We start from the raw sequence: 57,671 nt of genomic DNA, 5'->3' as shown, positions 1-57,671 counted from the left end.
AGCTATAAATTTTTTAACCTGTTTGCCCAGCCAATTTCCATACTCATTATGAAAAGCTAATAAATCTACAGTATTTAAGTGTATTGCGTTTTTTAGCTTGTTTTTTAAATAATCGGTATATTCTATAGCGTTTGTATAAAGAATAGAGAAGGACCAAAGCCCTTCTTTATTTTCGAATTTGCAACAAGCAATGTCCAAACCATCCAGCGAGGTTCCAGACATTAAACCGATTACAGTATATTGTTTTTTCATAATGTGATGGATTAAAGTCGTACAGGGGATTTTCCTACAGCTTTATGTTGTCCAACAAAATGCTGTGCTGCTACTTGCTGAAAGGTTTCAAAATCCTGATAGGCAAGTATTATATTTGCAATATTTTTGGTAGGTAATACCCGCAAAGCATAAGGGTTACCAAATAGATAGAGTACTACATTTTTTGTTTTACTTAACTCCAGAATCCTGTCTTTTATTTCGGCATTCATACCAAATTCCTGCATCGGTTTTATAGAGGGAGGAAACAATGCTATCCCTATATTATTGGTAGTAAATCCAGACACTGGGCTATGGATATCCTTTATAGAGGTGCAGTACTTCGATTTTTTGATTTCTTTACAAAACACACAATCTGTGGATCTGCCCAGAACAAGGATCTCAAATTTTTCGGTATTAAATTTTTCGAAACTTTTTATATCTGCTTTGTGGTAGGTAATGGATTGCTTTGCAATAGCATGATTTATACTGGTTGCTTTTTCAAAATCAAAAACAGCAGTAGAGGTGGTTTCTTTAAAAGCATTTTCTTTCAGCTTTTGTATTCTGCTAAAACTTTCTTCAATTTGCTTATTAGTTCCATTTTTTTCTATAGCAAGAATACCTTCTTCTACATGTTCGGCAAAACATAATATATCGTTTCCTGCATCAAAAGCTTTCCACTCCAGGACTCCTTTTTTAGGGTATAGTTTAGAAACGCTGTGCATATTAAGTGCATCAGAGATTACTACGCCTTCAAAACCTAATTCTTTACGAAGTATTCCTTTTATAATATCTTTGGAAAGGGTTGCAGAAACATTTTTTCCTTGGGATAAAGAAGGGACTGCTAAATGTCCGATCAGGATACTGTCTATTTTGGATTCGATTGCTTTTATGAAAGGGTAAAGCTCCTGGTTGTATAAATCTTGTTTGGATGTATGTATTACAGGAAGCCCCAAATGCGAATCTACTTCGGTATCTCCATGCCCGGGAAAGTGTTTAAAACATCCTAATATTCCTGAAGCTTTTAGACCATTATAAAAAGCAAGGGAGGTATTAGTAACCTGCTCTTTGTTTTCGCCAAAAGACCGATACCCAATTACCGGATTATCAGGATTGGTATTTACATCTGCCACAGGAGCTAAGTTAAGGTGGATCCCCATGTTTTTTAGATCTATCCCCACTTGTTTTCCTACTTCATAAATCCATTGTATTTGATTTTTTGGGATAGCACCCAGAGTTATCGCATACGGATATTGTGGGGTGTTTTCTACCCGCATAGCCAAACCCCATTCTGCATCTATACTAATTAACAGAGGAGAGGAGGAGATACTTTGGTAATGGGTGATAAGCTCTGATAGTCGTTGCGCACTATTTTCATTTCTAATTATGGTTTTCTTTCCTTCAAAATTTGTTGCAGCACTAGCTCTGCTATGAAAAAAAGTAAGACCGCCAATTTTATAGTTTTGTATAAGTTGTTCTATTTGTTTTACTTCTGGATCTGTATCGTTTATAAATGCTGCGGGAAAGAAAAATTGACCAATTTTTTCGGTTATAGAAAGGCTGGGTGTATTCATTGTTTGTGTGTAACTTTTTGGTGGTTAATCTTTATCTTTCTTTCCGTATGTTGCGGGGTATTTAATATATCTGGTAAGGATAATCCCGGGGATTGCTGCAATAGCAACCCAAATAAAAAATCCTGTATATCCTATAGCTTCCTGGATAAAACCACTAATCATGCCGGGTAGCATAACGCCCAATGCCATAAATCCTGTTGCAATAGCATAATGAGAGGTTTTAGAAACGCCTTCTGCCACATAAATTAAAAACATAAGATAGGCGGCAAATCCAAATCCATACCCAAATTGCTCTACAATAACGGTTACGGTAACAAATAGGGTAGAAGATGGTTTCCAAAAGGATAATAAGACATATAACAGATTAGGAAGGTTCATTGCCAGAGCCATTGGGAGCATCCACTTTTTTAATCCGTTTATAGAAATTGCAATACCTCCCAGAATACCCCCGATTACCAATGCAATAATCCCGAAAGTGCCATAAATAACCCCTACTTCAGTAGTAGATAAAGCTAGTCCACCAGTATCTGTTTGATCTAATAAAAACGGAGATGCCATTTTTAGTAATTGCGATTCTCCCAAGCGATATACCAGTATAAAGGCAAGAGCAATACCAATTTGTTTTTTTTGAAAAAATGTTTTAAATACATCAAAAAAGCCTAAAGGTTTTTCTTCTGTAGCTTTAGTTAATGTTTCTACTTTTGGAGTGGTAAACAGGTTAAGCAAGGTTAGTGTAATCATAAAAACAGCAGTAATAATCATGGTATAGGACCATGCTTTTTGATTGTTGCCATAATGCTCTTCTAAAAAACCGGCAAGTATAACAATTAGTCCTTGACCAGTTATCATTGCTAAACGGTAAAAAGTGCTTCGTACTCCAAGAAAAAAAGATTGTTTTTTTTCAGAAAGGCTAATTAGATAATACCCATCAGATGCGATATCATTTGTAGCAGATGCAAAAGCTGCAATCCAAAAAAAGGAAAGACTTAATACAAAAAAGTTATTGGTTGGTATGGTTAGACCAACTATTAAAAATGCAATTGCAATAATGAGTTGCATTGTCAAAAACCAATTACGTTTAGTACTTTTAAGATCTACAAAAGGACTCCATAAGGGTTTTACAACCCAAGGTAAATAAAGCCAACTGGTGTATAGCCCAATATCGGCATTGCTTATTCCTAATTTTTTATACATTATTACAGAAACTGTGATGATGATGATATAAGGTAAGCCTTCTGTAAAATATAAGGATGGTACCCAAGCCCAGGCATTTTTATTTTTATTAGATTCTGTCATGAATGGTTATTAAGGAAAGAAAGATACTTATAAATTATTAGTATTAGAATAGTTTATAATTTATCTATATAGTCGAGTTGAAGATCTTCTATATCTATTTCGGGAAGGGATTTATTATAAAAGAAATCAATGATCTGGTTTTCAAGGTATGCGCTAATCTGTTCCATCTTTTTTTGTTCGATCATAGTAAAAACATTCATGGCTTCCTCCTTTTTAAATTCTGCAATCAGTATATCCGGGTTTTTAACCGCATCCATGCCTTTATATTTCTCTATTTTCTTTTTCATCCACCGGTGACTTATCAATTTTATTTGGGTATCCAAAAACTCTTTGCTAATAAGATCTATTTTTTGAGTATTATTTTTATCTTCTTTATTAGCACGTTCTAGCGCTATCTTAGCTTTTGTAAATTGCCTTTCGAATTTAAAATCAAGCCGGCGCATATCTTGTTTAAGGTTAAGGATCACTTCATAGAGAGCATTGTCATATATCTTTAAAAACTCTTCATAGGCATATAGGGCATCCAAAAATGCGATTGCTTGTTTTTTGTATAATTTAGGTATGGGTTGTTCTTTTACTTTTTTAAACAGGGTATTTAGTACCGTTTTTTTTTCTTCAGGAATATTTACAAACCATGAATTGTTTTTTAATGTTTTTAGTTGCGAAGTTATTTCTAACCTAGTGCCTTTATAAACCTGTGATTTGTAACTAAACCGATACGTATTGGGGTTAATATCTTTTTCTTGCTGGGCATTTCCTTTATACAGGATCATAAACATAATGCTTAGTACCAAGAGTTTCATATATTTTTTTTGGTTAGTAAATACTTTTATCAAAATACAATATAACAAAGTAATCTGGTAATCCTAACGGGATATACGCGGTTTGATTGTTGTGTGTGGTATACTTTTAATCCACATTGTGGGGTTTAATTCCCCGTATTCTATGATTAAAACAAACTTTTATACGGGTATTTTGTTTATGCAACAATTATTGGTTACATATCTTATGATCTTTTTAAATAAGTTTGGGTATAATTGTTTAAATTTATTTTAAACAACTGATTTATAATGAAAAAAAAGGGTTTTGTTGTATTGCTATTTTTTCCACTGTTTTTTTTTGCACAAAATCAAAAGAAAATAGATTCTGTTTTATACATCACCAAAACTGTAAAAAATGATTCTATAAAGGCAGTAGAGCATTTAGAATTATCTAATTTACATAAAAATAAAGACTCTATTTTTTATCATTTGATTAAAAGTATGTATCATGCTCGAATAGCCCATGTGCCAAAATTTATTTCTAATGCAAGGGCCAATATGTCTAATTGGAAATCGAAAGAAATTGGAAATAGGGCAGGGATACAAGAAAACATAGAAGCAATTGAAGAGTTAAAAAAATACAATTACAGCGCAGGTATAGCAAATCATTATATTAGATTAGGATATAGGTACAATAACATAAATAAAGATTCGGCAAGGTTTTATTTGAATCAAGGGGTTAAAATGGCCGAAAAGGCAAAAGATGAAAACGTTTTGATTACGGGATATTTTGCTTTAGGGAACATGGCATTTTTTATGAAAGATTATGAAAAAGCTCTTGAATATTATTTTCTTATAGAAAAGATTTGTGACCAGTCCCTACTTTCAAAAGGTAGTATTAAGCATGCTACAAGTATGGAGTATATAGGTTACGTTATGGAGGCTATAGATAAGCCAGAAAAAGCTATAATGTACTTTGAGAAAAGTAAATATATCTATGAAAAAAACGCTAACCCAAAAGGAATACTTAGCATTAATGCTAGTATAGCCAATATACACATAGACCTTAAGGAATATAAAAAAGCAATTTCTATTTTAAATGAAACCATAGATTACTATGAAGGACACCAAACAGAGAGCAGTAAACTTATTTTAGCATATTTAAAAAAAGCATCTTGTTTAGAAAAATTGCAGGAAACAAAAAATGCAGAGAACCTTTATTTAAAAGCATTAGATGTTTCATTGATAAAGGATAATAAAATCTATATAAAAGACTCTAACATAGCGCTTGCAGGGTTTTATAGCAATACAGGCAATTTCAAAGAGGCTCTTGCATACTATTTGAAGAGCCAAGAAATATGCGAAAAAGAAAAGGATGAAAAAAAATTAGAAATTATCTATAGAGGATTGAGCAATCTTTTTTACAAAAAGAAAAATTTTCAAAAATCTGCGGATTATTCACTTTTGCTTAATAAGCAAATAGAAAGCATATATGATAAAAACACGAAAGAAAAAATTATAGCTCTGGAAGCCAAGTACCAGAACGAAAAAAAGCAGCAGGAAATCACCTTGCTTTCTGTCCAGAACAAATTGGCAGAGAAACAAAAGGCAAATCAACGCAATGTATTTCTTGGTCTTTTGGGAGGGGTTTTAATGGTAATCGGTTTTTTGTTTTATGGATACAGGAACAAGTTAAAAACAGCTACCAGATTAAAAGAACTAGAAGAGCTAAAATCACGTTTTTTTGCCAATATATCCCATGAGTTTAGGACACCTTTGACCTTGATAAAAAGCCCGTTACAGCAATTGCAGCAAAGTGAAACTTCTGAAGGGAATAAAAAAAAGCTCGACCTGATCGATCAAAATTCTAACCGAATGCTGGAATTGGTAGATCAATTATTAGAATTGTCCAAATTGAATCCGGATAGTTTTAGGCCCGTATTTAAAAAAAAGGACATCGCCCTGTTTTTAAAAAGCATGATAGATCCTTTTATGTTTGAGGCAAAAAACAAGGATATACGGTTTAATGCCCATATACACGATGGGAGTTGTTGGTATGATAGGGATATTGTCGAAAAAATTGTAAGCAATTTACTTTCTAATGCATTAAAATATACATCACAAAAAGAGGAGGTTGTTTTTTTATCTGCTTTTGAAAAAGATAAGTTGCACCTTTCGGTTTCTAACTCCGGAGTTGACCTTAAAACCTCTGAAGTGAACCAGATTTTTGACCGGTTCTACCAGCATAAAGAATCTAATCAAGGAGTAGGTATTGGTCTTGCATTGGTAAAAGAACTGGTAACTCTTTGTAAAGGAGAACTTAAAACAAAGCTATCCCACAAAGTATTGACTATTGATATATACTTGCCTGTAGATATCAAATTATTGAAAACTATCGGGGTGATTTCTGAACATTCAGACCCCAAAGAGGGAATAGCCATACATAAGGAAAACCCCAGAGAGCTTCCTGTTCTTTTATTGGCAGAGGATAATGCCGATGTTCGTCTTGTTCTTAAAGAGATTTTTTCATCAGATTTTCATATTGTTGAGGCCGAAAATGGAGAAAAAGCATTACAAATTATCCAAAAGGAAATGCCTGATATTGTTATTACCGATGTAATGATGCCAAAAATGAATGGTTTTGAATTGTGCAGAAAAAGTAAGCAAAACGAAATGACCTCCTTTATTCCTATAATTTTGTTAACAGCAAAAACAGGGGATGAAGCTCATTTAGAAGGATTGCAAAGCAATGCAGATGCATTTGTTACCAAACCTTTTAGTCATGAAATATTAAAACTTAAAGTCAATCAATTACTTGAAGAAAGAAAAAAGATGCGGGAACGGTACAGTCAGGAATTGATATTAAAGCCTAAAGATATTTTTATCGACTCGGTAGATGAAAAATTCATAGAACGGCTTCAGGTTATATTGGATACTCATTTATCTAATGCAGAGTTTTCTACAGATCAATTTGCAGCAGAAGCAGGAATGAGCAGAATGCAACTTCATAGAAAACTAAAAACCTTATTGGGATTTTCGGCTACAGAGTTTTTACGCCATGAACGTTTAAAAGCAGCGGCGATTCTTCTTGAAAAAGGAGAAGGGACTATTGCAGAAATTGCATATTCTGTAGGTTTTAATGATGTTGTATATTTTTCTAAGTGTTTCAAAGATATTTACAATATCCCTCCTTCCAAATATCTGATAAAAAACAAGTAATACAATTTAACTTTGAAACAACACCAGAGGACCCGAAGTCGGGAGTTTCAAAAAATATTGGTACTAAGCCATAGATTGTCTAGCTAAATAGCCGATCCTTAAAAAAGGTATTTCGAATGTACTTTAATGGATTTGTCTCCAAATTTATAAAACTGTATCTCTAATTTGATTAATTTGTTAATCTCATATTGAAGCCAAAGCGTATTTTCTTTAAGTTTGACCATCAATTTTTTGAAATTGAACCCAGCGGCAGCATCATAAAGTTGATACTATCTTCTATTTCTCCTTTGAGGATTTTTTTTTACTGCTCTATGATCCGTTTTAAGGTACCCGATAACAGGTTCTATAGCAGCCCGACAACTATAGTACTTTCTTTTTTATGTTTTAGGTAATCACTATCCTTTTTTAACGGGGGTTTAGGGATATTGATTTTTGTACTACCAAAAGTTTGCTTCACAGTTAGAAAATCGTCCAATTTTAAAAGATCCTTCTGTAAAGAGATGCGATTGCAAAGGCAAGTTATCTGATAGCGAAATGATGAGCATTTATCTATTGTTCTACTTTGGGGAGTTTACCAATTTCAAGAACTTTTACATTTTCTGGTTTACAAATTATTCTAATCAATCGGGAGAGTATATTTAGATTGTTTTCTATGATAATGTCTGAATTGATGTTCCTGCTGTCTCCCTGAACTAAAACTGGATACCCTTTTTAAATATCCAATCACTCGCGTTGCATGATCTATATTTTTTGATCCACATTTTGTACAATTATATTTGGTTTGTTTATTTATGTATTCACAATCATTACAAATTGTAATTCTAATATTAAAACAAAAATAATTACATCCTGCTTTTGCTGTGGTATGTATTAGTTTTATAAATCCTTCTTTATTAGGCGTTTCTTCCAGGTTGAGATGCAGGGCAGACCCGCCATCCAGATATTGTATAACTTCTTTACCGTGTAGTAGTATCTTGTCTAGCGTATTTATTTGTATATCTTCTACTACATAAAAATAGGAGTTATAGCAATCTCTGGGTACATAAAATCCATCTTTTTTATCCCATTTTGCATTTTTTATACCTAGATTTTCGGCAGGAACAAATTCTGTATTGAACATATATCCATACATTTGCTTTCCTCTTTTGTTTTCTTCATAAATTGCTTTAAGATATTTATTTACAAAATCCTTATATCTTGTATTGTTTGTTATTTCAATACCTTTGCTCTCTGCAGCTTCTACCATGCCGTTAATTCCTACCGTTAAAAATTGTTTGTCCAGTGATATGAATCCCGCTTGATATACCGGCAATAGACCCGATGTCAGGTATTCTTCAATTAGTTTTCTATAGGCAACCTGATATTTATGTATTTTTCTAACCTCTTCAATAATATCGGCTCCTTTTTGTACCAGGCGATTCATATTAAGAGTGATAACATTAATAGAACCAGTTGCTACTCCACCTGCACCAAGCGAATAACTAAAGGTATTGTCACTGATTTCATTGCGTAACCGGCAGCAGGATGCCAGGCTATCGGCATTTTCAGATTGATAGATAAAAAATGAATTTCCCTCGCTCAACTCCTTAGCGCACATTTCTGTAAATTCGGTATCTACAGGTTTACCATTTTTTACTAACATTGCAGCTGTTACCACAGGAAAAGTAAGTATTGCTTTAGTTCTTTCTTCGTTAAACCATTTCATAAAAAACGTTTGTAGTTTTTTTACGCTTTCCCACTTTGGTTTAGTCATATCCGGAAACACAAAATCTTCAAACATACTTGAAAAATAGGCTTTATCATATAAAGAAATATTCCAGAATACAGATTGATATCCTCTGGCTGCTGCTGGTTGATTTATTGCATACACTACGTGTTGTAAATGGTTGGCAATTAGTTTTTTGTTGGTTTTCAGGTAATCTGCACCATAATCTTTGGTGGCAAAATGATCAAAATACATTAAAAATTCTACAGTAGCCAGAGCTCCTGCAAATTGAGAACTTATGGCAAAAACAAGATTTACAAATTCTCCACAAAAACTTTCCAAATGCTGTGGGGCTTTACTTTCTCCTCCTAACTTGGTAAGCCCGTCAAACAGAAAAGGATACATACTTATAGATACACAATAAGGCTTCAATGAAGTCTCATCATGCACATATATTTCATGCTCTTCTATTTGTCGGGAGTATTCATTGGCTAAGTCTTTGTCAAAGAGTAAAGCTATTTTTTGTTTTACCAATTCCCTGTTTATCTGTATGTTAATATCTTTGTTCAATTCTGCTTCCATAGTTGCAATGTTTTTTGAAGTTACATTTGCGTTGGCATCAACTTTAGAACCGTCTGCTGCATTATTTGATCGTATATAATCCTCTACAAAACGAATTTTTTCATGTACTTGCTCTTCTGTTAATCGTATCATGTGCTTTAATTTTTGATGAATAGATGATTTAATATGGTATTTGTTCTCACTTCTATAAACTTTTGATTGGTTTTTTCGTTTTCTAACCCACCTAGTAACGGATCCCATTTTCCGGTTTTGATCCATGTAAGTTGGGACATCAACTCTGTAGAAACCTGATCTTTGCCCGTATAAAGACAAGTTTTATAATTCCTTTTTTTTGATAATTTCAGAAAAGCTATCAATTCTTCATAATGCCATTCCCCGCCCATAAAAAGTACACAAGTTGCAAGACCAGAATATTGTTTGAGTATAGTATTAAACAAAGTCACGGTAAGTAATGTGCCACTATTTTTTTTCCATAAAAAAGGAGAATGACAACCTGTGCACCCTAACGTGCATCCAGAAATAGAAAAGCATAAACTTATTTCTCCCGGGACTTCTTGAAATACGACTTGAAAACTATGATAATACATTTTATTAATAATAAAAGATCTTTTTATCTTTTATAAAGATATTAACTATTGGTTTTCTTATAATAAAATCTAAGATGAGTTATTAAGTATGTTATCAACAATGATTTTGACAGGTGTTCAAAAAACATTGCAAATTTAAAATTGGTAATGAGTAGGTTATGTGAAAAAATATGGTAAGGAAGTTAAAAAAAAGCTACTGATCCTCATTTGAGTTAGTATATTGCTTAGCTTTTTCAGAGCATTTTTTACAAATACCATACGATACAAAATTTGTGGTATGCGATACAAAACCAGAAGGCATTTTAATATCCGGGATTTGTATATTTTCTAAGCAATAAATATCCAGGCATATTGTGCAATTAAAATGTACATGATTGTCATTATGGTCATGTTCGTTACAGGAAGAATGGCAAATGGCATAATTAGCAGTTCCATTAAGATCCAGTATTTTATGAATAATTCCTTTTTCTTCAAAAGTTTTAAGAATTCGGTATAAAGTTACCCGATCCACATCTTTTCCGATCATTGCTTCTAGCTCGGGTTGAGAAGTCGCTGTATTTCTGGATTTTAATATAGAAAGCACAGATAAACGAGGAGCTGTTTTCCTTAACTGATGCTTTTCTAATAGATTGGTAAATTCTTTATTCATAACAGGACGTAAATTTAATCATTTATTGGTATATAAAATTATGGGAGTAAAAATATATTGAATAATGCTATTTTAACTTTAAAACAGTGCTAATAAATTATTTCTTTTTCATCTGTTCTCAGTTAAAAAAATATAACCTTAACTGTCTTTATATTAGTATTGAACTAATTATAGATCAAGTATTGCACAAGCTTTTAGCCTTGAATACTTAAAAAAGTAAATTTAATTTTTATACGCACGATCTCAAAGTTAAAATGGTATAATAAATGGCTAAATATATAGGCAATATAAAAATCATTTCATTAAAAGAGATGATTTACTTTCAAAAAACAATTATTATATTGCAACAAAGTTGCGTATCAATAAATTTGTTTTTTATAAAATTTCTAAAGTAAAAGAAACTGCCATCAAGATACTATAATGATTATGAAAAAAGATAGTGCTAATTGTTTAGAGAGATTTGAAATTTTTCCGTACTCATTACTTCGGTATGCTTCTGGTAATCATTTGGATTTTGAACTGCTTAAGTGTGATTTGATCGAAGATTTTGCAAAGGAGATAAATACTTTGCGATTAGAAATAGATACCTTAAGAGATAAAATATGTAATTATTTACACACTTTGGTAAAAGAGGCTCATACTCCTTCAGACAAGCAATTTTTTATTAATATAAAAAGGGATATTTATAATTGCCGGGATATTACTTCTCAAAATCAGACCAGGCTCTTAGAAATATTTAATTCAAAATATAAGGATTTATTTGCACATTATATTGTTCTAAAAACAAAAAAAGAACAACTACTTGCAGACTGGCAAAACAGATATATAGATACTATAATAAGGCATCGTAGTGTAATTAAGGAATTATCAAAAAATGAACTTTTTCAAAAAGGGATTAGATTATCGAGCAAAGTTTTTTATAATCAGTTGGATGCTTTTTTAAAAAAACCGGTGTCCTCTTTTGGTAAAAAAGAAGCTCGATTAGAGTATAGTTTGATAAGATATTTAACCCGAATGTATTTTAAAACCTCCCCCTTTAGCACTTTTACCAATTTGGGGGTATGTAACTTGATTGAAACAGAAAATGTATATACACTTGCAAAAGGGAAAATACATAGTAAAATAAGGTTGAATAATGGCATATTTGATTATTTAAAAACGTTGCTCATCCTGCATCCCCAAGTTAATGAACAGTTATACCTTAGGCTTAACCCAACAATCCGGACAACAGAAGATAAGGTAACTTTTCTTATTAACTTTCATAACCTGGAGTCTTTTCAAAATATAGCCAATACGGGTGTTATAAAATTATTGTTAGAGATAGCAAGACAAAAAGACTCATTAAGAATGGGCGAATTTATTGAAAAACTACAAGAATCTATAGCAGGAAATGCTCAGGAAATAAAAGCGTATTTATTAAAACTGGTAGAAATTGGGCTTTTGGAATTTGATTTTCAAACATCTGGAACAGATCCGGATTGGAACACAAAATTATTGAGCTTTCTTAAACAAATTAATATCCCTTCACAGTCCTTAAAAGAAACCATCTTGGTTCTGGAAAAACAACAGCTGTGTTGCGAAATTTATGCTACTTCTGATACAAAAAAGAGAAGTGTGATCCTGGAAGAGATGTTTCAGGATTTTAATACACTATTTGAACATTTTTTAGAAAACATGAATGTTTTTAAAAAAGATTATAAAGATTATAAAGAAAACTATAAAAATTTATTTGCCACAGAAAAATTTAAAAAGCATCCATATATACTTCCATCACTTACCACCGAAAAATTAATATATGAAGATAGTTTTATAGAAGAAAAAGGAGAGGTAAGTAAAACAATACTTACTACTATTATCAAAGACATAAATAGTCTTACAGACCTGTTACAGCCTTTAGATAATTTTGAAGAAGAAAGAAACAGAATGAAGTCTTTTTACATAGATCACTACAGCAAAAAAACAGAAACAAATCTTCTGGATTTTTATAACCAGTATTATTTGCATATAAAAAAGCCTCAACAAGATTTTAAGAACAATAATAATAAAGATGAAGTTGTATATACAGATGAATATCAGGAAAATTACAATCAAACCTATCGTAAATGGGTAGAGGATTTTAAGAATGTTTTAAGGCCAGTGATCGATAAAAATGAAGATGAAATAAACATAGATCCAAGTATGATTAAAACAATGCAAAAACAATGGGGAAGTAGTAGAAAAACGCCTCTGTTTTCTCGGGGAATGTTTATGCAAATATTTCGTGCTGAAAATAATTTTCAGGCCGTTGTAAATAGTATCTCTCAAGGAATGGGCAGGGCAAGTGGTCGGTTTTTACATCTTTTTGACCCTGATATTACAAAGCAATTGAAAAGGTTTAATACTCAAAACCATAAAGAATCATTGCTTATGGAGCTAAGCGATGGATCTTATTTTAATGCAAACTCTCACCCTCCATTATTAGATTATGAAGTTAAAATTCCTGACGGGCATAATAGTTTGCCTGTAGAATCACAAATTGCGGTAAAAGATATTCTGGTTTATTTTAATGAAGATACTCAGGAGATATGCTTAAAACATTCTCGTACCAACAAACCAATTTTACCATTTGATCTCTGTCTTCAGTCTTTGGATCATCGATCAAAATTATACCAATTACTATCTTGTTTTTCTCCAGAACAAGCAATAAGTTTTAGACCAATACAAAAAGCAGTACAGGAATTACTGTTTGGCACAAAGGAAACACCTGTAAAACGTGAAATTTACTATTTTCCCAGATTGATGTATAATAAACAAATTATTTTGAAAAGAAAAAGATGGTCTGTACTCACAAAATCTGTCCCACAACAAGGAGATCAACAAAGCGATGCGGATTATTTTTTATCCATTAACCAATGGAAGCAAAAACATAATTTTCCGAATCAGGTTTTTTTATATCTGAGAGCTAATTCAACTACAAAAGGAGAAGATGTGGCAGACGATTATAAACCACAATATATCCGCTTTGATAACCCACTACTAATAATATTATGGAGTAAGTTGCTCAAAAAAGCCAAAGAATATATCTATTTTGAAGAAATGTCCCCAAATACAGAAATATTAAAAGAACAACCGGTCAATGAACTTTTGGTACAATGGTATTTTAAATAAGTATGGTTGAAGAAAGAAAACAGGCATGGATTTCTGCGTATTTATTTTATACAGGGTCTGCAAATAAATATCTTATAGAATGTATCCAACCCTTTATAAAAAAAATGAAATATGAAAAAGGTTTAATACGATATTTTTTTATTCGATATTATGAAGGAGGACCACATATACGATTGCGATTGCTGGTAAAAAAAGAAGAAGAAAGCAAATGGAAAAAAAGATTGTATTCAAAACACAAAGCATATAATGCTGAAATAAAGAAATGTACAAAAATAAGTGAAGAGTATGCAAATTTTGGCATTCAATTTGTGGAATATATTCCTGAGATTAATAGATATGGAGGTATACATGTAATGAACGAAGCAGAGAAACAATTTGAATCCGGTTCTGAAGTTGTGTTGCATAATTTGATGCAATATTCTGAAAACTGGAAAGATAATACAGCTTTTTTTCTGGCAATAAAAATGCATTTGGTTTTCTTTGTTAGTATGGGGTTTAGTATACAAGAAATGATGAAAACTTGTAAATTTTTTATTTGGGAATGGTTGCCATCGCTATACGATACTACTAAACCAGAAAAAGAGCAACAGCAATTTTTTCTCTCAGAATTTGCTAAAAAATTTAATTTATATAAAGAACAAATGATACTCGCTGTCTCTGCATTTTTAAAAGAAATTCAAACAAACCCTTCAAAAGATACTGGTTTAAACACATATTATTTAAAGAACAAGAAAATAAATAAGATGTATACAGATAAAAACATCAATTTATCGATAGAGTCAAGTATTACCACCAGTTTTATGCACATGACGCATAACCGTATAGGAATTATAAATACAGACGAAGCCTATCTTGTTTATTTATTGTATAAGTGTATAGAAAATAAGGATAACATAGATGAGTAGAATAAAAAAGATAGTATATAATGAAGTACTATGGATTGCAGATGAGTTAATTAAGACTTCAAAAGAAGATGCAAATGGGGTATATTGGGAGACATTACATAAACAACCCTATGGACAGCTTTACAGTCAGGTAAATGAAGAAATTTATAATGGAGTATCAGGAATTTCTTTATTCTTTATTTCCTTATATAAGCATACAAAACAGGATAAGTATTTGCAAACAGCAAAAAAAAGCCTTTTCTGGGCAATTCATTATATAAAAACATTGTCTGCCAGATATTATACTTTTTATACAGGAACGGTTGGGGTTATTTATGCTTTGGTAAAACTATATGAAGCTACCAAGGATCCATCAAATTTGGATAAAGCAAATGCATTGTTTTTAGAACTTAAAAACGGAATTGTAGAGGAAGTAGAATTGGATGATCTGTTAAGTGGCAATGCAGGAAACCTATTTGTAATAACATTATTATATACTTACACCCGGGATCCGGAGCAAGAAAAAATAATTAAGATACTTGTAGAAAAACTAATCAAAAATGCTCGTATTTCAAAATACGGATTAAAATGGGGCTATGTTAGTGATACCATAGATAGTTTAACAGGAATGTCACATGGGGCTTGCGGTATTGCACATGTTTTATTAGAAGTAGGGGAGGCTCTGGACTATCCAGAATTAAAATGGATTGCAGAAAAAGCATTTGCTTATGAGGATGAATATTATAGTGTATCGTTGGGCTCCTGGATAAATATGCAAGTTCCCGATAACCCCGATATAAAAGCCCTGACCTTAGAAAAAGGGTTATCTTATTATTTAGAAAATGAAGAAGATGTTAATACATGGGCACATGGTAACTCTGGTATAGGATTGACCAGACTTAATGCATATAAGTTTCTTAAAAAAAAGAGATACAAAAATTTAGCAATAAGAGCAATTGATAAAACAATCTCTGATATAAAAAAAGAGATAGAAATACCTAATTATACCCTAAGTACAGGTATAGGGTCATGGATAGAACTATTGCTTACAGCTTCTAGGTTTTTAAGAGAAAAATCGTTGGCAATTGAAATGCAGAATCTGGTAAATAAAGTAATAGACTATAGAAAAGATACAGGTTTTTATGGGTCAGGATGGTATATAAATAAGCCAGACCCTGCATTATTGGTCGGTTTTTCGGGTATTGGACATTTGTTTTTACAAATATTAGATAAAAATATAGACTCTGCTCTTTTGCCAAAAATTAAATCCAAAATACAATTTCCGGCAGAAAGCAAAATGACTTTGAAGTGTTTTAAAAAAGATATTTACGGAAAACATGTTAAACGAACCATTTGGTTTTTAGAAAGCAATGATGTTTGTGTAGATACAGTTTATGAAAATGGACAATATGGGTTTAATGTCCGTGGTTTTAGTAGAAAAATTTCAAGCCTTATCAAAACATTGGATATCAAAAAAAGAAAAATGGCAAAGGATGTTTTTAGGTTAGAAAGTACTGCTATAGAAATGCTGGTTAATTCTAATTATAACATATATAGAGAACATAAAAATGATTTTTTTATAAAACAGCTGTCTAAATTTGAAAACCTGAATTTAGATTTGTTTCATAAATATACGTTTCAGACAAGCGAATATATTAAAATAGTAAATTGTGAATGGCAATGGCCACAATTTGATAAAAATAGTTGTTTAGAAAATCAATATCACCATAAAAACAGTTATCCTGTTTTATTAAGACCAGGAATTCAAAACGTAGAAGAATTTCGTCTTAATGTATCCAGTGCTTTACTGCTTGATATCTTAAAAAGACCAAGGACTTTATATGATTTAATAGAGTTGTTAAAAAAGAAACTGGATACGCATGATGAAGAAACTTTACAGAACAGGCTTATACAACAGTTACACTATTTTATGAAGCAAAATTTTATAGAAACTAAAGAAAAAATGCGGGCTACATAATATAGCCCGCATAAAATTTTTATAAATCAAAGGAAGCCCCTTGAAACTGATTTGCGCATGTACATCCCGCATGACGGTCTGTTCTACCAGTATGAGTAGGGTGTGAAGCTACAGCCAAACCACCAGCAATATGCTGAGATACTTCAGAGCTGATACTGGTTACAAAACTTTCTACTTGTAATTCATCTAATGTTAATTTACTCTTTGAATTTTTCATGTTTGTATAATTTTTAGATTATGCCTTATAAAAATGGGGTCGGCTTATCCCATTTTGTTGCAACGATTAAAAATAAGCAAGAAATAATTAAAATGCAACTTAGTTGCATTTTAATTAACATGATTTTTCTACAACTTAACACTTACAGAGATTTTAAAATTAAAAGGAGTCCCTTCTGTATAATACCCATTACCTTCATAAATATCTCCGGTCAAAATGTATCTTTTATTGGTAAGATTATCCAATAATAATTGAGTAGTTATTTTTCCTTTGGTATATGCAATAGCCCCATCAAGCTTGGTGTAATCCGGCAAAAATGTGCCAACTGTATTGGTGGCTCTTTTTATAATTGAAGTATGCCCCATGCTTATACTAAGGCCACGAATGGTACTTGCAGGAAAAGAATAACGCACCCAACTGTTAATTAATTCTCTTGGCGAAAAAGAAGAAAGCTGTCCAACAATAGCAGGATTTGTATCTTTGGTTATAGTAGCTTTGGTATATGCATAATTTGCTGATACAGCAATATCTTTGGTTATATTACCCAAAATATCTATCTCTACACCTTTACTAATAACCTGTCCCAGTTGTTTGTTAAACAATGGATCGGCAGGATCTTGAGTAACCATATTATTTCTGGAAATATGAAAAGCAGTAACCGAGGTAGATAATAAACCATCAAACCAGTTTTTTTTGATTCCTAGTTCTTTATCCTGACCACGTATTGGTTTAAAAGGATTACCTTGCTTATCCTGGCCATTTCGGGGCATAAAACTTTCATCATAAAGAGCAAATACAGCAGTGTTTTTATCTAGCAAATAACTCATACCAACTCTGGGGGTAAAAGCATCCTGATCAAATGTGGTTACATCGGTATCAAAAATAGTTTTATTTTTGTTATGAGTATATCGCCCTCCAAAGTCTATGCTCAATTTTTTACCTATTTTAACATTGTTGTAAAGATATACTGCTAAAAAATTGTTGTTGGATCTGTAATTTTGAAAAGCTTCCTGATCCAAAAGTTCATTTCGGTCTAACCCGTATTGAAGGTTATTTATATCAAAAGGAAATGATTTTTTGCCAAAAGTTTGGTAAAGAGAATCTTTAGATATGATATATTCGGTTCCAACCAGTATATGGTTTTTTATTTTTTTTCCGGTGTTGAACTTACCATTTACAAAAAATTGAGTAGATAGGGTTTTGTCATTGGTAAAAGATTTCCAGGCAAGCCTGTTTGTTTTTCCGTTTTCATCAAATCCTACAGCATTATAGGTTTCTTCAGATAAAAGAGACCATGTTTCGGCAGGAGTTTTAGAATAAGAAGATTGATGGGTCATTTTCCAGTTGTCATTAAACTCATGTTTGAAAACAATTCTGGCATTTTGCGCTTTAGAGGTAGAGTTGGGTAATCCCGGATCTGCCAGATAATTAGCCCTTCTGTCATCGGTTAATAATTTATCTACAGCAAAAAATTTGGTAAAAGTAGACCCGGAAACAGCAGTTTGGTTATTTAAAACATATTCAGCCAGAACAGAAGTGTTTTTAGTAAAATTATATTGCACAACAGGAGCAATAATATATTTACGACTCTCCATAATATCTACAAAATATTGTTGGTAATTGTAGGCGGTATTAAAGCGATAAGAGAATCCTTTTTCTTTTATACGAGACCCCACATCGATAGAAGCTCTGTAAAAATTGTAGCTGCCTCCCGTAAATGAAGCATTTAAAATTTTAGAATTTCCGGGGGTTTTTGTCACGACATTAATTTTTCCCCCGGCTTCTCCTGCAGACCCTAAAAAACCAGCGGGGCCTTTAATAAATTCTATTCGGTCTATTACAGCTTCATCATCTTGTGATCCTCTATAATCACCGCTGGGAAGCCCATTCCTAAATATCCCATTAAGGGTAAACCCCCTTAAATATAAATTTCCTGCACCATCAAAAACATCATTGTTCAGACCAAAGTATACCCCACTTGCATTACGGGCAGCATCTCGCAGAACAAACACCCCTTGTTCTTTTAAAAGAGAAGAAGATACACTAACAATGTTTTGGGGGATCTCTATCAATGGAGCACCTATTTTTAAGGTGTTAGAAATAGTGTCATTTTTTATTTTTCGTTTATTTTGAGTAACCAATACCTCTGGTAATTCAACTGTTTTTTTTGGATCATCTTTATCTTGCTGAGGTGCTTGTCCCCACAATTGCAATGTGGTCGCTATAGTCAATACGACTATTAAAAAGGGCTTGTTCATTGTTTAATTATTAAATATTTATTTGAATTGTATGTTACGTATTGTTTTAGTAAGATTATAATGAGGGCAAGTACAATAAATCCCACAGCACTCATTACAATTTTGGTATGTTGTTTTTGAAATGTGTGCACATGATATTCAGGCATTGTTAAATAATCATTTATCTGTAGTTTTTTATTCTTAAAGATGAAATGGTATATAAATTTTTTCCATTTTTTCTGAAATGATATTGTAGATTCTTCAAAATATGTATAGCTCGTGTAATCAGTATTCCCAATTTGATTAAGAGTTTTTTGCATTTTTAAAGTAGGGATAAATTCAGAAAGCTCAGACATTAGTTTTTTTCTTTCACTTTCTCTGTTTTTATGTATTTTGGCTATGGGAGCGAGTTGTTGTTCGAGCGCATCATAATAAGTCACAAAATGCTTGGCACTATATTTTATAGTATCCTCAGGGTTTTTTGTTTTATACTCGGGATAATGGTTATAAAATTTTTCAAGAAGTACTTTAGGCTCAAGATCCCAAACACTTTCTTCTATTTTTCGTTTTTCAGAAGCCATATCAGCTTTTATCCCTACAGGGTAAGAAATGTCGATATAAATAGTTAAAAGAGAAGGAATAATGATACTTAGCAACAACCACAATCCTATCATGTACAAAGATGTCACAACAGAATTTTTTTGAAAAGAAATAAGCAAATAACATATAGCGAACCAAAAAAACAAATAACAAGTCACAGTTAATTGCCAGAATAATAAATCCATAATTGAAACAGGAAAGCTTGCAGGAGAGCTATATGCAGCAATTATATTAAGTATATAAGTAAGTATTAAAATAATTAAAGCTCTAAAAAGCAGCTTATAGAATATAATTTTTTGAAGGCGGTTGCTTTGTAATTTAAGCAGGGTAAATGTTCCTTGCTCTTTTTCTTCAGAAATTATGTTATGGCATAAAACGATCATGAGCAAAGGAATCAAATAGATAATAACAAAGGATAAATCAAAATTACCAGCGGCTAGTATTTCTGGGTTCGAAATATCGGCTTCAAAAAAAAGCAAATAATTATCCTTTGTAGAAATTTCTTTATAAAAAGGATATACATCTCTATGACCAATAGCCATTGATGAAAAAGTATTGGGATAAAATGTAGCGAACGGTTTGATTAAATATTCTGTCCAACCTGGTTGAATTACTTTATTGTATAAAGCTTTGCCTGTAGTTGTAGTAGTATCGGTATTAAAATAACCTATAGTAGTTTCTACTTGCTTTTTGTACACATTTTCTAAATCGTGAATGACCAGAATTTGTTTTTTTGTAACACCGTAGCCATAATAAATACTATAGCTTCCCAAAGCTATAAAAAATATAAGAAGTAAGATATTTAGTCGGGTTCGGGTTAACTTTTTCCATTCAAACAAAAAAACAGCTTTCATATTTTTAAAAGATATTTTTTTTTCGAATACTTATTTCTACAGTTAGTATTAGTAGCACCAACCAATAAAAAAAAGATATAAATACCAGATATTGTTTGTCAAATACAAACCTTACAGAAGTAGGGTTATAACTAAATTGTTTCATGTTTTTTAAAAATGTAGTGTTTACAATATGTTCTTGATTTTTTTGGAATTTGGTAAGCTCTGCATTTAATGTTCTTACAAAATCATCACGATATCTTCTGGCCTTTTTATGAAAATTGTGATGGTGGTATAAATCAGTTTCAGCAAAAGCCATAGAAGATTGTTGTATAGAGATATACGGGGTAAAAAAAGAAGCTAATTTATACAGGTACTTTTGTTGCTCCATTTGGTTTGTAACAGGAGCAGATCTGTATTGGTATACTTTGCTGTTATAATCTTCTGAAGCTTGTAATAGTATACCATCTATGTTTACCGGTAAAAGAGAAATGCTGTCTACGTCATATTGAGCAAGTAATTTGGCTTCAATTTTTTCTTTACGTTCCTTATAAGTACCATCCTTATTTATTCCAAAAGAAAAATCATGATCTATTTGTTCCTGAAATTTGTGATAGGATATAAGGGAATATTGTGTTGTAGCAATACCAGCAATAAGTTTAGGGAAAACAATGCACAAAAGAATCCATATACAAAGAAGCGATAATAAAGAATCCTTGGAAGTTTTGGTTCTATAAGAAATAAGAACACAAATACTGGCGATTATAAAAAAGTAAAAACTATATACTATTATAAATAATATAGATTTTAAGAGGATATCATAGTTGGATATACCAGTAATCAAAGCACATATAAAAACAGGTAAAACTATTAAAGTGATAATAAAATAATTACCAAAAATTTTTCCCCATAACAAAGAACGATGCTGTAATCCCTGAGCAAAAAGAATTTTAAGAGTCCCGGCTTCTCTTTCTTTGGATATAGAAGAAAAAGAAATAAAAATTAGTAATAACGGTATCAATAATTGTAAAACAGTGCTGGTAGAAAGTTCTCCAAAACGGAGGATTGTAATAGTATCCGGAGGATTGGCAAAGTTCATTTCTGATTGCTTATGCGCTTCTACTCTGTATGTAGACCCGCTATAGTTGTTTACCCCAGGATCATACAAACTTAAAGGAGCAAAAGGTTTGAATATGTATGTTCCAAAATGAGCAGCAGAGTGCGGGTTTCGGTCTTTTTGAGCCAACTCATTACGAAATAACTCTTTGGCATCCTCTTGTTGCTGTTTTATGTTTTGATAATTTTTTAATCCGTTAATAATAGAAACACTTAGGATACTCCAGGTAATTATACACAATAAAATAAAAACCTGATTGCCAAAAGCCTGTCTAATCTCTTTTTTTGCTATGATAAGCCACATATTGTTTTTATAAAATAGTTTCTAAGTATAGTTCCTGTAACTCATTTGCATTGATATTGCCATTAGATAACTCATGAACCAAACAACCACGGCGCATAATACCTATCCTGGTTCCTATGTTTACCGCGTTTAAAAGATCGTGAGTTGCAATTAAAACAGCTTTACCTTGGCTACTCAGGTTTTTTACCAACTCTGTAAATTCGTTTATAGCTATAGGATCTAAGCCAGATGTAGGCTCATCCATTAGTAAAGCATCTGCATTTTTGGCAATAGCAATGGCGATTCCAACTTTTTGGCGCATTCCCTTAGAGTACAGCCCTAAGCGTTTGTAAAAAGCATCGGTTGGTAATCCTACAGATAAAAGAAAATTTTCAAGCTCCTCTTTAGAATATGTAAAACCTGCCAGCTTGCTAAAAAAGTCCAGATTTTCTATACTGGTCAAATTGCTGTACAGCATAACCACTTCTGGGATATAAGCTAAAAATTTTTTAGTCGTTTTATCATTTTGTTGAACCAAAACCCCGTTTACAAGTACTTTACCTTCAGAGGGAGGTATAAAGCCTAAAAAAAGGTTAATAGTAGTCGTTTTTCCTGCTCCGTTTTGACCAAGAAGACAAAAAATATCCCCTCGGTTTACAATCAGGTTTAAATTATCTAAAGCAATATGGTTCTGATATTTTTTTGTTAAGTTAATAGCTTGTAACATGAGTTTGTAGAGTTATAGGTTAAGCTTGTAAAATGTTTGAATATTCAAAATATAGATAAGCATTGCTTAAATATTACATATCTGTTTATCTCCTGTAAAAAAGAGAACAATTACAGGAAAATAAAAAAGCAATGAAATATGTATATCTCATCGCAAAACAATATGTTTACTATAAAGGAGGGCTGTTTGCCAAAGGAAAAAGAAGAAGTCGAAACGTATATACAGCGTCAACTAAGTTTGAGGTATAAGAAATTCTATTTTTTGGAATATTCTCTATTATAATTAAATCAGAAAGTAAATAAGTGATTTTTCTGTTTACTATAAAATCACATAGTATACAATCCGGGGTAGAAGAATGTAGTTCCAGATCATTTGAGATCAGATTGGTATTAATATTAGAATGCTTAGTTGTAAGATGATGAACCCCTTCAGTTATTGGATAGATCAAAAGAACCAATAACAGAGACCATGCCAGTAATGGCAATCTGATATCTGAAGAGAAAGGTTTTATATTTTCCATCTTGTTGCACCAAAGTTGCAAAAAATAACAACAAACTACATTATTTTATCATTTATTTAACGCATATTTTTATATATATACAGTCTCAAATAAAAAAGGACTATAAGATTTTATTAATTTTTTTATAGATATATTGGTGTCGTTTATAGGTAAAAAAATGTAGTTTGGGAGATAAGTTTATAATCACAAAAAATGTTTATTATTTTCAAAACTTTCTAAAAAAAACACTAAATTTTCAAGAAAAATATGCGGAATATAGTTTACTTAACACTAATCATGGTTATCGCCGTGGGCTGTAAAAAAGATATAAATAAAAATAAGGTATCGGTACAGGAAACCAAAAAAACACCAGTATTCGAATTAGTTCCTGAAACATACAGCACAGTACATTTTAAAAATACAGTCGAAGAAACCCTGTATTTTAATTTTCTTAACTATTCATATATCTATAATGGAGGAGGAGTAGGAGTTGGAGACATTAATAACGATGGGTTAGAAGATATATATTTCAGTTCAAACCAAGGCACAAACGCTTTGTATCTTAACAAAGGAGGCTTTATTTTTGAAGATATTACCGCAAAAGCAGGGGTAACAGATGCAGAGGGCTGGTCAACAGGGGTTTCTGTAATCGATATTAATACCGATGGCTGGTTAGATATTTATGTATGCAAATCAGGGTCTTTACAAGATAGTGCTAAAAGAAAAAACAAACTGTATATCAACCAAAAAGATGGTACTTTTTTAGAACAAGCAAGCCAATACGGACTGGCTTCCAGTGCATTTTCAACACAAGCATACTATTTGGATTTTGATAAAGATGGGGATATAGATATTTATTTGGTAAACCACAGACCGGATTTTAACAATAATGTTAGGATAGACCCTAATATACAAACAGATTACCAGCCAGATAGTACCGATCAACTTTTTGAAAACCAAGACGGAAAATATATAGATATTACTCAAAAAGCAGGTGTTTTAAACAAAGCCTGGGGACTAAGTGCCTCTATAGGGGATTTTAATAATGATAATTGGCCGGATATATACGTAGCAAATGATTTTCTGGAGCCGGATTTTCTATACATCAATAATCAAGACGGAACATTTACCAATACAATTCTCCATACTTTAGACCACATTTCAGCCAATAGTATGGGATCTGACTACGCAGACGTAAATAATGACTTAAAGCCGGATTTAATTGTTTTGGATATGGTAGCAGAAGACCATAAAAGAAGTAAAGAAAATATGGCAACGATGAGTACAGAAAACTTCAATCTTTTGGTAGATGCCGGTTACCACCATCAATATATGTCTAATATGTTACAACTTAATCTGGGTAATGGAGTGTATAGCGAAATAGGACTATTGGCAGGAATAGCAAAAACAGACTGGAGCTGGGCACCCGTATTGGCAGATTTTAATAACGATGGATATAAAGATCTTTTTGTTACGAATGGTATTTTGCATGACCTTTCTAATCAGGATTTTAGAAATAAAATGAAGACAAATATCTTAAATCTTAAAAAAGTAACTTTAGAAGAGGCTATAAATATGATGCCTTCTGCAAAGCTAAGCAATAAGATGTTTGTAAATAATAAAGACCTGACCTTTACCTCGGTTACAGAACAATGGGGACTAGAACAAAAAGTAAACTCTAATGGAGTAGCCTATGCAGATTTTGATAATGATGGAGACTTAGATCTGGTATTAAACAATCAAATGGATACCGCCGGTATCTATAAAAATAATCAAAAAGATACCAATTATATATCGATCAAACTTTTAGGGGAAGATAAAAACCCTGATGCCATAGGAGCAAATGTAAAAGTATATACAAAAGATGCACAGCAATCCAGAGATATGTATATGGTAAGAGGATTTCAATCCTCGGTTACCCAGAGGCTGCATTTTGGATTAGGAAATATAACCACTATAGATAGTATTTTGGTAGAATGGCCACAAGGAAAATCCAGTACTCTTAAAAATATAGAAAGTAACCAATTACTCACGATACACGAAAAAGAAAGCAATTTAAACGTAAAAAAAGAGGAAAAAGAAAAGGAAATAGCATTGCTTATCGATGCAGCAAAGTTTGGTATCGATTATAAAAACAAAGAGCAGGAGTTCGAGGATTATAAGCTACAGTTATTACTACCACAAAAACAAAGTGAAAAAGGAAAAGCCCTTGTTGTAGGAGATGTAAATAACGATGGAAAAGATGATTTTTTTGTAGGAAATGCTAAAGGAGCGCCTTCAGCTTTGTATATTCAAAATAACGATGGAAGTTTTAGAGCTTCGAGCACCCTGGTTTTTCAACAAGATAAAGAGTTTGAAGATAATCATGCCTTATTTTTTGATATGGACCAGGATGGAGATCAGGATTTGTATGTAGCCAGTGGTAGTTACGAAGACAAAGAAAATAGCAACTGGCTTTTAGACAGGATTTATGAAAATGACGGAAAAGGAAACTTTACAAAAAGTAAAGCTTTACCAAATATAAAATCTGTATCTACAACCGTTACCGTATCCGATTTTGATAAGGATGGGGATCTCGATCTTTTTGTTGGGGGTGGTGTACAACCAGGCAAATACCCATTATCTTACCCTTCTTATTTCTTAAAAAATGAATCCGGAAAATTTATAGAAGCAACCAAAGAAATCTCTAGTGGGACAGAAGAGTTACAAATGGTAAACGATGCAATTTTTTCAGATTATGATAAAGACGGGGATGAAGATCTTTTGGTAGTAGGAGAGTGGATGCCGATTACTATTTTGGATAACCATCAAGGTAAATTTACCAAAAAAGAAAGCGAAGTATTACAACATACCTCCGGATGGTATTTTACCATAAAAGCTACAGATATAGATAAAGATGGTGATACCGACTATTTATTAGGTAACATAGGAGAAAATACCAAGTACCACCCCAAAAAAGAGAAACCACTGCATATTTATGCTAAAGACTTTGATAATAGCAATAGTCTGGATATCATACTAAGCAAAGAATCTAAAACAGGATTGTTGCTGCCCGTACGAGGAAAAGAGTGCTCCTCTGAACAAATACCATTATTAAAAAATAAATTTAAAACTTATGGAGAGTTTGCAAACGCATCCCTGTCAGATATTTATGGAGATCAGGATTTGCGGGAAGCTACCCATTACACAGCAACCGATTTTAGCAGTGTACTATTAATAAATAATGGTAAAGGAGATTTTACTATCGAAGCATTGCCCATAGAAGCACAATTTGGACCCACCACAGATTTTGTTATCTCAGATTTTAACCAGGATGGTACAGAAGATATATTAGGTATAGGTTCCTTATACGAAGCCGAAGTAGAAACCATACGGTATGATGCCAATAAAGGATATTTTTTGTATAAAAATAAAGAAGCATCTGGCTTTTCTGCAACATTAGCCGCATTACAAGGAGTGCAAATAAAAGCAGCAGAAAGTATTGTTATCCAGGATAAAAAATATACGCTTTTTTTATGTAAAAATGAAGGACTTAAGTTATTGCAATAAAATATAACAGCTATTTTTATATAGCAAAGCAGCTTCTCAATAGTTCTGTTGAGATCGAAATGTAATTGCAAACAGCATTGCTTACAGTTTTTCGATTCCGTTTAGGATATTCTTTTTGTCATCCCATTGCATACCGGGATCCATGATCTAATGTTTAGATGTCACATAGGGCTTGAAGAGCAATTTCTTATGTAATACGATTTACGAAATTCTCATCCGTAAACCGTATTACTACTACAAAAAAATGATAATAAAAGGAACAGGTATAAACAGAAAAGTCGGTTCGAGTGTTTTTTACAAAGTGCAGTGAACTAAAAAATATATCGAGAACCAACTTAGAATAAGAACTTTTTTGATAAATACATTTTACTAAAAACCTGAGTTCGATGTAAGAAAATTTACGTCAGTCAGGAGCGATTTTTGATAGAAAATTGTACTTCGGCAAAACTCAGCAGAACTATCGAAGACAAGTAAATTTTCAAGCAAAAGCCTTGTCATCTTGAGCTTGTCGAAAAAGCGATACAACTTTTCTTCGTTACCCATATTAAAGGCAGCCTGTAAAAATCTACTTAAAAATCAAGTTTAAAAACTTATACAAGCCCTGTTTAATCCACATTGTGGAGTTTAATTCTCCGAGGCTTGCCTCGAAAACAAAATATAATTTCGGAAGCATACCTCGTGAGCTTCCTCCCAATGTCATTAAATTAAGAGTTTAAACTATTGATTTAGATTTTGTTAAGTGGATTTTTACCTGTGCCCGAATGACAAAATAACCAAAACACAATGCCTTCTGCTTGTCATCCTAGCTCTTCAGCAAGTTCAGGATAAACTAAAGGCTGGAATCCATAATGGAAATAAAGGAGTATTTTGCTTTTACAGATATTTAATTCTCAAAAAGATACAGCTTAACTTAATGACATAGAGCTTGCTCCGAGGTTATGGATTAGTACAGTAATAGAAAATAAAAACTTTTAGAAGCTTATACTTTAAAGGTTGATTTAGCTGAGCAAGTAAAAAATCTTATAGGATAAGTCCTTATTTTTGAATATATTAACACTGTATTAATAATTTAAAACTAAAAATATGGAAATAATTGTAACGATTATTATTGGTGCAGTAGCAGGTTGGCTGGGTAGTACCATTTACAAAGGTGGAGGTCTTGGCCTTATCGGAAATATTATAGTTGGGGTTGTTGGTAGTTTTGTAGGGTACTGGCTTTTAGGACAATTAGGTATTAATTTAGGTACCGGTTGGCTGGGAGCAATTCTTACAGGTGCTATAGGAGCAATACTAATCCTGTTTTTGATTAATTTGATATTTAAAAAACGCTAAACAAAACATAACAAACTATACAAAAAAGCTACTAATTTGGTAGCTTTTTGTGTATCTGGTATTTGATCCACATTGTGGAGTTTAATTCTCCAGGGCTTGCCTCGAAAACAAAATATATTTTCGGAACCTGAGTTCGGTGTAAGAAAATTTACGTGAGTCAGAGTGATTTTAGATAGAAAATTGTACTTCAGCAAAGCTCAGCAGAACTACCGAAGACAAATAAATTTTAAACCAAAAGCCTTGTCATCTTGAGCTTGTCGAAAGAGCAATACAATTTTTCTTCGTTACCCTATGAAAAATCACTTCATTTGACGGCTTTTTTAAACCAAATTTTTAGAAACTCACGTTCGGAAGCATACCTCGTGAGCTTGCTCTGCTGCGGTTATGGATTGAAATTTTGATATATCGTATTATTTTATAAAAAGATACTATCATCGTTTAGAGTAATTATAGTATTTTTAAATAAAAATAAAACCACTAGTCAACGTGTGATATGCATTTACAAACCATTGTAATTGGTAAGTGTGTTTTATATTGTCGTCGATAATAATTATAAATGAACATTTTCCGATTTAAGAAAAAACGAGAATACTCCTCAAAGGATATTTTAAAGCAACTCGACAAGTGCGCAGATGATTTTACGTTTCCAATGTTGGATAATGGGTATGTTTATCCTGTTCATTCTAAGCTGAGTGCATATCGTGACGAAAAACGATGGGCTTTAATAATCGAAGTAATCGGATTCAATTATCGTGGAGGTGGACATAACGGAATTTCAAATTGTTTACACATTTTCGGAAATTGTATTGAAACAAAACCTGGGACTGATAACGACAATTTCTTGTATCTAACTGATAATAGTTCCGAACATTCGACTTTTGACGAGGAATATCTGGAAAGTTTGAATCCCAAAGCTAAAACAATGCTTTTGAGAAATAAAAAAATTACTATTAATCATAATCGTCAATTCTACTTAAAAAAAGGAATTGAACTTGTAGAAAATGACAAAATTTTCGTTTGGGAATTTTTAAGAGGTTTAGGACCAGAATACAATAAAGAATTTGAGGCGACTGAAAAAGAAATCAGAGAACGAATTCCAACGGACTTGCCAAAAATTATGGAATTAACGGAATGGAATCATCCAGACTGTGCTGATTCAGAAATTCCAAGCAAAAATCAAACTTTTAAGCAAATCGCCAAGGTCTTAGAAACTGGAGAAGTGGAATACTACAAACCAACTAAAAAGCCAAATAATCATTGGGAAAATTGGGCTGATGGTGGAACATTGTAAAAAAGTACTTATATTTTGTTTAGTTGTCTCAATGGTGAAATTAAAGAAACAGTCGTATAAAACTATTTTGATATTGCTGTATTTTTTAAGTATTATTTTTATAGAGATAAGTACCAGTTTAGCTCTTATGGGCGGATTCTTAGGAGATACGTAATTTTTATATTAAATCATTTGAAACACATTAAATCTATAAAACGAGTATTATTTGCATCAATAATTTTGATGCTTATTGGTTTTATTTTTCGCGGTACGATCTATAGGAAAGTCGTAAAATATAAACCTCTTCAACAAAGATCAGGTTACATAGTTCAAGATGATGATCTTATAAATTATATTGAAGTAAATAGTCAAAAAAAAACAATTAAAGTTGAGGAGATAATTAAAATAGGGTTGTTTCTAACATCAAAAAAATTAAGGTTTACCTATTCTAAAAATCACAATAACCCTAATGAGTTAATCAAATCAAAAACTGCAAATTGTATCGGTTATGCTTCCTTTTTTTCTTCTGTTTGCAATTATCTTTTTAAAAAGTATGGTTTTAATGATTGGGTTGCAAAACCATATAAAGGATTGATTTATTTTTTTGGAAAAAATTTACATTTATATTTTAATAGCCCATTTTTCAAAGATCACGATTTTGTAATTATTGAAAACACAATAACAGGGCAAAGCTTTGCGGTTGATCCATCAATTAATGATTATCTATTTATCGACTTGGTAGAAAAATTCTAAGGGGGGGTGCCTTTGCATATAAGAGTTGAAATAAAAACAACCCTTGCAATTACTATTTAGGGGTTAAATAATTAGCTTTACGATTTTTTTGAAACACATAACCAACAGAAAAATGAAAAAACGATTAATAATTCTATCAGGACTGTTACTTCTTGTTGCAGGTGGGTTTGGACTTTGGAAGCTTAACAAAGACTTTTTACTTTTATGGAACAGTAATTCAATATATGTAACAGCTAGCAGCCCTTTGGTTGTAGATAAGGTCAAAATTGAATTTGGAATCGGTGTAAATACTATAAATCGCTCTACAGACAGTGATTTATTTAGTCATAGAAAAAAATATACAGTTGTTTATGACGGTAAAGCAAAAGATAGGATGATAAATGATTATGGAGAAAATGATTTCCTGATCACTTATAATAATGAATACTATTTTTCATTTCGCCAGTTTAAATTTAACCGCAGGCATCAGCACAACTATAATTTTCACTTTTTTCAGAAGGATACAATACTATTTATTCGTGCAGACATTCAAGGGCAAGATGCAATGAAATTTGAAAGACCAATGCTTAAAATAAATTTAGCGGATAAATATAGATGCAATGTACCCGTTGACAATGCAGGAGTTATTTATAATATGATAGAACTGGTTGACCCAGATAGAAAATGAAAAACGATCATATAACAACAAATTTATGATCATATCTAATTAAGAATTAATCGAATGAATCTGGTATGTTTGCTTTAGCGCAAAGCTTAGAGCTAAAAGATATGGAATTAGTACAAAGTGGTCGATGACATGGTGAAATTTTACTCTGCCACGACACATCGTAAAAAAAAGAAAGAAAGTAGTAATTGAAAAATCTAAAATTAATGGAGATAATACAAAAAAAGGCACCAACAATATTCTGGATTTTAATTCCAATTATCTTACTGGTTTCTTTTCTGGATAGAAATCAAACTATGGATATAAATATTTATGACACTTATCTTATAATTGAAAATTTTGAATTAGGAATATTAGCTTCTATATTTTTTTGCATAATAGGGTTAATATACTGGTTATTAGAAAAGCTTGGCCATAAAACAATTAGATGGATGTCATTTATGCATATAATATTAACAACTAGTGGCGTATTATGGATTGTTTTCTCAAATTATATATTTAAAATAGGTGAATATAGCACAGATAGTGATTACACATATTTCGATAGTTTATTAGTAGCAAATATGGTCTTAACCATTTCTTTAATCATTGTAATAATAAGTCAATTTTTGTTACTAATAAATTGTGTAATCGGTATAGTGAAAAAATAATACACATCTAAGCTATATTTGTAATAATTATCCTATAAAAAACTAATTAAGCAAATAAAAAAACGATAGATCTTTTAAACAGATCTACCGTTTTTTTATCTATAGTAAAGTATTACTTATTATTTACAATATACCACAGTTTGCCCATATTGAAAATGAATAGGGTTATGAGACGGATCTTCTTTAAACATGTATAAATCCTTAGGTGCTTTCTCAAAAAGCAGGATAATATCTGAACCACCAAACTTAAATTTACCAAACTCCTGACCTTTAGGGACCGTTTTTCCTTTAAGTTGTTCATACATATCCACTCCCGATACCTGGCACATCCCGATAGGTATAATAGCCACTTTTCCTACATCTGCACCCGCATCTACAATTACAATACCACGCGCTTGTGTAAATTCATACCCATCTGTAGCACTGTCAGGAGCATCCCATTGCCCATCATCCGTTAAATTAACCGATAAATATACTTTTCCCGGCACAGCCTTTATCTCTAATACTTTACCACTAACCGAGGTATGAAAACGATGGTAATCAAACGGACTTAAGAAATAGTGTATAAAAGTTCCGCCATAAAAATCTTTTGCATAACTACTGTTATCCAAAAGCTCATCTACAGTACCAATAGTATGAGTGTGTTTTAAAGTGATTTTGGTCTTTTCTCCTTCCACATCCAATACATTACCGTCTTTATCAATAGGATAATTTTCTTTAAAAGTACAATCTGCAGGAGATACAATAGTTTTATTGTTATCAGGCTCTGCAATAGGGCGTAAAGGGCTTATACCCGTTTTTGGATCTGCATTGTTAAACTCGCGGTAAAAGAAATTATTAAAAGTATGCCAGTTTTTTTCATTATCGGCATATAGCGGATAATTATACATAGGATCATATTTAAAAGAGTGCAAACTCTCTTTTGTTAACGACGGTTCGGTATCCAAAAAACTACCCCAGGCTTTTGCAAAATCCACTAACCAGGCAGCAAAACTCTCAAAACTTTGCATAGTGAGATTGGTACCCGGTATTTTTTGATCGATCAACCAGTAAAATTGACATAATAAATCATATACCTTTTGGTTGTACCCGTTTTGTTGCCCATTGCTTTTCCAGGCATTGGGATAATTAGGATCATTACTTTCGTTTGGTATTATACGAACATACAAATCCAAATAATCGTAGTATGCAGGGATAGTTACCGGCCAGCCATTTCCTTTAAATTCATTATTTATTGCCTGATAAAGATCCGGGTTTAAGTTCTTTTTTGCAGAGTCATTAGCAACTTTTAAAGAGGCTGATAAAGCAGCATGCATTTCGGGATGGTCCTTCAAAATTGTTTTTAATTTTTCTACAACCTCATTATGGGTATGGATACCCACATGTAATGTCTCTTTTTGTTCTAAAATAATAGTCTCTTCCATTGGTTAGGTTTTAAGTTTTTTTCTTACTCTGTTTACATTAGCTTTTCAGATTCCGCTATTTGTAATCCAAAAACAAAAGACAAAGGGTCTTGGCTCCTTGTTTTTTGACTACTACATAAAGTTAGAAAACAAAGCCGTAAAAAAATATTTCAGCCTATATCACAGCAATGCATAAAAAAGGATAAGAAACCTTATGGTTATATAAATTTTGTTTGCTTTTTATTATTTGAATAAGCTAAACCACTTCTTTGTATGACTTAAAACTACTGATTTTAAAGACCCCCCGCGCTGTTTTAATGCTCCCCGTTACCGGGATTATCAATTTTATACCGGGGATTATTATTTACTATCCGGGGAAGATCAAAGTAGAGCAGGGACTATCATTTTTATACCAGGTTATACCTTAATTGTGTCCGGAAGGATTATATAGTAGATATGATTTAATAAATTTTATAACACGTAGTTACTATAACTCCTTTGTGATCCTTCAAAATAATAGACAATAATTGTTTTTCCTCTTTTGCTTTAAAATAAAATGGTGGCGCTAATAAGTTTAAACCACTTTGCTTTTTTAGCCGCGTTCCCTGTCCGGAAATAATCTCTATATTGGGCATAAAATCCCCTTCAGGGATATGCTCTGTAACGATAACATATTTAAAACCAGTCAACCTGCTTATTATGCTTTCTACTTCGGCATTCGATAAATGTTGCAACACTTGTCTTAATAAAGCACAATCTCCAAAAGGCAGATCATCTGTAGCGATATCCAAACAATAAAATTCTAAATTTTCTTCATTAAATCTTTCTTTATTATACTCTATAAGCTCTGGTACTATATCCACCGCAATATATTTTTTGGTATACTTTACCAATTCTTTTCCTACATTAAAATCCCCGCAACCTAAATCACATACCACAAGAGGGTTTTTAAATGATGTTAAAAATGATGTTATAATATCAATATACGGATTAACTATTTCAGGATTATGAGATCCTGTACCCGAATAAAAATTAGATTGGTTATCGCCCCAAAGTTTCATTTCATAAACCTGTTTCATAGCATCTTTTGTTGGCCAGGGCTTTTTTGCCTTTCTAATTTTATTTTCTTTCTTGCTCATGGGGATTCTCTATCTTTCTGTACTAACTGTATAAAATATAATGATGTATATTCTGTCATAACATTATAAACAAACGTACAAATTATAGATAATAATAAATAGTATATAAAAAAAGAACGCACTTTTAATAATCAGTTCAAGGTTTGGTTAAAATGGATTTCTGATCTGCACCAGAACAATATGATGACTAAAAAAATGATTTTTGTTTGTCATTTTTGTGTAAACCGCATAATCAATCACAGAGAAGCGGTTTAACCTTACTTTCCATATTTATAAAAGAAATATGTGGTAATATTGTAGCAAAATAAAGGAAGATCATACATGACAAAAAATACAGTTTTAATAAATGGGGTCGAGATAGAGAAATCAATAATATCAAAATATCTATTAGAAAATAGAAAGTTGGAAGCAGTTAAATATATTTATGAAAATACAAAGGTAGGATTGTTGGAATCTAAAAATATCGTAGAGCTATTTCAAGCAGGGAATATAGATGATTACAGGTATCAAGAGGTGAAAAAACCATCATCCCTGATACAAAGAACCAAGCCCGTCGTAGGGTTTGGTCTGGTAAAAAAAATGGCTGTCATTTTTGGTATTATAGCTATCGCAATATTTTTGTTTTTATATAAATACATAGGATTTTAGCATATCCGGCATCACATAAAAAATATAATGAATAACGGATTGTCCAATATATCAACCTGTATAGTATGGGTAAAGAGCTGGAGGAGGAATAAATTATATACAATAAAATTAATTTGTCAACAAAAAATAATTTTAAGAATATGTATTGTGTATGCAGAATAAGCAGGTACTCATAATATACCATAGACTTGTTTAATACCCAAAACAAGGAGCAAGCTAATTTGTTGAGGGTAAAATAGCAAAAAACAATATATATCGCTGTACTATGTTTAAAAAGATAAAGTTTTATAAAAGGGCGCTTTTTTGCTGTATAAAGCTCATTAATATATATTATGAAAAACACAACAGTTTTAGCAATTGCTATAGTATTTATAAGCACATTTTGCTACGCACAAAATACATATTTCTATTCGCAACCAAAAATACTTGCAGATGGTTGGGGAACCAACAATTTAAAATCGCAAAAGGTTGACACAACGCGCATATATCAATTGTTTAACCAAATACAGAATGGGAAAAATAAAATCCATAGTGCTTTATGGATAAAAAACAATCAAATTATTATCGAAGAATACTTTAACGGATACTCTGTAGATCAGCAACAAGATCTTCGTTCTGCTACAAAAAGCATAAGATCAATTTTAATGGGGATTGCAATCGATAAAGGATTTATAGATAATATCAACGACCCAATATCAAAATATCTTAACCCCCTGGTCCCCCAAAAAAATCCGGACAAAAGAAAAGAAAAAATTACAATCAAAGACTTATTAACAATGTCTGGTGGATTTGATTGTAATGATTGGGACAAAACATCAAAAGGGCAAGAAGATAAAGTATATAGAAAAAAAGACTGGCTTCAGTATACGTTGGATCTGCCAATGGTAAATGAACCCGGAGCAGTCTCAAACTATTGCTCTATGGGCGTAGTTTTAATAGCAGAAATAATAAGTAGAGCCTCAGGAATGACGATCGATAAATTTGCAGAACAGCATCTGTTCGATCCACTGGGGATTGTTAATATAAGTTGGGGACATACCTCTAATAAAAAAGTTATACCATCAGGTAAAAGGCTTTATATGACCCCCCGGGATATGGCCAAAATAGGCCAATTAGTACTTGACAAAGGAAAATGGAAAGAAAAACAAGTTGTATCTCAAAAATGGATAGAAGAATCCACCACGCCAAAAACAAAAATTACAGGAATTGATTATGGCTATTTGTGGTGGGATATTCCGTTTATGGTAAATAAAAAAAAGATGACCGCCAAAACAGCAACAGGAAACGGGGGACAATACATCATGGTTTTTCCAGAGCTAGATGCAGTAGCTGTTTTTACAGGAGGAGCATACAATTCAGAAGAAGATAAATTGCCTTTTGCGATAATGAAAGATATATTTTTACCATCATTTGAAACAAATCAATAACAAAACAAAAAAATAATTATACTTTACGTATTCCGGTTATACTATTTTAGCTTTAGAATTTACCACAATAAAATTTTATTTTCTGTCTATGTTTCAAAGTTAAAATGGTGTTATACTAAGCGGGTTGTTGAAATTAGCAGAACATTGAAGAGGCTCAAAAAAAATAAAAATAGTTTTTGCTCCTTATACATACCAAAAATCCCTCTGCACTTGTGCTTCTATTCGTGCAGGGGGATTTTAACAATCAAAAACTATTTTCACACATAATTCTATTTTTGAAAACCTGAAATAACAGATAATTCAAAATAATAAAGTTTCCAAGCCAGAGTCCCTAACATACACATTAGGGGGATTAATAAAAAATCATGTCTTTATCTACCGTATGGTAATCTACCTCAGAAGCTTTTCTGTATTTTAGTTCAACAGTATTCCAATCGGTAGCCCAACCTTTTGCAATATTATTTAAGTATATAATTTTAAGTTTATGCTTTCCTTTTTGTAAGGCTATTGAGTTTTCTTTTGGGTGTTTTTTTAACGCGTCTTTATAATCAATAATTAAGTGATCTGCTATCCATACCTGATCTTGGCGGCTGGAAAAATAGTATACACCATCCTCTGGGATTTCTACATAACCATTTAGAATAACCGCTTTAAAATTATCTTCTTTTACCTCGTGCCCCCAGTGATAAGTAGTATTAGAATCTTCGATAGCTTTAATAGTAGCAGTATTGGTTATAGCATTGGTTGGAATATCATCAATACTATTAAAATATCCTTTGATTTCTTTTGAAACCAATCCGGCAGAAAGTCTTTTTGTAGAAGCAGAAGGAACAAGCTTTTCTTTAGTAACCATTAGGTTTCTAATACTGCTCATTTTACCATTTTGCAAAACAGAGGCTATTCGTAAATCTGTGGTTTCTGTAAAACGTAAAGGGGTTTCGTATACGGTGCTCGTAATAGTTGGATTTGTTCCATCTGTAGTATATACCATTTTTACAGGATGAGTTGTAGAAAAAGGTACGGTAATACTATCTGTAAATACTATTCTGTTAGCGGTAGGCCCTTCCGGAAGCGGTATGTGATAATTAGCAGTATGGTAATCCAGTACCGTATAAACATCGTTTAATCTGTTTAAAAAATCATTAAAATTTTTATTCTCTGTTGTTGTCCAGGTAGTTTCGGCCAAAGCTATAATACGAGGGTATAATAAATATTCGATAGTTTCTTCTGTATAGGTGTATTCTGTCCATATATTTCCTTGAGCCCCAAGAATATGTTTTTTCTTATTTTCTTCAATTTCTTTAGGAACAGGGTCATACATATATATTTTTTCTAAAGGAATATACCCTCCAAAAGCTAATGGTTCTACTTTTGGATCCCCTTGGTAAAAGTTAAAGTAGCAATACTGCGAGGGGTTCATAATAACATCATGACCTTTATTGGCAGCATTAATACCTCCTTCTTCTCCTTGCCAGGACATAATACTTGTAGTAGGGGTGATGCCTCCTTCTAAAATCTCATCCCAACCAATCATCTTTTTTTGGTATTTTGACAGGATTTTTTCTACCCGGGCCATAAAATAGCTTTGAAGCCCTTTTTCATCTTTTAAGGCTTCCCTTTTTATTAGTTCCTGACATTCTACAGAGTTTTTCCATTGGTCTTTAGGGACTTCATCCCCTCCCATGTGGTAATATTCATAAGGAAAAAGGGCTGTCATTTCTGCAATAACGTCTTCAATAAAGGTATATGTTTCTTCTTTTGCGGCACATAATATACTGGATTCTACCCCCCATAAATTTCTTACCTCATATTTTTTTTCTTTACAAGAAAGTTCTGGATAGGATGCCAAAATAGCAGCTGCATGACCAGGAGTATCAAACTCAGGCACCACATCTATAAAACGATCCTTTGCATATTGTACAACTTCTTTTATTTCTTCTTGTGTATAATATCCCTGATGTACAGATCCATCGTCATTTTTTCGTATAGAGCCAACCGAAGTAAGCTTGGGATATTTTTTTATCTCTATTCTCCAACCTTGATCATCGGTTAAGTGCCAGTGAAATTTATTGATTTTAAAAAGAGACAATATATCTAATTGTTTTTTTATAAAATCAATAGAAAAAAAGTGTCTGGAAACATCCAGGTGCATTCCCCGCCAACCAAATCTTGGAGTATCTTCTATATCCAAAGCCTTAATTTGAACAGGTAATTGCATTTGGGATTCGTTGCCAGAATACACAGGTAAAAGTTGTATAAACGTTTGCATTCCATAAAACAACCCTCGATCTGTAGCAGCAATTATTTTTACATCTTCATTAGATATTGACAGGCGGTACTCTTCCTTATTTAAGGCAAGAGAAGTGTTTTTAATTAATTGAATACTATTCTTGTCATTTTTATAGGCATTTATAGTAAAAGAATGACCTGTATGAGCTTTTATTTTTTCTGCAAAAAAAGCAGCAATAGTTTTAGAAGATTCGTCTGTATAAGTAAACGAAGTGCTTTTATTGATTTCAAATCCCCCGGTTTTTTTACTTACTCTAAGTGGTTTAGGAGTAATATGAAGAGATTTATCTATTAATAAGGAAGTGTTTTCAGGACTTTTACAGGTTATAAAAATCAAGAAAAATATTGGAATAATTCGTAAATTCATTACTGACTTAGTTTTTGAAGAGTTCTATACTTGATGGTACGATCTACTATATGATCTATTGGTTTTTTTACAAAACTTTTTACCCGGTATCCTCTGTCATTTAACAATTTTTTTATGATGTCCTGAGAGTAATAGGCTACAGAACCAACAAAGTGTATAGGGTATTTAGATACTTCTTCTTTATATTGAAAAATATATGTATTTATAAATTTTAAGATACCTTTATGTAGAATATCTTCGATGTATTCATTTCTTCGATTTTTGAAGAGGAATTGAGCAAAACACGCTAAATATTTACTGGGGTTATCAATACTGTACAATTTGTCCAAAAGATGATCCAGTTCTATTTTGTAGTCGCTTTTAAATGAGATTGCCAAATCTATAGGCATTTTGCCCAAAAAATAATCTTTAAGTAGTATTTTTCCAAAATAATTACCACTTCCTTCATCTGCTAACAGATATCCCAGAGCAGGGAATTTTTGATCCACTTTTTCACCATCAAAATAACAACAATTTGTGCCGGTTCCCAGAATACAAACTATACCGGGTTTTTCGGTCGTAGCTTTTACAGCTCCTATTATGTCTTCTTCAACAGCAATGAGTTTTGCGTCTTTAAATATTGTTTGCAATACTATGTGTAGTCTTTTTTTGGTTTCTGTTTCCCCACATCCTGCACCATAAAAATACACTTCACTTATTAAGGGTGCTTTTTGCAGTATTATATCTGTTTTTTGCACAATATTTTGGATAGCATTATCAGAAAGTAAAATAGGGTTTATACCATCTGTTTTCGTTTTATAAATGGGTTGTCCTTTTTCTGTAACCAAAACCCAATCACATTTGGTAGAACCGCTATCTGCAAATAATATCATTAGCTATCGTTTATTAATTTTTTTTATATTGAAGAAACTTTTGTTTTAAAGTGTTTATAGAAAAAAAAGTTCTTAAAAAAGAATCCTTCCCTCAATTAAGATAGAATTGAGGGAGGATTTTTTTGAGGACAACTCTACATAACAAACAAAAACATATTTGTTTTAAAAAATGTATCTTTTAAAGGCTTCTATTGCTTCATAATCTGCAAGTCCAAGCTTATCGTACAACTCTGCTGTATTTCTGTTTCTTTCTCTGGCTCTTAACCAAAACTCTCTGGAATCTTCACCTTGAAACATAACCCTGTCTTTTTGGGATTGATGGTATAGGATCGCATTGGTTTTTTTACTTACTTCTAGAGGACTTAACGGTACTGCCATTTCGATTTCTGATACGTCCCATTCTTGCCAGGCACCTCTATAAAGCCATACCCAGCAATCTTTCATGTAAGTATTGTTTTTTTGGTTTTCTATGGCGGCAAAGATAGCGTCCAAACAAACTTTATGAGTTCCATGAGGATCAGCCAAATCTCCTGCAGCATATATTTGATGGGGTTTTATTTGGCTAATAATATCTTCGGTAATTTTTACATCTTCTTTCCCAAGAGGGTTTTTCTTTATTTTACCAGTTTCATAAAAAGGAAGATCTAAAAAATGTACTTTATCATCTGATAAGCCAAAATATCTGGTAGCTCCCAAAGACTCCATTCTTCTTATTAAACCTTTAATAGACCGTACTTCCGGGATATCAATATCTCCTTGGTTTTTAGATTTAAGAAAAGCAATTACTTTATCAAACGATCCTTCTTGACCAGATTGAAAACTTTTTGCTACTTCGGCAAATTTTAAAGCCTCATCATCTGTAACGGCAATGTTTCCTGAAGTTTGGTAAACTACGTGTACATCGTGACCCTGATCGATCAATCTTAAAAAAGTACCTCCCATGGATATTACATCATCATCTGGGTGCGGACTAAAAATCAGTACTCTTTTTTTGGCAGGTTCAGCTCTTTCAGGTCGGTTGGTATCATCTGCATTTGGTTTGCCACCAGGCCAACCAGTAATAGTGTGTTGCAGTTTATTAAAAATTTTGATATTCAGATCATAAGAGGATCCTTCAACAGCTAGCAAGCTGGACATTCCATTATCGTTATAATCTTTATCGGTAAGTTTTAAAATAGGCTTGTTTATTTCCTGACTTAACCAGGTAACAGCTTTAAATTTTAATTGCTCTTTCCATATACATTGATCTACCAGCCAAGGGGTTTTTATACGGGTAAGTTCTGAGGCAGCTTCATCATCCAGTATTATAGTAGTATTTTTATGTTGCTGTAAAAAAGAAGCAGGTATATTAGGCGTAATTTGTCCTTCAATTGTTAGCTTAACTACCGTAGCCTTTTTGTGCCCCCATGCCAGTAACAATACCCTTCTGGATTTCATGATGGTGCTAATTCCCATAGTCACTGCTTTTTTAGGAACATTTTCCATACCATTAAAATCAGAAGAAGCATCAGATCTTGTTACATGATCTAATGTTATGATTCGGGTACCAGAGTTTGGGTGAGATCCGGGCTCATTAAAACCAATGTGCCCTGTTCTTCCAATTCCCAGAAGTTGAAAATCAATGCCTCCATATTGCTTGATTTTCATTTCATAATCAATACAATATTGATCCATTTCTTCAATAGGAACAGTGCCATCAGGAATATTTATATTTTCTGGATTAATATCTATATGATCAAATAAATGTTGATGCATAAAGTGATAATAACTCTGCTGGTGTTCAATATCCATAGGATAATATTCATCCAGATTAAAGGTTACTACATTGCTAAAACTTAATTCTCCAGCCTTATGTAAACTTACAAGTTCTTCATATACTTTTATAGGAGAGGAGCCTGTTGCTAATCCTAGCACGCATGGGTTTCCTTCTTGTTGTTTTTGTTTGATTAGGGTTGCTATTTCATTAGCAACAAGTTTTGATGCTATCGATGAGTCAGGAAATATTTCGTTATGAATTTTCTCAAACTTCGATTTTTCAAATTGTCCTACCTGTTTATATTCAATTTCCTGAATCATTTTCTCAAGAGTTTGATAGTTTTTAATTGTTTCTATTATTTCAAGGCTTTGGTTGAAAAGAGATGGATTAGATATTTGTAATCTATCCATCTCTTTCAAAATTGTATTGGCTAACTCAATTCTCTGTTTTTTGGATTAAAAATTCCCTCCGGGAATATCCCACCATAGTCGGGTACCTCCGTTATCAAGGCCTCCAAGAAGTGTGATTGCTTTTTGAACATTAGCAGTATTGGTATTTTTTTCACCAGTAGTAAAATTGATTCTTCTAATTTGTATATTGGTATCAATTTTCCCTCCGCTATTGTTTATTACAACAGGAAATATTCTGGGGTATCCAGTACGTCTAAACTCACTCCAGGCTTCTTGTCCTTCTGGGAACATTGCTATCCATTTTTGTGTGATTATTTGTTCTAACTGTTCTTCGTTTGTTCCAGCTGCGTTGTAAGCAATTTTAACATCACTTGGATATGCAATATTGTTAGCAGGGTTTATAGCATCTACATAGTCCTTAGGGGTACTCGTGTTATCTACTAAGTAGGCAGCTGAACCATCAATATTATGTTGAGAGAACGAAGTTTTTATCCCTTTTTCATAATGTTCTTTGGCATTACCAGCTCCTGTCCAACCTCTAAGAGCAGCTTCTGCTTTTAAAAACCATACTTCTGCAGCACTCATCCATTGTACAGTTCCTTGTGATACCACTTTACCAATAGCAGAATGCGGTTCGTATTGTGTTTTAGCAGTAATATCAATACCCATTCTAATCCCTTTATACGCACCATTTAAAGCTTTATCTTTTGCGGGTTCGAAATATGTCTTTTTACGGCCATCGTTATATCCTTCTAAAATGGATTCCATTTCAGCACTCATACGAATATCTCCCCATGAACTACTAATTTCAAAGATTGGATTAGGGAAACCACCATTGATTTTCATATCATCAGAGTTAGACTCCAATAATCCTGCGTCACTAGCTAATGCTAATTCTCCTTGAGTTCTTGCTAAAACAGGATCTACTTTTACTACACGCATAGCCAAGCGAAGCCGTAATGAATTTGCATATTTTCTCCATTTAGAAATGTCACCTTTATAAAGTGATAAATCAAAAGGCTTAAATAGTAGAGAGCTTTCAAGTTCTTTTAAACCATCTATTGCTGTTTTTAAATCATTAAAAAAGGTATTATATGCCAGCTCCTGAGAATCATATTGACCTGTTGTTGCAAAATCGTCAAACTTAGTGTATCTAATAGGTCCGTAAATATCGCTCACACGATGCATTGCAGAAACTTTAATAATATTTGCTAAATGAATAAACTCAGTTGGAGGGGTACTTCTCTCATTAACAATTGTTTTAATTTTTAATGCAAATGGCATTACATTGTTATAGGCATCGTTCCAAGGAAATTCATTCCAACCATCTACTAAAGAGTAGGTCATGTTATTAATATTTCCTGCAAATGGGGTTGGCGGTGTCATATACCCAGAATATACATCACCCATCAATCCCTGTTGTAATTGATAATTCCATGCTGGGGTAATATTTATAACATTTAAAAACATTGGTGTAAAAGGTGCGCCAATATCATTATTCATTTGTTCTAGGCTTCTTTCTGGTATAGAATTGGGATCTGTATTAATTTTCTCAAAGTCATCTGTACAGCCTGTGTAGCTCACAATTATGATGGAGGCTATGATATATTTTAAAATCTTGTTCATTTTCTTAGAATTTTACATTAATGTTTAATCCAATACTTCTAGTAGAGGGCTGTCCATAAATATCTACACCCTGTAAACCAATACCGGTACTTGATGCGATATTCGGGTCAAATGGAGCGTCTTTATAAATAAAGAAAAGATTATTTGCAATTAGAGATAGTTTGACGTTTTCAATAAAACTATTTTCAATATCAAGATTATACCCTAAAGACACTTCTCTTACATTAATATTAGTTGCACTATATACATACTCTCCTAATATACCATCTCTTCCTCCAACTGCATTGTAATAAGCCTGAGCAGAAATCTGTGCAGGATTACCATTGGTGTCTACAACATCAATCATACCTCCATTAGTATTTCTTGCATCAGCTGAGGACTGAGAAACCCCATATTTGTCGTTAACCGCTTCTGTAACACTTAGAACATCTCCTCCTACTTTGGCATCAACCAAAATATTTAAGGAGAAATCTTTGTAATCAAAAGTGTTATTCCATCCTAATGTATAATCAGGTTGTGCATGGGCAACAGTATTTTCTTTACCAGTGCTTTGTAATGTTAAATCACCTGCTGTAACTATTGGTGTTCCGTTTTCATTTCTTATCAAGGTACTCGCTCTAATACTACCAAAATCTTCGCCTTCTATTAGTGAATATCCATAGCCATTAACACCAGAAGCTGTTATTATTGCTTCCCCATTATTAAGTGATGGGTGAACAGATATTACTTTGTTTTTATTGGTTGCAAAGTTTATCAAGGTATTCCATGTAAAATTATCTGTTACAATTGGCTTTGCATTTAAAGTAAGTTCAATTCCTTTATTAGATATTTCACCTGCATTAACAATATTTCGAGTTAATCCAGAAATATTTGGTTCTGCAGCTATAAAGAATATTTGATTTGAAGTAGTTGTATTGTAATAGGTAAAATCAAATCCTAATCTATTTTGTAAAAATCTCCACTCTGTACCAATTTCAAATGATTTTTGTTCTTCAGGCTTAAGTGTTTCGCCTTCTATAACGTCAAACCTTGGGACACTAGCATTTCCAGTTCCTAGTTCAATGGGTTCTAATTGATTCGAAGCATACGCAGGAATATCTTTACCAACCACAGCATAAGAGGTTCTTATTTTTCCAAAAGAAATAAATTCTGGAAATTCAACCATTTCAGAAACAACACCTGTTAATCCAACAGAAGGATAAAAGAAGGAATTAGTATCTGTAAAGGCTAATGTAGATGACCAATCAGATCTTCCAGTTACATCCAAAAATAACATCTCTTTAAATCCTATATTCATAGATCCAAATACAGATTGCACTTCCCTGTTAGCAACATTTTGTTGAATATTATTAGTGTCCGAAAAATTGGCAATAGTAAATACATTTGGATATTTCAACCCTGGGTTTTTTCCAGAATCCAATAAAATCTGATCTCCTGTTGTATATTTTGTTAAACTTGTTCCTAAAATCCCTGTGAATGTAAAGTCTTCTGATAATTGCTTGTTATATGTACCAATCAAATCGATATATTGTTGAGTGTTTTCGGTTTTTTCTAAAATATATCTTCCTGTTGCAGAAGCAAAATTTGGGTCACTTCCACCATATATTCTTTGGTCAAAAGTAAAAAACGACTTGTCAAAACTTCCTCTGGATTGTAAAGAGAATTCTTCAGTAATTTGATATTTTATATTTACGTTTGCAAGAACTCTCTGAGCAATATCTTTCCTTAAGTTTCTGTTAATTAACCAGTATGGGTTTTGTTGAATGTTTTCATCAAATGATGACGCAAATTGATCCATCATATTCAACTCTGCATTAAAATATTCAAACTTATCTTTATAGATATTCAAATCAATTCCTACTGGGTTTAAATATAAACCAGTTAATGGATTTGAGTACAAACCATTTGTAGGTCTGTTCCAAATTCTTTGATCAGATAAAGTAATACTTCCAGAAACACTAATTTTATCATTCAAAAACTTAGCAGTTTCTCTAAGTGTTATATTATTTCTTACCATTTTGTTGTCTGGTATTACCCCTCCAGCAACTGTATTGGCATAAGAAAAATATGTCTGCGTTTTTTGATTACCTGAAGATAATGATAAAGATTGGATAGAAGTATATCCTGTTTCAAAAAAATCATCCACAGTATTGGATAAACCGCTGGTTTTTGCTCCCCATGTTTTTGCATCAGCAACTCTACCGTTTATTGCAATAGGTTGTCCTACAGAGGTAGATTGATATTCAGTTTGTAATTTTGGTAGAGACATAACATTATCAATTGTTATACTTGAATTGTAATTAACCGATAGTTGACCATCTTTACCTTTTTTTGTAGTAATTAAAATTACCCCATTTGCTCCTTGACTACCATATAATGCAGCTGCAGAAGCTCCTTTTAATATGGTCATACTATCAATATCATCTGGGTTGATTAGAGATAAAGCGTCTCCACCATCTCTGTTACCTGTTTGGCTACCAAAAATATCTCCTCCGGGAGTTTCTCCGTTTTGACCATTACCATTATTTAACATAGGTACGCCATCGATAACATATAGAGGGTCATTGTTGGTAGTAGATGAATTACCTCTTAAAACTACTTTTGTAGCTCCACCAAGTCCCGATGAACTTCTCGAAATGGTAAGTCCAGATACTTTACCAGAAAGACTATTAATAGGGTTGGTTTGTTTGATACTATTTAGTTCTTCACCACCTAGTTCTTGAGCAGCATAAGTAAGAGATTTTTTTGCTTTTGAAATACCTAAAGCAGTAACAATAACATCTTCTAATTGTTCGGTATCCTCTTCTAATTGAACATTAATTACGGTATCACTACCTACAGTTATTTCTTTGGGAACCATTCCTAGATAAGAAAAAACAATTACGTCACCCGTAGATGCATCAATTGCATAATTCCCGTCAAAATCTGTTTGCACTCCATTAGAGGTTCCTTTTACTAAAATGTTTACTCCAGGTAATGGCACGCCATCTGAAGCTCCTTTTACTGTACCTGTGATTTGGGTTCCCTGTCCAAAACTCAGATAAGAAAAAAATAATAAAGTGATTAGAGTTAAAATTTTTTGTTTCATATTAAAATGTAGTTTTTTTGAATGAGTCAAAGTAATATTTTAAATTTTTAACAAAATTTTTTTTAGACAAACGACATGGTTTATATAATAATCGACATGCATTTATAGATGACAGTTTTTTGAAAAATAGATATTCTTATTTTTTTTGTTTTTCTCTATAAATAGCCTTACATTTTTCAAAATTTTTTGTTAAAAACATAATCTTGAACAATATTATTTAATTATATTTTATAGAAAGGGGACAAGGAAGTGCAAAAGACTATCAAACGAAAATATCACTTGTATTTTTGGATTTTTTATTTCTTATTTAACGTTATTCGATGGGGAAGTTATTTTAATGATTATTTATATTCGTTAAAATCTAATTTGGTAGAATTTCCCCTGCATATAATTTTGGTTTACTTTAATATATATTATTTGGTGCCTAAATTTATATTTAAAAAGAAATATGTGTATTATGTGTTTTTTTTATCCTTAGGTTTAGGAATGCATTATATATTAAGGTCAGGACTTAATCTTTTATTGGTAACAGAAGATATTTGGCCAGAAGTAGAAGGCAGGTTAGCTCCTTTTGGGTTTAACCATGTAGTAGCAGTAGCAATAGGAGAGTTGTATGTGATTGGATTGACCTCAGCAATAAAATTTACTGTAGATTTTTTGGTTGTACAAAAAAAGAATAGATATTTGAGTGAGTTACAGTACAAGACAGAATTAAAATACTTAAAAGCACAGATACAGCCGCATTTCTTTTTTAATACTCTTAATGGATTATATGCACTTACTATAAAAAAATCAGATCTTGCTCCTTATATGGTATTAAAATTATCTAATTTTATGAGATATGTTATATATGATACAAGTAAGAAAAAACTCCCGTTGTTACAAGAAATTGATCATATTGATAATTATATTGAACTTGAAAAAATGAGATATGGAGACAGAGTTACATCTATTATCGATATAAATGGAAATATAGATGATGTAAAAGTAGTTCCTATGCTATTTTTACCGTTTATAGAGAATGCTTTTAAACATGGGTTAAAAAATACGGATCGAATGAAATTATCGATTTCTTTTGAAAAGTTTCAAAACGAATTAATATTTATGTCTAAAAATAACTATGAAGAAGAACCTAAACTAACAAAAACAGACGGAATAGGAATAAAGAACGTAAAAAGAAGGTTACAAATTCTTTATCCTAAAAACTTTACACTTAACATAACGCAGAAAAATAATGAATACCTGGTTTTGCTTAAAATTCCTCTATCATGAATATTAAATGTATAATAATTGATGATGAGCCTCTGGCAGTTGAGGTTATAGAATCTTTTTTACAAGAATTTAAAAATATTCAAGTAGTGGATACTTTTAAAGATCCAATAGAGGCTTTGTCCATATTAGAAAGAGGAGATATAGATGCTGTGTTCCTGGATATAAATCTTCCAAGAATGAACGGATTAGAATTTTTGAAAAGCCTGAACTATCACCCTCAAGCTATAATTACTACAGCATACAAAGAGTATGCATTAGAGAGCTATGAGTTAGAAGTTCTTGACTACTTGGTAAAACCTATTTCTTTTAACAGGTTTTTGAAATCTATAAACAAATTAACCGCAAGACTCATTTCTATAAAAAAGAATGAATTATCTGTTGATATAATACAGCAACCTGCCCATGTGTTTTTGAAAGTAGATAAAAAACTAGTAAAAATCCTCCTTAGTGATATCCTTTTTATTGAAAGCTTAAAAGATTATATAAGGGTAAGTACTCTGGAAGGGACATTTCTATCACACAAGTCTCTGACTAGTATAAGCGAAGAACTGCCATCAGAAAGTTTTATAAGAATCCATAAATCTTATACCATAGCAATAGATAAAGTAAAATCTATAGAAGGTAATCTGGTAGAAGTTGGTGAAAAAAGGATTCCTATAGGAAGAAATTATGCAGCACATGCCAAACAACGAATATTAAAAAACAAATCAAACTTACTAAAATAAAAATAATGATTCTAACAACATTGGATTACATAATAATAATTTCTTTTTTTCTAACTACATTGATTATAGGGCTTGTAGTTTCAAAAAGATCTGGAAAGGATACAGCAGAGTATTTTTTGTCTGGTCGTAATATGCCGTGGTGGCTACTTGGGTTTTCTATGGTAGCAACTACATTTTCTACAGATACACCAAATTTAGTTACAGATATTGTAAGACAAGATGGTGTTGCTGGTAACTGGGTTTGGTGGGCTTTTTTATTAACAGGGCTTTTAACTGTATTTGTATATGCTAAGTTGTGGCGTAAATCAAATGTTACAACAGATATGGAGTTTTATACATTGAGATACAGTGGAAAACCAGCAAGTTTTTTGAGAGGCTTTAGATCTATATACCTGGGTGTGGTATTTAATATAATAGCAATGGCAGCTGTAAATCTTGCAGCTATTAAAATTGGTCAAATAATGTTGGGACTCTCCCCGATACAAACTGTTTTGATAGGAGGATTAGTAACCACTTTTTTTAGTTCTGTAGGTGGTTTTAGAGGGGTTATTTATACAGATTTTGTGCTTTTTTTTGTTGCTATTATAGGGGCAATAGGTGCAGCTTATTACTTAGTTAACCTTCCAGAAGTAGGAGGCTTAAGTAATTTAGTTACACATCCAAATGTATCTGATAAGCTTTCCTTTTTTCCCGACTTTTCTAATGCCGAAGCATTAATAGGGGTTTTAATTATACCATTGGCAGTACAATGGTGGAGTTCATGGTATCCGGGAGCAGAGCCAGGAGGTGGAGGATACATTGCGCAACGTATGCTTGCCGCTAAAAATGAAAACCATGCAATTGGAGCAACATTCTTTTTTAATATTATGCACTATGCATTACGACCATGGCCATGGATATTGGTAGCATTGGCATCTTTGATAATGTATCCGGACATTGCAAGTATTCAAGAGGCATTTCCTAATATAGAGTCTGATAAATTAGGTCATGATTTGGCGTATTCAGCTATGCTAACAAAACTTCCTGCAGGTTTGTTGGGGCTTGTTTTAGCGTCACTGGGAGCAGCATATATGTCAACATTATCTACACATCTTAATTGGGGATCTTCTTATGTGGTAAATGATTTTTACAAGCAACAAATTAAAAAGGATGCAAGTGAAAAAGAATTGGTAAATGTTGGGCGAATTACTACAGTTGTTCTTATGGTTGCAAGCGCAGTTTTTGCACTTTTTCTAACCAATGCAAAACAGCTTTTTGATATCATTCTTATGTTTGGGGCAGGAACAGGTTTAGTTTATATATTACGTTGGTTTTGGTGGCGTATAAATGCATGGAGTGAAATATCTGTAATGTTTTCTGCTATGCTAATCCCTTTGATTCTTACTTTTACACCGCTTGGTGATATTTTATTTGGATATGTACAGGATTCGGGCGAGATAGTATCAGGTGTTTTTCCTTCTTGGTTTAGGTTTATTGCAATGGTAATTATAACATCGATTGTTTGGGTGGTTACTACCTATTTAACAAAGCCGGAACCAAAGGAAACTTTACGTTCTTTTTACGAAAATATACAACCTGGAGGACCAGGATGGAAAAAAGTTATAGATGAAGCTAATGCAGATGGAGTTGAAATAATTAAAGACAGAGGAAAATGGACAGTGCCATCCGGAATTTTGGCAATGTTATTAGGATGTGTCTTGGTATATACTTGCTTGTTTACGGTAGGTAATTTACTTTATGGAGATTATTCAATGGCAGCCTTTACAGCCTTTATCGCCGTAACTTCTGGTTTTTTATTAATCAGAGTTTGGAGATCGTTGGGTAAAAAATTGGTATCCTAAAATAATGAAAAGAGTACAATCTGTTGATTTTTTAAGAGGATTTACAGTAGTATTAATGATATTAGTGAATACACCTGGGGATTGGAACCATGTGTATTCACTCTTATTGCATGCTGGTTGGAATGGGCTTACCCTGGCTGATTTTGTGTTTCCGTTTTTTTTATTTGTAGTGGGGATATCTATCTCTTTTGTGTACAACAGTAAAAAAGGCGAAGCAAATTCTTTGGTATATAAAAAGATTTTTATCCGTAGTTTTAAATTAATAATATTAGGGATATTTCTTAATGCATTTTTACCATATTTTCCTTTTATTAAAACAGAATCTATACGTATTCCGGGAGTATTACAGCGTATAGGGATTGTTTTTTGCATAGTTTCTGTGCTGTACCTAAACTTTAATAAAAAAATACTTCTCTACGTATCCTTATTTTTGTTGCTTGGGTATTGGATATGGCTGGCATATATTCCGTTGCCAAATGGAAACCTGCCAATATTAGACAGAGGTACTGATAATTGGGCCAATTATGTTGATTATTTATTGCTAAAAGGACATATATGGCAACCAGATTATGATCCGGAAGGAATCCTTAGTACTCTGCCATCTATAGTAACAACTTTGATAGGGGTTTTTGTTGGTGAAATTTTAATAAACAAACAAAAACAAAAGCTTTTTTTGCTAACAACAATAGCTATATGTTTGATTGTTACAGGTTATATGTGGAGCATGTTTTTCCCTATAAACAAAGCACTGTGGAGTAGTAGCTTTGTTTTGGTTACTTCTGGGTATGCAACATTGTTCTTAGTAATATTTCATTACTTAATGGATGATAAGGGATATAGTTTTGGAAACCTGTTTAAATATGTAGGAGCTAATGCTATTGTTATTTATTTTACATCCATGATGTTCGCAAAATCCTTTTATTTGATCCAAATAGATACAGAGGTTTCAGTACATCAATTTTTGTTCGAGACCTTTTTTGTTTATAAAGATATTGCTATGGCATTATCTTCTCTTTTTTATGCATTGGTTGTTGTTGGTTTTTATATGGTTCTTGCCTGTTTTTTATATAAAAGAAAAATATTTGTCAAAGTATAAAAGATAAACGATTGAACCCCTCATTGAAGGTTTTACTCCCCAAGGCACACTTCAAAAACAAAACATATTTTACTCATAAGGATCTCTTGGTTATATTATCCATTTTATGGGATCACTATTCTTTACTTTTATCAATAAAGGAAATGTAAATTTTAATTTTCATTTATTCCTGTTTAAATGGTTTTTTGTACGTTAAATAATGTTATTCGTATATTTTATTTCTTTAAAGGAGCTTAAATACAGTACTTTATATCTTGAAATAAAATAACCTTAGAAGGAACTAACTATTTCTTCACACAAAAATTGTCTTAACGATGAAACACAAACTCTATTCCCCAAAAACCTATTCGGGTTTATGTAAGAAATTATGGCTACCTATATTTTCGGTATTATTTTTAACAATTAATTTAATTTATTCTAATTCTAATTCTAATAAAACATATTTAGAAACAACCACTTTTTTGCCTTCAGGTAATACTACCAAAATGGCACTTCCAATACAAGTTGGTGATTTGATAAATAAAGATTTATGGAACACTTTGTTTCCTTACCGTTTTGGTGCTAAAGATACTGGTGATGGTTGGGAATTGAACCCAAAAGACGATTTTTATACATTTGAATCTTTTATTGAGGCAATCAATAGAATGAGTAAAATCAAAGTAATTTTTGATAGAAGATGTGGCACTAATGCATATCGGGTTACTCGTATAGATAAGACTACGGGAGAATCAAAAGTTATAAGAACAGATGTAGACTTTGATGCACCAAGAAATGCAGAAAAAGAAATAATGACAGAAGAGGTAGATTATGGATCTTTTTTGGAAGAAGGTGATTTAGAAACCAGAAAAAGAGAAATAGCAGCTTTTTTTGCTAATATATCCCATGAAACAACAGGGGGTTGGGATACCGCTCCGGGAGGCAGGTTTTCTTGGGGATTGCACTTTCGTGAAGAGCCTACAGATGCCTCTTATGCTTATCCGGACACAAACTATCCTCCAACTGCGGGAAAATCATATAAAGGGCGAGGACCTATACAATTGTCTTATAACTATAATTATGGTCCTGCCAGTGAATTTATATTTGGAAATAAACAAATATTATTGGATAATCCAGAAAAAGTAATTGAAGATGCCGCCTTAGCTTTTCAAACAGCTATATGGTTTTGGATGACACCGCAATACCCAAAACCATCTGCTCATAATGTGATGGTAAACAAATGGTTGCCAAACGAATTGGATAAAACTAAAAACAGAGTGCCTGGATTGGGGATGACAGTGAATATCATTAATGGAGGAGTAGAATGCGGGCAAGGAGCAGAAAAACCTCAAGTACAGGACAGAATTGGATACTACCAAAGATTTACCGATATTTATAAAATAGGAACAGATATGGATGGGGTTCATGACCTGTCAGATTGTGGCTGTAAAGATATGTCTAAATATGGGGGAGACTCTGCAGATTTAACAGCAGAACCATGCGCTCAAAAACCTCAAATAACGTTTACCTCTCCAAAAAATGATGAGTTAATTAAGCAAGAAACATTTTCTCCAATTTCTGTTTCTTTGAGCATAGATGAAAAAGACACAAAGCTAGTTAGTGTGACCACGTCTGTAGATAATCAAACTTTTAATGGTGTTTCATTCAGTTGGACTCCATCAGCCTATGCAAGTCATGTTTTAACAACCAATGCAAAATTTGAAAATGGAACTACAGCAACCTCATCTATTAAAGTAACTGTATGGGATGGTGCAAGTTTAGACTGCCAAGAAGTAGCAGATTGGAAAGAAACAAGAATATACAAAGACAAAGGTACTTTTGTAAAACACAAAAATAAAGTCTATAAAAACAAATGGTATGCAGATAGTAGCAATGTTCCCGGGATTGATGGCGTTTGGGAATTTGTTAAAGATTGCGGAGCTTCTGAAAATTCTGCACCTGTAATCACTTGGGAGTCGCCGTCTGGTAACCAGGTTATCGAACAAAGCCAACTTAGTGCTATTACTTTAAAAGCAAAAGCAACAGATGCAGATGGTAGTGTACAGTCTTTTAAGTTTATTTATAATAGTACTGATATAGCAGCCACTTCTTCAGGAAATGATTATTCTGCCAGTTTTACCCCAACAGCATTTGGACAGGTAACTATAATAGCATCCGCTACAGATAATGAAAATAAAACTTCAGAAAAAACAATTTCGTTTACAGTAAAAGAAAAAATAACAGGAGGAAATATACCTCCGTTGGTTTCCATAACCTCTCCGGGCAATAATGCATCTTTTGATGCAGGAACCTCTATAAGCATAACAGCAAATGCTTCAGATGATGATGGTACCGTTACTAAAGTAGAGTTTTTTAATAACGGTAATAAAATAGGAGAAAGTAGTTCTGCCCCATATAGTTATACTATAACCAATAGTATTGCAGGAGATTATTCTTTAACGGCCAAAGCAACAGATAACAAAGGGATGACCTCTTTATCTGCAGCAATTTCAATTACTGTGATTAGTGGTGGAGGAAACGGTAGTTGCGTAGATGTAAAACAATACGTTGCAGGAACCTCTTATGGTTTAAACGACGAAGTTGTTAATGAAGGAGAAAAATTTAGTTGTGATATTCCGGGATGGTGTTCTTCTGCTGCAGCATGGGCGTATGCTCCGGGTACCGGATCATATTGGCAAATGGCATGGACAAAAACAGGGACGTGCAGTAAAAGTTTTTCAGACACAGAAACAAAAAATTACTCTGTGTTCCCTACAGTAACAAAAGATATTGTAAATGTTACAATAAACACAAAAAATAAATCTTGGATACGAATTAGTTTATATGATTTTTCAGGTAAATTAATATATTCGCAAACTTTCAGCGAATTACAACAAAACACAAAAAAATTATTCCCTCAAGATGTATCGCATCTTAAAAATGGACTTTACGTATTCAAAATTCAAGTAGATAATACTATTTATCACGAAAAAATCCTAAAAAAATAAACTTCTTTTAAAACTTATTCAGGGTAGCTAAGCAATAGTTTGGCTACCCTGAATAAGAATTTTTATAAAACCAAAAAATAACTAATAACACAAATCATGAAAAAAATCTATATCTTTTTTAGTATGCTTTTTTGTGCACTGTTGGCACAAGCGCAATATAATTTTCCGGCTTGTTTTCCAGAATGGAATGCTAGTAATAATCCTTACAAACAAGGACAAGAAGTTTCTTTGAATAGTTTGAATTACAGATGTAAATATTATACGAACGATGCTCCGGGAGCAGGTTCTTGGGAACTTATTGGAGCATGTGGAGACGGAGGTCTGGGGCCGGATTACTCAGGAAAACAACGTATTATAGGATACTTGCCTACTTGGGTTGCAGGTTATGATATTAAAAATAATTTTAAGCCAGAAGTAGTTACACATCTTAATATTTCTTTTTTGATGTTTAAGCAAAACAATAACGATTATAACAGCGCAGATTTTGCTTCTATATCTTTTGATGAGTTTCAAGCTAGAAAAGTAGATTCTGTACTTAATGATCTGGGGGTTTTGCAAAAATCTAAAGCCAAAGGAGTAAAAGTTTCTGTTGCCCTTGGAGGAGCTACTGATTATGCGTTTTTATGGTTAATGGCAAAATATCAAAATAATGATAGCAAACTAGACGAAATAGCAACATTAATAGCAAACTACGTTACACAAAATGACTTGGATGGTGTTGATTTGGATATGGAATGCTGGTGGGCTGATCCTGCTATAAAAGGAACATCAGATCAAGGAGGAAGAGTAAGAGGAAGTAAATGGGGAGATAGTGACAAGGGACCACACCCTGCTGGTATTGGATTAAGAAAGTTAAGCCAAAAACTAAGAGCAAAAATCCCTAATAAATTGATTACGGCTGCTGTTTTTGGAACTTCATGGTATGGAAATAATTATGATGATGGTATGGTAGAATATATGGATTGGCTTGGGCTTATGTCTTATGATTTTACAGGATCCTGGGATAAATCACCAGAGGGACCACATTCTTCTTTGTATAAAGTAGAACCAGGAACCTATACAGGACAAACAGCCGATAATCCTATTTATTCTGCACAAGACGCTTTGGAGTATTGGATGGGATTTGCACCACCGGCTTGGAACCATACAGGAGGATTTGATGTGCCAAAAGCAAAATTAGCATTTGGAGTACCCGTATATGGTTATGATTTTTCTGAAAAGAAACCTAACGGAGGTAATGGAGCTAAATTTGTGCCTTACAAAGATATACTTAAAGATTTTCCTAATGCAGCAACAACCTATGATCCCAAAGATTCTAAAAAACTACGTGGATTTATAGGAGAAAATGGAAAAAAACTATACTATAACACTCCTAAATTAGCTGCAGAAAAAATTAAATATTCAAAACAATACGGACATCAGGGATTGATTATCTGGGAGCTTACCCAAGATACAGATTATAACAGTTCTTCCAGTATCCTTAGAGCTATAAACGAGGCCGCAGGAAATGGTACTCCAATTAATAATTCTCCTGTGATTACCTGGGAAACCCCCGCTTCTGGAGAAGTAATTGAAATGACATCTTTTACTAATGTAGCCTTAAAAGCAAAAGCTACAGATAGTGATGGCACCGTAAACTCTTTTGTTTTTAAATATAATAACACAGAGATTTCGGCAACAAAGAATGGAGATTATTATACTGCTAATTTTTTACCTTCTGCGTTCGGAAAAGTAAGCATTATTGCGTTTGCAACAGATGATAAAAATGAAACATCAGAACAGGCAATTTCTTTTACTATAAAAGAAAAAGGAGCTAATACTGCGCCAGTGATAACTCAAATAACGCCACAAGGAACTGTTGAGTTAACATCTTTGGCCCCAATAAATATAAAAGCTACTATAACAGATGATGTACAGGTAAGCTCTGTAGAATTTGTTATTAATAATACAAGTGTAACTCCGGCAATGGTTGCAAACACCAATGTATATTCTACAGATTGGACACCACAAGCATTTGGAGCAGTTACCTTAAAAGTTGTTGCAACAGATAATCAAGGGTTAGTTTCTGAGGAAACAATGTCGTTTACAGTAGTCGAAAAAACCGGAGGAGGTTGTGACGGAGTAGAAGAATGGGATTCTGCAAAAGTATATTCTTCGACCACAGAAGTAAGCTATCAAGGAGTAGTTTATCGTAATAAATGGTGGACTCAAAATGAAACTCCGGGAAGTAGTGATGTTTGGCAGTTTGTAAGAGATTGTAACGGAGGAGGTGGTACAGGTACAGGATCTTGTACAGAACCTTTATGGTCGGTATCTGTTGCTTATAACGGAGGGGATAAGGTAACTTATCAAAACAAGTTATATAGCGCAAAATGGTGGATTAAAGGAGAAAAACCTGATGCTTCTTCTGCTTGGGGTTATATATCAGATTGTACTGCTTCCAATAACAGTTCTGTTGTTGTTTCAACAGTGGCAAAAGATCAAATAGAACTTAAAATAAATGCTTCAGAGCCAGCAATAATAACCGCAGAGTTATACGATTTTTCTGGTAAAAAACTTCAAAACCTATCTGTAAACAGAGCAATAAAGAGTGGGACTAACACTATTAATCAGGATGTATCTGGTCTTAATAAAGGAATGTATATCTATAAAATAGTTATAGACAAACAAGTGCATACTAAAAAAATAATTAAACTTTAATCCTTGATTGGGGTTTAAATTTTTCCGGAGCCTGCCTTACAGGACAAAATGTATTTACAAAAATATATCTTGCAGGGTTGCTCCGGACTTATTGATTATAAAATCGTATCTAAGCTTTTGCTTTAAGATATAAAGGGGTTTTTGTAGTCTTAGAGTGAAGGTTTAGTTAACGATTTTTGATGAAGTTATGCATGACCAAAACAGAACAATGATTTTTACAGTTTTGTTATATTAATATCTGGGTGCGCTGCATAACATCTTTTATAAACAGGTGCAATACTATAGTATACCCTAAAAATACAGTTTGATACCTTATAGATCGATTTGGTCAGAAAAGAAGATGAGACCAAACGATATACTAACTAATTTGTTTGTTATGTTTAGGATAGCCTGTAATCATGGTTGTTTTATTTGGAAAAGAGGCTGTCTGAAAAGGCGGTCTTTTTTTATTCTTTTATACCCGGATTATCAATCTCATTAAGTTAAGCTATATTTTTTGAGGATTAAATATCTGTAAAAGCAAAATACCCCTTTATTTACATCATGGATTCCAGCCTACGCTGGAGTGACAAGCAGAAAGCATTGTGTTTTGGTTATTTAGTCATTCTGGCAGTTTGTCATCCTATGTTTGTATAGGGTTTAAATTTCAATAATGATTTACTTTGTT

At 32.6% G+C, this 57,671-nt stretch carries 38 protein-coding genes (1 of these 38 running past the window's edge); 18 read left to right on the top strand and 20 right to left on the bottom strand.

Going from position 1 to position 57,671, the window contains the following annotated elements; translation table 11 throughout:
* The 4 genes in view from ACZIYX_RS14205 to ACZIYX_RS14190 are tightly spaced (at most 53 nt apart) and all read right to left on the bottom strand, a layout consistent with a single transcriptional unit that may run on beyond the window.
* Window positions 1–252 carry the start of an anhydro-N-acetylmuramic acid kinase gene (locus tag ACZIYX_RS14205; protein WP_462682912.1) on the bottom strand. It extends 825 nt beyond the left edge of the window, so only the first 252 of its 1,077 coding nucleotides appear in the window; it begins with the start codon at window positions 250–252; its stop codon lies off the left edge, out of view.
* An 11-nt stretch (window positions 253–263) separates the two neighbouring features.
* Window positions 264–1,823: a glycoside hydrolase family 3 protein gene (locus ACZIYX_RS14200; RefSeq protein ID WP_462682911.1), complete on the bottom strand. Its 1,560-nt coding sequence runs from the start codon at window positions 1,821–1,823 to the stop codon at window positions 264–266.
* A gap of 24 nt (window positions 1,824–1,847) precedes the next feature.
* On the bottom strand, window positions 1,848–3,119 hold the full coding sequence (locus tag ACZIYX_RS14195) for an MFS transporter (RefSeq protein WP_462682910.1): 1,272 nt from the start codon (window positions 3,117–3,119) through the stop codon (window positions 1,848–1,850).
* A gap of 53 nt (window positions 3,120–3,172) precedes the next feature.
* Window positions 3,173–3,922 carry a hypothetical protein gene (locus tag ACZIYX_RS14190; RefSeq protein ID WP_462682909.1) on the bottom strand — a complete coding sequence of 250 codons (750 nt, stop codon included), beginning with the start codon at window positions 3,920–3,922 and terminating at the stop codon, window positions 3,173–3,175.
* A 267-nt stretch (window positions 3,923–4,189) separates the two neighbouring features.
* On the opposite strand from ACZIYX_RS14190, the gene ACZIYX_RS14185 reads away from it, so the two are divergent.
* Window positions 4,190–7,099: a response regulator gene (locus tag ACZIYX_RS14185; protein ID WP_462682908.1), complete on the top strand. Its 2,910-nt coding sequence runs from the start codon at window positions 4,190–4,192 to the stop codon at window positions 7,097–7,099.
* Between the two features lie 616 nt (window positions 7,100–7,715).
* On the opposite strand, the gene nrdD is transcribed toward ACZIYX_RS14185, so the two are convergent.
* The 3 genes from nrdD to ACZIYX_RS14170 form a co-directional block, all read right to left on the bottom strand.
* Complete coding sequence (nrdD, locus tag ACZIYX_RS14180; protein ID WP_462682907.1) at window positions 7,716–9,518, bottom strand: anaerobic ribonucleoside-triphosphate reductase; 1,803 nt, start codon at window positions 9,516–9,518, stop codon at window positions 7,716–7,718.
* Between the two features lie 5 nt (window positions 9,519–9,523).
* A complete protein-coding gene (nrdG, locus tag ACZIYX_RS14175) occupies window positions 9,524–9,973 on the bottom strand; it encodes an anaerobic ribonucleoside-triphosphate reductase activating protein (protein ID WP_462682906.1) in 450 nt (149 codons plus the stop codon).
* A 193-nt stretch (window positions 9,974–10,166) separates the two neighbouring features.
* On the bottom strand, window positions 10,167–10,622 hold the full coding sequence (locus ACZIYX_RS14170) for a Fur family transcriptional regulator (RefSeq protein WP_462682905.1): 456 nt from the start codon (window positions 10,620–10,622) through the stop codon (window positions 10,167–10,169).
* A 426-nt stretch (window positions 10,623–11,048) separates the two neighbouring features.
* Between ACZIYX_RS14170 and ACZIYX_RS14165 the strand changes: the two genes are divergently transcribed.
* Genes ACZIYX_RS14165 through ACZIYX_RS14155 form a run of 3 tightly spaced genes read left to right on the top strand, consistent with a single transcriptional unit; the run spans window position 11,049 to window position 16,631 of the window.
* Window positions 11,049–13,769, top strand: a complete 2,721-nt coding sequence (locus tag ACZIYX_RS14165; RefSeq protein WP_462682904.1) for a lantibiotic dehydratase — start codon at window positions 11,049–11,051, stop codon at window positions 13,767–13,769.
* A gap of 2 nt (window positions 13,770–13,771) precedes the next feature.
* Complete coding sequence (locus ACZIYX_RS14160) at window positions 13,772–14,674, top strand: thiopeptide-type bacteriocin biosynthesis protein (RefSeq protein WP_462682903.1); 903 nt, start codon at window positions 13,772–13,774, stop codon at window positions 14,672–14,674.
* Complete coding sequence (locus ACZIYX_RS14155) at window positions 14,667–16,631, top strand: lanthionine synthetase LanC family protein (protein WP_462682902.1); 1,965 nt, start codon at window positions 14,667–14,669, stop codon at window positions 16,629–16,631. Before ACZIYX_RS14160 ends, ACZIYX_RS14155 begins: the two co-directional genes overlap by 8 nt.
* A 19-nt stretch (window positions 16,632–16,650) precedes the next feature.
* Here the strand turns inward: ACZIYX_RS14155 and ACZIYX_RS14150 are convergent, their stop codons facing one another.
* The 6 genes from ACZIYX_RS14150 to ACZIYX_RS14125 form a co-directional block, all read right to left on the bottom strand.
* A complete protein-coding gene (locus tag ACZIYX_RS14150) occupies window positions 16,651–16,848 on the bottom strand; it encodes a pinensin family lanthipeptide (protein WP_462682901.1) in 198 nt (65 codons plus the stop codon).
* 128 nt (window positions 16,849–16,976) lie between these two features.
* Entirely contained in the window at window positions 16,977–19,106 is a 2,130-nt protein-coding gene (locus tag ACZIYX_RS14145; RefSeq protein ID WP_462682900.1) for a TonB-dependent siderophore receptor, read from the bottom strand.
* Window positions 19,103–20,539, bottom strand: a complete 1,437-nt coding sequence (locus tag ACZIYX_RS14140; RefSeq protein WP_462682899.1) for an ABC transporter permease subunit — start codon at window positions 20,537–20,539, stop codon at window positions 19,103–19,105. Before ACZIYX_RS14140 ends, ACZIYX_RS14145 begins: the two co-directional genes overlap by 4 nt.
* Before the next feature lie 4 nt (window positions 20,540–20,543).
* Complete coding sequence (locus tag ACZIYX_RS14135) at window positions 20,544–21,938, bottom strand: ABC transporter permease subunit (protein WP_462682898.1); 1,395 nt, start codon at window positions 21,936–21,938, stop codon at window positions 20,544–20,546.
* A gap of 7 nt (window positions 21,939–21,945) precedes the next feature.
* A complete protein-coding gene (locus ACZIYX_RS14130) occupies window positions 21,946–22,644 on the bottom strand; it encodes an ABC transporter ATP-binding protein (RefSeq protein ID WP_462682897.1) in 699 nt (232 codons plus the stop codon).
* A 169-nt stretch (window positions 22,645–22,813) separates the two neighbouring features.
* Complete coding sequence (locus ACZIYX_RS14125) at window positions 22,814–23,164, bottom strand: hypothetical protein (protein WP_462682896.1); 351 nt, start codon at window positions 23,162–23,164, stop codon at window positions 22,814–22,816.
* A gap of 246 nt (window positions 23,165–23,410) precedes the next feature.
* Here ACZIYX_RS14125 and ACZIYX_RS14120 point away from each other — a divergent pair, with 246 nt between their 5' ends.
* The 6 genes from ACZIYX_RS14120 (at window position 23,411) to ACZIYX_RS14095 (ending at window position 31,361) form a co-directional block, all read left to right on the top strand.
* Window positions 23,411–26,692: a VCBS repeat-containing protein gene (locus ACZIYX_RS14120; protein WP_462682895.1), complete on the top strand. Its 3,282-nt coding sequence runs from the start codon at window positions 23,411–23,413 to the stop codon at window positions 26,690–26,692.
* 1,083 nt (window positions 26,693–27,775) lie between these two features.
* Window positions 27,776–28,024 carry a GlsB/YeaQ/YmgE family stress response membrane protein gene (locus tag ACZIYX_RS14115; RefSeq protein WP_462682894.1) on the top strand — a complete coding sequence of 83 codons (249 nt, stop codon included), beginning with the start codon at window positions 27,776–27,778 and terminating at the stop codon, window positions 28,022–28,024.
* 556 nt (window positions 28,025–28,580) lie between these two features.
* Entirely contained in the window at window positions 28,581–29,315 is a 735-nt protein-coding gene (locus tag ACZIYX_RS14110; RefSeq protein WP_462682893.1) for a DUF7003 family protein, read from the top strand.
* Window positions 29,316–29,486: 171 nt separating this feature from the next.
* On the top strand, window positions 29,487–30,047 hold the full coding sequence (locus tag ACZIYX_RS14105; protein ID WP_462682892.1) for a hypothetical protein: 561 nt from the start codon (window positions 29,487–29,489) through the stop codon (window positions 30,045–30,047).
* A 112-nt stretch (window positions 30,048–30,159) separates the two neighbouring features.
* The gene (locus tag ACZIYX_RS14100) at window positions 30,160–30,714 is read left to right on the top strand and encodes a hypothetical protein (RefSeq protein WP_462682891.1); all 555 of its coding nucleotides are present in this window, start codon (window positions 30,160–30,162) and stop codon (window positions 30,712–30,714) included.
* A gap of 203 nt (window positions 30,715–30,917) precedes the next feature.
* The gene (locus ACZIYX_RS14095) at window positions 30,918–31,361 is read left to right on the top strand and encodes a hypothetical protein (protein WP_462682890.1); all 444 of its coding nucleotides are present in this window, start codon (window positions 30,918–30,920) and stop codon (window positions 31,359–31,361) included.
* A 119-nt stretch (window positions 31,362–31,480) separates the two neighbouring features.
* Here the strand turns inward: ACZIYX_RS14095 and ACZIYX_RS14090 are convergent, their stop codons facing one another.
* Window positions 31,481–32,785 carry a phosphatidylserine decarboxylase gene (locus tag ACZIYX_RS14090; RefSeq protein WP_462682889.1) on the bottom strand — a complete coding sequence of 435 codons (1,305 nt, stop codon included), beginning with the start codon at window positions 32,783–32,785 and terminating at the stop codon, window positions 31,481–31,483.
* A 440-nt stretch (window positions 32,786–33,225) separates the two neighbouring features.
* Window positions 33,226–33,903: a class I SAM-dependent methyltransferase gene (locus ACZIYX_RS14085; protein WP_462682888.1), complete on the bottom strand. Its 678-nt coding sequence runs from the start codon at window positions 33,901–33,903 to the stop codon at window positions 33,226–33,228.
* A 321-nt stretch (window positions 33,904–34,224) separates the two neighbouring features.
* Between ACZIYX_RS14085 and ACZIYX_RS14080 the strand changes: the two genes are divergently transcribed.
* Together ACZIYX_RS14080 and ACZIYX_RS14075 are read left to right on the top strand one after the other, a co-directional pair.
* A complete protein-coding gene (locus ACZIYX_RS14080; protein WP_462682887.1) occupies window positions 34,225–34,551 on the top strand; it encodes a hypothetical protein in 327 nt (108 codons plus the stop codon).
* Between the two features lie 332 nt (window positions 34,552–34,883).
* A complete protein-coding gene (locus tag ACZIYX_RS14075) occupies window positions 34,884–35,978 on the top strand; it encodes a serine hydrolase domain-containing protein (protein ID WP_462682886.1) in 1,095 nt (364 codons plus the stop codon).
* Window positions 35,979–36,330: 352 nt separating this feature from the next.
* On the opposite strand, the gene ACZIYX_RS14070 is transcribed toward ACZIYX_RS14075, so the two are convergent.
* From ACZIYX_RS14070 to ACZIYX_RS14050, 5 genes are all read right to left on the bottom strand, one after another.
* On the bottom strand, window positions 36,331–38,634 hold the full coding sequence (locus ACZIYX_RS14070; RefSeq protein ID WP_462682885.1) for a family 20 glycosylhydrolase: 2,304 nt from the start codon (window positions 38,632–38,634) through the stop codon (window positions 36,331–36,333).
* Complete coding sequence (locus tag ACZIYX_RS14065) at window positions 38,634–39,506, bottom strand: BadF/BadG/BcrA/BcrD ATPase family protein (protein ID WP_462682884.1); 873 nt, start codon at window positions 39,504–39,506, stop codon at window positions 38,634–38,636. Before ACZIYX_RS14065 ends, ACZIYX_RS14070 begins: the two co-directional genes overlap by 1 nt.
* A gap of 162 nt (window positions 39,507–39,668) precedes the next feature.
* Window positions 39,669–41,582: a glucosamine-6-phosphate deaminase gene (gene nagB, locus ACZIYX_RS14060; protein ID WP_462682917.1), complete on the bottom strand. Its 1,914-nt coding sequence runs from the start codon at window positions 41,580–41,582 to the stop codon at window positions 39,669–39,671.
* 135 nt (window positions 41,583–41,717) lie between these two features.
* On the bottom strand, window positions 41,718–43,298 hold the full coding sequence (locus ACZIYX_RS14055) for a RagB/SusD family nutrient uptake outer membrane protein (RefSeq protein WP_462682883.1): 1,581 nt from the start codon (window positions 43,296–43,298) through the stop codon (window positions 41,718–41,720).
* Window positions 43,299–43,302: 4 nt separating this feature from the next.
* Entirely contained in the window at window positions 43,303–46,386 is a 3,084-nt protein-coding gene (locus ACZIYX_RS14050) for a SusC/RagA family TonB-linked outer membrane protein (RefSeq protein WP_462682882.1), read from the bottom strand.
* Between the two features lie 420 nt (window positions 46,387–46,806).
* Here ACZIYX_RS14050 and ACZIYX_RS14045 point away from each other — a divergent pair, with 420 nt between their 5' ends.
* The 6 genes from ACZIYX_RS14045 to ACZIYX_RS14020 all read left to right on the top strand — a co-directional run bounded on the left by ACZIYX_RS14045 (window position 46,807) and on the right by ACZIYX_RS14020 (window position 57,004).
* Complete coding sequence (locus ACZIYX_RS14045) at window positions 46,807–47,658, top strand: sensor histidine kinase (protein WP_462682881.1); 852 nt, start codon at window positions 46,807–46,809, stop codon at window positions 47,656–47,658.
* A complete protein-coding gene (locus tag ACZIYX_RS14040) occupies window positions 47,655–48,383 on the top strand; it encodes a LytR/AlgR family response regulator transcription factor (protein ID WP_462682880.1) in 729 nt (242 codons plus the stop codon). Before ACZIYX_RS14045 ends, ACZIYX_RS14040 begins: the two co-directional genes overlap by 4 nt.
* A 5-nt stretch (window positions 48,384–48,388) precedes the next feature.
* Window positions 48,389–50,224, top strand: a complete 1,836-nt coding sequence (locus tag ACZIYX_RS14035) for a sodium:solute symporter family protein (RefSeq protein WP_462682879.1) — start codon at window positions 48,389–48,391, stop codon at window positions 50,222–50,224.
* Between the two features lie 4 nt (window positions 50,225–50,228).
* On the top strand, window positions 50,229–51,320 hold the full coding sequence (locus ACZIYX_RS14030) for an acyltransferase family protein (protein ID WP_462682878.1): 1,092 nt from the start codon (window positions 50,229–50,231) through the stop codon (window positions 51,318–51,320).
* 314 nt (window positions 51,321–51,634) lie between these two features.
* Entirely contained in the window at window positions 51,635–54,304 is a 2,670-nt protein-coding gene (locus tag ACZIYX_RS14025; RefSeq protein WP_462682877.1) for a glycoside hydrolase family 19 protein, read from the top strand.
* A gap of 96 nt (window positions 54,305–54,400) precedes the next feature.
* The gene (locus tag ACZIYX_RS14020) at window positions 54,401–57,004 is read left to right on the top strand and encodes a glycosyl hydrolase family 18 protein (protein ID WP_462682876.1); all 2,604 of its coding nucleotides are present in this window, start codon (window positions 54,401–54,403) and stop codon (window positions 57,002–57,004) included.
* The last annotated feature ends 667 nt before the right edge of the window (window positions 57,005–57,671 follow it).

The sequence above is a fragment of the Aquimarina sp. genome, from assembly GCF_977115655.1.
This window is presented reverse-complemented; position numbering and strand designations above follow the sequence as displayed.

What these genes read in the sequence shown, in the direction of transcription:
- ACZIYX_RS14025 (WP_462682877.1), top strand. Translation starts at nt 51,635, where the DNA reads ATGAAACACAAACTCTATTCCCCAAAAACCTATTCGGGTTTATGTAAG.
- ACZIYX_RS14100 (WP_462682891.1), top strand. Translation starts at nt 30,160, where the DNA reads ATGAAAAAACGATTAATAATTCTATCAGGACTGTTACTTCTTGTTGCA.
- ACZIYX_RS14165 (WP_462682904.1), top strand. Translation starts at nt 11,049, where the DNA reads ATGAAAAAAGATAGTGCTAATTGTTTAGAGAGATTTGAAATTTTTCCG.
- ACZIYX_RS14170 (WP_462682905.1), bottom strand. Translation starts at nt 10,622, where the DNA reads ATGAATAAAGAATTTACCAATCTATTAGAAAAGCATCAGTTAAGGAAA.
- ACZIYX_RS14050 (WP_462682882.1), bottom strand. Translation starts at nt 46,386, where the DNA reads ATGAAACAAAAAATTTTAACTCTAATCACTTTATTATTTTTTTCTTAT.
- ACZIYX_RS14090 (WP_462682889.1), bottom strand. Translation starts at nt 32,785, where the DNA reads ATGGAAGAGACTATTATTTTAGAACAAAAAGAGACATTACATGTGGGT.
- ACZIYX_RS14040 (WP_462682880.1), top strand. Translation starts at nt 47,655, where the DNA reads ATGAATATTAAATGTATAATAATTGATGATGAGCCTCTGGCAGTTGAG.
- ACZIYX_RS14075 (WP_462682886.1), top strand. Translation starts at nt 34,884, where the DNA reads ATGAAAAACACAACAGTTTTAGCAATTGCTATAGTATTTATAAGCACA.
- ACZIYX_RS14155 (WP_462682902.1), top strand. Translation starts at nt 14,667, where the DNA reads ATGAGTAGAATAAAAAAGATAGTATATAATGAAGTACTATGGATTGCA.
- ACZIYX_RS14160 (WP_462682903.1), top strand. Translation starts at nt 13,772, where the DNA reads ATGGTTGAAGAAAGAAAACAGGCATGGATTTCTGCGTATTTATTTTAT.
- ACZIYX_RS14065 (WP_462682884.1), bottom strand. Translation starts at nt 39,506, where the DNA reads ATGATATTATTTGCAGATAGCGGTTCTACCAAATGTGATTGGGTTTTG.
- ACZIYX_RS14130 (WP_462682897.1), bottom strand. Translation starts at nt 22,644, where the DNA reads ATGTTACAAGCTATTAACTTAACAAAAAAATATCAGAACCATATTGCT.
- ACZIYX_RS14150 (WP_462682901.1), bottom strand. Translation starts at nt 16,848, where the DNA reads ATGAAAAATTCAAAGAGTAAATTAACATTAGATGAATTACAAGTAGAA.
- ACZIYX_RS14055 (WP_462682883.1), bottom strand. Translation starts at nt 43,298, where the DNA reads ATGAACAAGATTTTAAAATATATCATAGCCTCCATCATAATTGTGAGC.
- ACZIYX_RS14070 (WP_462682885.1), bottom strand. Translation starts at nt 38,634, where the DNA reads ATGAATTTACGAATTATTCCAATATTTTTCTTGATTTTTATAACCTGT.
- ACZIYX_RS14140 (WP_462682899.1), bottom strand. Translation starts at nt 20,539, where the DNA reads ATGAAAGCTGTTTTTTTGTTTGAATGGAAAAAGTTAACCCGAACCCGA.
- ACZIYX_RS14110 (WP_462682893.1), top strand. Translation starts at nt 28,581, where the DNA reads ATGAACATTTTCCGATTTAAGAAAAAACGAGAATACTCCTCAAAGGAT.
- ACZIYX_RS14080 (WP_462682887.1), top strand. Translation starts at nt 34,225, where the DNA reads ATGACAAAAAATACAGTTTTAATAAATGGGGTCGAGATAGAGAAATCA.
- ACZIYX_RS14115 (WP_462682894.1), top strand. Translation starts at nt 27,776, where the DNA reads ATGGAAATAATTGTAACGATTATTATTGGTGCAGTAGCAGGTTGGCTG.
- ACZIYX_RS14035 (WP_462682879.1), top strand. Translation starts at nt 48,389, where the DNA reads ATGATTCTAACAACATTGGATTACATAATAATAATTTCTTTTTTTCTA.
- nrdD (WP_462682907.1), bottom strand. Translation starts at nt 9,518, where the DNA reads ATGATACGATTAACAGAAGAGCAAGTACATGAAAAAATTCGTTTTGTA.
- ACZIYX_RS14085 (WP_462682888.1), bottom strand. Translation starts at nt 33,903, where the DNA reads ATGAGCAAGAAAGAAAATAAAATTAGAAAGGCAAAAAAGCCCTGGCCA.
- nagB (WP_462682917.1), bottom strand. Translation starts at nt 41,582, where the DNA reads ATGATTCAGGAAATTGAATATAAACAGGTAGGACAATTTGAAAAATCG.
- ACZIYX_RS14095 (WP_462682890.1), top strand. Translation starts at nt 30,918, where the DNA reads ATGGAGATAATACAAAAAAAGGCACCAACAATATTCTGGATTTTAATT.
- ACZIYX_RS14120 (WP_462682895.1), top strand. Translation starts at nt 23,411, where the DNA reads ATGCGGAATATAGTTTACTTAACACTAATCATGGTTATCGCCGTGGGC.
- ACZIYX_RS14185 (WP_462682908.1), top strand. Translation starts at nt 4,190, where the DNA reads ATGAAAAAAAAGGGTTTTGTTGTATTGCTATTTTTTCCACTGTTTTTT.
- ACZIYX_RS14190 (WP_462682909.1), bottom strand. Translation starts at nt 3,922, where the DNA reads ATGAAACTCTTGGTACTAAGCATTATGTTTATGATCCTGTATAAAGGA.
- ACZIYX_RS14135 (WP_462682898.1), bottom strand. Translation starts at nt 21,938, where the DNA reads ATGTGGCTTATCATAGCAAAAAAAGAGATTAGACAGGCTTTTGGCAAT.
- ACZIYX_RS14200 (WP_462682911.1), bottom strand. Translation starts at nt 1,823, where the DNA reads ATGAATACACCCAGCCTTTCTATAACCGAAAAAATTGGTCAATTTTTC.
- ACZIYX_RS14195 (WP_462682910.1), bottom strand. Translation starts at nt 3,119, where the DNA reads ATGACAGAATCTAATAAAAATAAAAATGCCTGGGCTTGGGTACCATCC.
- ACZIYX_RS14030 (WP_462682878.1), top strand. Translation starts at nt 50,229, where the DNA reads ATGAAAAGAGTACAATCTGTTGATTTTTTAAGAGGATTTACAGTAGTA.
- ACZIYX_RS14125 (WP_462682896.1), bottom strand. Translation starts at nt 23,164, where the DNA reads ATGGAAAATATAAAACCTTTCTCTTCAGATATCAGATTGCCATTACTG.
- ACZIYX_RS14020 (WP_462682876.1), top strand. Translation starts at nt 54,401, where the DNA reads ATGAAAAAAATCTATATCTTTTTTAGTATGCTTTTTTGTGCACTGTTG.
- ACZIYX_RS14145 (WP_462682900.1), bottom strand. Translation starts at nt 19,106, where the DNA reads ATGAACAAGCCCTTTTTAATAGTCGTATTGACTATAGCGACCACATTG.
- nrdG (WP_462682906.1), bottom strand. Translation starts at nt 9,973, where the DNA reads ATGTATTATCATAGTTTTCAAGTCGTATTTCAAGAAGTCCCGGGAGAA.